This is a genomic window from Leuconostoc sp. S50 (assembly GCF_016624925.1).
Taxonomy (GTDB): domain Bacteria; phylum Bacillota; class Bacilli; order Lactobacillales; family Lactobacillaceae; genus Leuconostoc; species Leuconostoc pseudomesenteroides.
In genome coordinates this window covers 57,672-115,342 of the sequence record NZ_JACVUE010000006.1, presented here as the reverse complement: position 1 = coordinate 115,342, position 57,671 = coordinate 57,672, and the positions used below count along the sequence as shown (strand labels likewise).

Here is a 57,671-nt window from a genome sequence, read left to right as displayed (position 1 = left end):
ACTTTCGCTTGGTTAGCAAGTCCTGCGTCAACTTCTTGTTTGTTGGGAATGGATACAATTGCGCCTGAGCGACTGACGGTCAGCGAACTTGCGAAGCAACTGCGTGTAACAATCATATCTAAATCAGTCATTTTGGTAGAAATGTTAGCGGCAACCGTACCAATAAAGGTATCTCCAGCCGCCGTGGTGTCCACAGCTTTGACTTTGAAAATGGGTAATTGATTGTGTTGATTGTTGACGTTATAGAACACGCCATCGCCACCCAAGGTGATGATGGTGTTGTGTAATCCCCTTGATTTTAGCTGATCAACGAGTGCAGGTAATTTTTCAGGGGCGGTTGTTGGTTCAGTGCCTGCAAGTGCTGCTGCCTCGGTTTCATTTGGGATGATTAAGTCAGTATTTAGAATTATTGTATCATCTAAATGTGACGTAATTGGGGCTGGATTTAAAATAGTCAGTGCGGCATGTTGTCTCGCAATGGCAAATCCCTCAGCCACAACGTCTGTAGGAACTTCTAGTTGTGCGACAACAACATCAGCTTCAGCAATGGCTTCTTTGGCTTGCTGAATATCAGCAACGCTAAGTGCCATGTTGGCACCACCGTACACCATGATTGTGTTATGACCATCATTTTCCAGCATAATAGTTGCTGAACCGGTTGGTTGCTTTTTAGTAAAAATATACTTTGTACTGATACCTTCGTCATCCAATAGTTGCTTAAAGGCACGGCCACGTTCGTCATCACCGACTGCGCCGATGAAAGTAACATCAGCCCCTTGACGTGCAGCCGCTACAGCTTGATTTGCGCCTTTACCACCAAAGGTACTAGCTTGATTTTGCACTGCAATTGTTTCGCCTTGTTGCGGCATGCGTTCAATCATTTGAATGGTGTCAATATTGAGACTACCAATGATCACAACTTTATTTGTCATGATAGTTTACTCCTTAAGATAAAATTAGGTTAAACGTTTTACCTGAGTTAGGACTTTATTATAAATTAAAAGATTGTTTAAGTCAAGCACGTAAAAAAGCCCCTGAATGTTGCTTTAGCATTCAGGGGACATGATATAACTAAGGGTTTATTGATCTGTTGATAGTTGGGCAGTGGATTCTCGGATGACTAATTTAACGTCGAAAAATGCTGTTTGGTAAGGAAGATTGGGATGGGCGAGACGTTGCAAAATCATATTCAACGCTGATTGCCCAATTTCGGCGACTGGTTGGGCGATAGTGGTTAATGAAGGCACCACGAATTCAGCGTAGTCAGTATCATCATAGCCAACAATTGATATATCCTCAGGCACCTTAACATTTTGCCAAGTTAGACCGCGTAAGACACCGATTGCCATTTCATCATTTAATATAAAAGCAGCTGTTGCCTGGCTTTGTATTAATTGGTGAACAACTGCCAAACCACCGTGTTTAGAGAGCGCTGCTGAAATAACTGAAATAGGTGTCACGTTGGCAGCCGACAACGTATCAAGGAACCCAGCACGCCGTTGACGCATATTGTCGGTTAGGTCATTGGGTAATATGAGGGCAATATCACGGTGACCTAACGACAGTAAATGGCTTGCTGCTAAGCTACCACCGGTAAATTCATTGGTTTGTACCATGTCTTGAGCGTTGATATCGGCATTCTGGTCTAATACCAAATAAGGAATATGACGTTTTTTTAAAAAAGCATTCACAACATCGCGATTAGGAATCGGGCGACCGAAAATCAATGCTTGAACGCCACGTTCAACTAATGAATAAATTGAACTTTGCAAGTTGTCGGCAGTAGAGCCAATGAATACAAGATTCACATCTTCAGGCGCGTTGTCCTGCATACTTTGAATGATATCAGCAAAAAAGGGCATTCTAAATGAGGGAACAATAATACCAATCAAGCGGCTATGCCGCACTTTTAAATTACGAGCGGCACTGTTTGGTACGTATCCCAGCTCATCACGAGCTTGTAACACTTTTTTGATTGTTTCTGCTGAAAAGCGATCCCCCTTATTATTTAAGATTTGTGAAACAGCTGTAATTGAGACATTGGCCTTTTTTGCCACGTCCTTAATGGATATCTTATGCATCTTCTCATTCCTTGTTCTCATACTTAGTATCTATTGTACCAGTTAATTTTTTGAAAACGCTTCCAATTTTAAAATAAATATGCTACACTATTTTTGGTTAAACGTTTTACTTAAAAATTATTGTTTTCAGGAGAGGAACTGATTATGTTTTTAATCGTAAATTTACTTGGTATTTTTGTTTTCATTGCCATTGCAGCGCTGTTTTCTAATGATAGGAAGAATATTCCTTGGAGTTCAGTTGGTGTTGTGTTAGCCTTAGAAATTGCTTTGGCTTGGTTTTTCACGCAGTTCAAGGCAGGTCAAATTGCTGTTCAGGGTGCAGCTGATGGGTTTAACTGGTTAGTATCTGTTGCGTCAAAAGGTATTGCATTCGCATTACCTGAGTGGTTGACATCAAATAATGGTGGCCCAAACTTCGTAACCTCAGCTTTGCTACCCATTTTGCTCGTTGTGCCATTGTTTGATATTTTGACATATATTGGTTTGTTGCCATGGTTGATTAAATGGATTGGTAAGGGTTTGGCATTTGTCACTGGACAGCCAAAGTTTGAAGCATTTTTCTCAATTGAAATGATGTTTTTGGGTAATACAGAAGTTTTGGCTGTTTCAAAAAATCAGTTGGACAGCATGTCTGCACGGCGTAATTTTACATTAGCAATGATGTCAATGAGCTGTGTGACATCGGCAATCATTGGTTCTTATACACAAATGGTGCCTGGTAATTATGTGTTGACTGCTATTCCCTTAAACATTTTGGGCGCTATCATTGTGGCTTCCATTCTTAATCCTACTAAAGTAACGCCTGAAGAAGATGTAATTGTGAATGTCACTGAAAAAGGTGAAAAGAAAGAACCATTCTTTTCATTTTTAGGAGATTCAATCTTAGGTGCTGGTAAGTTGATTTTAATTATTACCGCTACTGTGATTGCCTTTGTTTCTCTGGCAGCTTTGATTAACCAATTGTTTAGTTTGACAGGATTGCATTGGTTAACGCTGGAAAATATTTTCGGTGTGATTATGTTCCCATTTGCATGGTTGTTAGGTTTCAGTGTTGATGATGCTTTCCGTTTGGCACAATACATGGGTACTAAGTTAGTGACTAACGAATTCGTTGTGATGGGTGAAGTATCAAAGTCGATTATGGCTGGTAAAGGCTTCTTCGCAAATGAGCATGCACGTGTTGTTTTGACTGTATTCTTGACAAGCTTTGCTAACTTTGGCACGATTGGTATGATTATCGGTTGTTTCAAGGGACTTGTTAATAAAGAAAAGAATGACTATATTAGTGCACGTGTACCATATATGTTGTTGGCTGGCGTATTAGTATCATTGCTTTCAGCTGCCACAGCAGGTTTGTTTGTTTGGTAAGAATTGTAGAGGAATAGATCATGATACCGATTATTTTAGATATGGATCCTGGCATTGATGATGCAGTGGCATTGTCAATTGCCTTAACTAATCCTAATTTTGACATTAAGTTATTGACTAGTGTGGCTGGCAATGTCAGTGTTGATAAGACAACTGCTAATTTACTCAAATTAACCACATTTTTTAATCGGCAAGAAGTACCTGTTGCCAAGGGTGCATCAAAGCCTCTCAAAAAGGCGTTTGTTGATGCTTCGTATATCCATGGTGCTTCGGGTATGCCAGGTTATGATTTTGAAACGCCAAAAAATCAGGCAATTGCACAAGATGCAGTGAGTGCGATGGCTGAAACGTTGCTGGCTGCGACAGAGCCGATCACTGTCGTGGCAACCGGATCTTACACAAATATTGCACAGCTCATCCAACGGTATCCAGAAGCTTTACCGCATATTAAACGCTTCGTGCTGATGGGAGGGTCATTATCTGGTGGTAACGTGTCTTCAGTGGCTGAATTTAATGTCTTTACTGACCCTGATGCAGCTGATATTGTCTTTAAAAGTGGTATCGACATTGTGATGATTGGTTTAGATGTTACGTTAAAAGCATTACTGTCTTTGAAAACGATTGACGCCGTTGCTAAACTTGGCGAGTGCGGTAAAATGTTACATCAGTTGATGACTGCTTATGGTGATACTGAAGCTGATGGTAAACCAATGCATGATGTAAATACAATCTGCTACTTATTGGCACCAGAATTTTACACGTTGACAGATTATTGGGTAGATGTCATTACACAAGGACCAGCAGCAGGCGCCACTGTGGCTGACACGCAAAATCGCTGGTCGCAAGGTAAAAAAAATGTCCATGTTGCAACAGACATTGATGCAGCAGCCTTTGAAAAATGGTTTGTTGCACAAATACCAAATATGAATAAACAACTCGAAGGAGAAGAATGACATGGCTTCTGTCAAAATGATTTTAGATTTAGATACAGGTGTTGATGACGCCTTAGCATTGGCATGGGCTGTATGTGATCCGCGTACAGACTTGATTGGTGTGATCGCTTCTTATGGTAATACATTAGTTGAAACAGCCGCACAAAATACATTGGATTTGTTACATTTATTAGGTGCAGACAATGTGCCAGTATTTTTGGGCGAATCTCATTCTTCAACAACACAAAGTTTTGATGTGATGCCAATTTCTAAAGCAATTCATGGTGATAATGGTGTTGGTAATATTGATATAACACATTCACCACGACAAGTTGAAACAATGAGTGGCATAGACTTTCTGATCAAAATGGCGCACCAATATAAGGATGAATTGGTTTATGTACCAACTGGTCCATTGACCAATTTGTCAAAAGCGTTGACAATCGATCCAGAAATTGCTCACCTGATTGGCAACACCACCTTAATGGGCGGTGCGTTGACAGTGCCAGGAAATGTGACGCCATTTACTGAAGCTAATATTCATCAGGATCCTGAAGCTGCAGATCATGTGTTTAGGGAGCAAGAACGGTTGACAATGGTTGGTTTAGATGTAACTTTACGGACATTGTTGACGAAAAACCACACTCAAAAATGGCGTGATCTAGGCACTAAAGCAGGTATAATATATGCTGATTTGATGGATTATTACATTGAAGCTTATGATCAACTTGGTATTGATCATCGTGGTGCTGCTTTACATGATCCACTAGCCGTTGCAGTGGCGATTGATCCTAGCTATGTCCTGACGATTCCATTGAATATGAGGGTGACATACGATCAAGAATCGGGTGATTACGGTCGTACAATCGGTGATCGAGAGCGTTTGCTTGAAGACACAACAACGCAAGTGGCAGTTGGTGTCAAGACGGAACGCTTTGTCAGAGACTTTATGGACTTTATGATTGCTGTTTTAAATGATTAAAATCTATTCAAGTACGGACGCGTCCGTACTTTTTTATTGCATTCGATTTGACTAGCGCGCCAGCTAAAAAAGTACCCAGAACAGGGAAATGTAGGTATTATGCTATAATTAAGAATGAATATTGATAACGTAATTTTTTAAAGGTGGTAGAGAGAAGATGTTGCATATCATAGGAGACACAGTTTTTGTTGGTATTATTGCTGGGCTACTGTCTGGCATGGTGAAAATTGGTTGGGAAGCCATTTTGCCACCTAGAAGTCAAGCTAGAGATGAGACTAATCCACCCCAACAGCTTTTACAACAACTTGGGTTTTCTAAATCGTTTACGCATGCTTATTGGACCTATGCCACAGATCAACGAATCTATTTTGTGGCGCTATTCATGCATTTTGGGTTTTCGATCACATTTGCTGCGCTGTTTACTTTTTTACAGGCATTTAATCATGTTGTAGCGATTGGTCAGGGAACAGTATATGGGGTTGTTGTGTGGTTCATTTTTCATATTGTGCTACTGCCACTACTAAAAACGATTCCGTCACCTGCCAAGCAACCATTTGCAGAGCACTTTTCGGAATTTTTGGGACACATCGTCTGGGGTTGGAGTATTTATCTGGTGATGGTGGCATTGATAGGTTAAGTTCATGTGACTGATAACGCTCAAGTGCCAATAGCTGGCATTTTACAAAAACGTGATGAATTTAAAACAGTCGCGTTTTTTATTTGTTGTTTGGAAACCATGGTACATTGTGCATTAGCACAGTGAGTGGTAATCTAGACTATGTTATTGCCTGATAAAATAGTTATAAAAGTGAGAGATAAAATGGATACTAGTGCCACAAAAAAGAACAGTGGATCATCATCGGCAACACGAGAGAATATATCATTAACGATTGCTACCGTCATATTGGGTGTGATTGTTGGATTTAGCGCGATAGGTTTAAGTCTATTACTGGAATTGATTGAAAAAATATTTCTAAATTATTTGGAAACAGCACAAGCACCAGTGCCTACCGCTAGTGCTTTTCGAAGACTTATCTCAGTGACGGTTGGTGGCCTTTTGGTGGCCGTTGTGTGGTATTTTTTGAGAAATAAAACACAACCAACTGTTGGCATTAAAAAAGCGTTGGATGGTCAAAAAATGCCAGTATTACAAACAATTGTCCATGTTTGCACGCAAATTGTTTATGTTGGTACTGGTGGATCAATTGGTCGAGAGTTAGCGCCTCGTGAAGCAGGTGCTATGCTTGCCCAAACTTGGATACGTTTCCAATCACATTTGGGACTGGCAGATTTAACTGATGCTGATCGTCGTTTATTGATAGCAGCGGCAGCTGGTGCTGGTTTTGCCGGTATTTATATTGCCCCTATCACAGGTATGCTATTTTGTGTTGAAATATTGTTAAAAAAATTATCATTACGCAACGTGTTAGTGAGTCTGACGATGTCAATGATAGCCATGTTAATGGGATCTTTAATAAAAGGATTTCACCCGTATTATTTAGTTGGGGATGCGCATTTTTCGATTATTAGTTTGATTTTAGTTATTATTATTGCACCATTCACGGGATTTGCTGGTGCGTTATTCCGTGTGATTTGTCAATGGGCTGAAAAAAATCAAGTCAAAAAATCGCCAATTTTGTGGCAGTTGCCTTTGGTAGCTTTCTTAACTGGTGTGGTCGCGTATTTCTTTCCGGAAATCATGGGCAACGGTCGAGCACTTGCACAGACGGCCATTTGGACCAAAAGCTCACAAGTCCTATGGCTTTTGATTGCTGTGGGAATCCTTAAAGCTGTTGTGACAGTCTTGACAATCCGTTTCGGTGCAGCTGGTGGTACATTAACACCAGCCATTGCCATCGGTGCAGCGATGGGCGCAATTATCGGTATCGGTTTATCACAGATATGGCCTAATCTTGTGATTTGGCAGTGCGCTGTTTTAGGTGCCGTAACTTTGTTATCAGCCTCCCAACAAGCACCTTTCATGGCAATGTTCATGATTCTTGAAATTTGTCACCTTAATTACTCAGTGTTCTGGCCAATGGCGATTGGAGTGACCATTGCAATGGTTATTTCTCGTCAAACATTAAAAAAATATAACACCATAGTTCAATTGAAAACAGTACCAGTTCCTAAATGAAAGGGGATTTGACTATGAACAGTAAAAAAATATCACGTCAAACAGTTATAATTGTGAGTATTATTTTTATCTTTAATGTTGTTGCGCAATTTCTAATTAATTGGGTACAAGGTTATCAGCCTAAAACCTATCAAATACCAACTAATGGTTTGACAATGTTACTTAACTATCTTGGTGACTATTGGGTTAATTATGCTGTCACTGGTGTTGTTTATCTATTACTGTGGTTTGTGTATGTTAGTTTGTGGTTGGGGGCATTCTTGTGGCTTTGGCAAAAAATAACATGGTCTCGTTTTCAATCGGGTTTGTTAAAGGGACGCGTTCATTTATATGCTGCATTGTTGTTGATTTTGACAATTCCTTTAAATCAATTTGGCTTTAAATTTCCGTTATCTTACTACTTAACTATTCCTAAAACGTTTCTTGATAGTTTGAATAGTCAGTTGGCTTTGACCGTTGGTATTGTTGTTTACATACTTTATTTTCTATTTGTCATGAAAATGAGATTTTTGATTTACCAGACTGTCGTTGGTCAAGATAGTTTTGGGTTGAGCTTTAAAAATAGTTGGCGTCGCAGTCAGTTTGACTTTAAGTTTTATCGCAATTTATTGTTGGTTGTGGTTATTCTTGTTTTCAGTTTGTATGGGGTTATTTACGGACAGCAGTTACTTGATACATACGCATCAGTCACAATCAGACATGTTTGTGCGAATGTATTGATTGTAGTGATGACTGGCATTTTTTATGTCATTACAGCAAAATTTGTCGACTTGCTGGCTGATTATGCTCATCCTAACAACTCACACCAGTCGGTTAATGTTCAGAATCAGCCATGGCATTGGCAAACAATATTGGTTTTGATTGCTGTTAGTGTTTTGAGTGTGTGGCTATCTGGTAAATGGATAGACCAACCGAATGGCCGTTACTTAGTGATTGCTCACAAAGGCATTAGCAACCCGAATCAAACACCAAATGTCGTTGAAAACTTGAAAAAAGTAAGTGCAACTAAACCAGATTACGTTGAAATGGACATTCAGCCAACAAAAGATGATGTTTATGTTTTGAGTCATAATACGAAAGTAACTACCACAAGTGGTAAGTCGTATAAAATCAATCAAACAAAATGGTCGACTTTAAAGTCACTGAAACTAAAAGAAGCAGGGCATACATTCAAGTTGTCGTCGTTTGAAAATTATCTCAAAACAGCCAATTTGTATCATCAGAAATTACTAGTTGAGTTGAAAATCAATGATACAATTACTAATGAGCAATTGCAAAAATTTGAGACGAAATATGGTCCATTAATTCAAAAGAATCATTCAGAAATTCAATCGTTAAATCAGAACGCCTTAAAAAGAGCGAGCCGCTATTTGAAAGTCAAAACTGGATTGTTATCACCAGTTAAGAATACGATTGATAGCACAAAAACGAATCAATTTTATGCGATTGAATATTCAGCTGTTGACCAAACGGTTGTGCGCGCGATTAATCAACACAAAAAAGATTTATATGCTTGGACGGTCAATGATTCGGCGGATGTTGCCAGTGCCTATGTGATTGGCGTGCGCGGTTTCATCACCGATCATCCAAAACAAGTTCGTCAGCAATTGAAACAGCTGGTTAAGCACACGACATACAGTGACGCATTGCGTGGTATATTACTATTCCAAAAGTCAGCTATTTAAAAAAACACGTATCACTCATAAAATAATGGGTGATACGTGTTTTAATTTGTTAATCTAAAACATCATGAATAGTGATAATACCGACAACTTCTTCATTATCGTCAAGGACAACTAAGTTGGAAATATTATGTGCCGCCATTTTTTTCCAAGCAGCGCTATTGCGGGCTTCTTGGTTAATGCTGATGAATCCTTCTGTCATGTAATCTTTGGCAGTAGAATTTTTGACTTGACTAATGTCCAAAAATTTTTTACGAATGTCGCCGTCGGTAACAATACCAATGACTTTTTCATCATCGTTTTTGACAAGCGTCATGCCAACGGCAAAATCACTGATACGGTAGATAACATCATTGATTGGTGTCGATGTATGCACATAAGGAATCTTCGTGTGCATGGCATTTTTAACATTTTGGAGTAATAACTTGCCAATGGAGCCACCTGGGTGATACAGGGCAAAGTTTTCGCGTTTGAATGCTTTCTCTTTTTCAATTGCAATTAACAAAGCATCACCCATAACCAATGTGGCCGTCGTTGAGCTAGTCGGCGCTAATTTAGTAGGGTCTGCTTCTTCAGCAATATCAACTTTTAAGAGTAAATCTGTACTATTAGCTAATGTAGAATCTTCTGACCCTGTGATAGCCACAGTTTTAAGATTATTGTGGTGAATCACTTGCAAAGCAATCAACGTTTGAATGACTTCTTGGGTTTCGCCACTATTAGAAATGAAAATTGCTAAATCATCACTAGCAACACGACCAAGATCACCATGATAGGCCGTACCAGCATCAATATAAAAGCTTGGAACGCCAACTGATGAAAAAGAGGCTGCAATTTTGTCAGCAATAATACCCGATTTGCCAATCGCAATAAAAATGAGACGTCCCTTGGTCTGTAATATAGCTGCCACTACACTATCAAAAGTCGTGTCCAAAGTATCTCGGACAGATTTTAACGCGTCAATTTCAGTGTTGAACGTGTGTTTTGCATCGTCAAAGTAAGTCGTCATGGGCATACACCGCCTTCATTTCAAGGTGTTCATGAAATAATCGATTCGCATTCTCCAGAATAGGACGAATTTTTGACAAGTATAATTGACTGTCTTGGTCCGAAATTGCCTCGGGTGGATTAGGGTGGACTTCAGCAAAAATGCCATCAATACCAATGGCTAGTGCCGCGCGCATCAGTGGAAAGGCGTAATCACGATTACCACCTGAATGATTGCCGTAACCACTTGGCACTTGAACAGAATGGGTCGCGTCAAAAATGACGGGATAGCCTGTTTCACGCATTTGAATGAGACTTGTCATATCAACAACAAGCTGGTGATAGCCAAACATAGTGCCACGTTCAGTTACCAGAATATGCTGGTCGTTTGTTGCTACTTTATCCACAGCTGTTTGAATATCTTCCGGTGCCATAAACTGTGCTTTTTTGATGTTGACAACACGCCCAGTTCTTCCAGCTGCTAATAGTAAGTCAGTTTGTCGGCTTAGATAAGCAGGAATTTGCAATACGTCTGCGACTTCAGCTACAGGTTCACATTGATAAGGTTCATGAACGTCAGTGACGATTGGCACATGATAATTCTCTTTAATCTTGGCTAAAACTTTCAGACCAGCTGCCATGCCGGCGCCTCGTTGGGAATCAATAGAACTACGATTTGCTTTATCAAAAGATGATTTGAAAACGTAATTTATCCCGAGTTCATCGGTAATTTGTTTTAGCGTCTCGGCGACTTCAGCACATGTTTCATAGGATTCAATGGCACATGGGCCGGCGAGGAGCGTGAGACGATCGTTTTTAAAGCCGTAATTTTGAAATACATCACTAATTTGTGGCATGATTTTCTATCTCCTAACTTAAATCAAATTTTTGTTGGGTGGTTCGCTATTAATTGATGAGTTTTGCATGGCCATGCTTTACTTAATTAATATTACGGATATTATAGCATGAGTTTGTGAAAAGCATGTCCGAAAACGATTGGTTTCTAATGACAATCTAACATTTTCGTTTCAAATGGTATGAGCATAATATTTGCAATAAAATATTATATTTGTTATTCTTAAAGCATTAACCAAGGGATTTGATTAACATTTCTTAGAAAGTTAATCTATTTTTTGGTATTAAATATTGAGAAAGAGGGATATTGAAATGGGATTAATTTGGACGCTAATTGTCGGTGCAATCATTGGCGCCATTGCAGGTGCGATTACTAGTCGCGGTGCTGCAATGGGTTGGATCAGTAATATCATTGCTGGCTTAATTGGTTCATGGTTAGGTGAAAGCTTGTTGGGTTCTTGGGGCCCAAGCTTGGCTGGCATGGCACTAATTCCATCAATCATTGGCGCCGTTATTCTAGTGCTAATTGTTTCATGGTTAGTTGGCAGAGCTAATAAATAAGGTCAATCTGCTCTGATTTTAAATCATGTTAAAAGGGACTTTTTAGATAAAGTCCCTTTTTTGTGCGTATTAACGATCTGACAAGCAAAATAATAAGTATTTCTGACAACAAAGCGTATCATATATTATAAAGATTGTTATGTTTTGGATGAGAGAGTGACAAATAGATTTAAAGTTAATTTGATATGAAAAAAAGGGGAGAAGATGAAATCACATACTAAATATATTGGTGCAGTTATTGCTACAATTTTGGTCGTTCTAATGGTCAGCGTTGGCGTGTATGCTTACAGTCAATCACACACGATACAAAAATCACAATCAGCACATCAATCTAGTAAATCAACATCAACAAGTCATCGTGCTAAATCATCAACTAGCACTGAGAATTCAAGTACAACATCATCGAGTAGTAGTAGTAGCGCAAGTTCTAGTAGTTCAAGCAGTGCCCAAAGCAGTAGTAACGTGGCAACTTGGGCAGCACTTGATTTAACGCACCAAATTGCGATTTTGATACAGGCTGCATTTGCTGGTCAGAATGGCAAGCCCAATGCCCAATTTGATTTCACACAAAACTACTGGGCAATGACGGGAAGTGTAAATGACGGCGAAATTCAGCGTTATGTACCGCAAACGGACAGTTTTGCTGGAATATCGGATATTTTGTCAGCAAAAATTAATATCAATGGCGACCAAATTCAAGTTGCCAGACCAATTTCGGAACCATTTACAACCTCTTTAAACACATCTGTTGCGACTTACTACGATGAACAACATCGTTCTGTTACGGACCAAATCGCCCAGCGAGTCGTGACGCCAGCCAGACTACAAGCCATTCGTGAAGGAAAATAAAGCGTCGAGAGAGCATATTTTTTGCATTGGTTAATAAACGGAAGTATAATATTCGTAATGTTAGTAATGCCAAAATTCCATTCCCAGGAGGATTCAGTATGGCAAAAGTAAAAAAGAGTACAGGATTTTGGAGTAAATTATCAATTTTGTTGGCTGTTGGTCAACTGTTATTCAGCCTTTATCATGAAATTAAGCAATCGCGCAAAAAGTCTTAAATACTAATTAAGGTGCCGTGCAAACACATGTTTATAAAAGGAGACTTACAATGTTGAAATCTATTTTGAAGTTTATGCTTGCTTCCACGCTTATTGTCAGTGGTTTGATTGTTGGTGGTACAATTTTTGCCGCCAAAGGAATTGATGAATTAGGCGATGATTTAGAAGACAAAATACATGGTTGATTTTGATAGTATAAGACCATAATAGTGATAGCCAATTAATCATTATGGCTATTGCTATTTTTTAATTGAAAAGAGGGATTTGTATGAATGCCGCGTTTTTATCACATCTTAATTTAGGAACAATTTCAAAAGTCACACCTGTTGGGGGCGGTGACATCAATCAAGCTTTTCGTTTAGAAAGCAGTACAGGACCAGTGTTTTTGTTACTGCAACCAAATCATAAAAAGGAATTCTTTATTCATGAAGTCAATGGTCTAGCGTGTCTAGCACGCTTTGTTAAAACGCCACAAGTCTTACGGATAGGAGAGTGGGGTGATAATGCTTATCTTGTTTTGTCTTATTTAGCGCATCAATCACAAGGGGATGCTTTCGCGTTAGGCACCGCCTTGGCAAGAATACATCAGCAAACTAGTCCTCAAGGCCAATTTGGATTTGAGGAATCATTCACAATGGGGACTTATACAGCTGACAATTCTTGGCAAAAAAGTTGGTCAACATTTTTTGTACAGCAACGTTTAATGCCCTTGCGAAAAATGATTCGAGATCAAGGTTTGTGGTCGGAGGAATTAGATCTATCATTTCAAGCGGCTATCAAGCAATTTGAACGCTTGATGGTGGATTATCAAGCGCAACCCTCACTATTACACGGCGATCTTTGGTCAGGAAATTATATGTTTGGGTTAAATGGTGAACCCATTCTAATTGATCCCGCAGTATTTTATGGTGATCGTGAATTTGATATTGGGATTACAACCGTTTTTGGTGGCTTTTCCGATGCGTTTTACCGTGGTTATCAAGCAACTTACCCATTGACTTCGGGGTACGAAAGACGCATATTGTTTTATCAACTGTACTATCTGATGTTCCATCTGTCACAGTTTGGTGCCGGATACTTGGCACAAGTACAGCAAAAATTAGTCAGCATCAATCAACAACATGACTAATGAGCGCCTAGCATTTAGTTTGACTTATCTAATGCTATAATGACGTTAATAAAAAATATGATTTAAGGAGAAATTATGGCTAATATATACCAGTTTCAAGCGATCAAAGAAAATGGGGAAACATACTCATTAGACAGTTTGAAAGGGCACCCCGTTATCATTGTTAATACGGCTACAAAATGTGGTTATGCACCGCAGTTTGAAGAATTAGAATCGCTTTATAAAACTTATCAAGACCAAGGCTTAGTCGTTCTGGGCTTTCCATCTAATCAATTCAAACAAGAATTGGACTCAAGTCATGACGCCGCTGAAGCGTGTCGCTTGACATACGGCGTGACGTTTCCCATGCACCACTTGATTTCTGTGAACGGCAAAAATACCGATCCATTGTTTAAGTACTTAAAGGAAAACACGAAAGGTACTTTTGGATCGGCAATTAAATGGAATTTCACTAAATTTTTGGTTAATCAAAAAGGTGAAGTGGTTGAACGTTTTGCGCCAAATACATCACCTAAAGAAATGATTACAGATATCGAAAAATTGCTTGGTGCTTAATTTTTATTTTGTGATCAATCAGCGTTGGGGTGAAAGCGTAACGTCAAGTAAGTATTTTGTCTTAGTTGCTTCACCAGCAATTCTTTTCTCAAGAACTTCAATGGCGACACTTGCCAACTGTTCAATTGGTTGCACAATGGTTGGCATGTTTGGAAAAATAGCTTGAATGAGTCGTGTGCCATCAAAACCTACTACGATAGGTTTTGATGGCATTTTTGATACTAGGGGTAGCATTTGCGTTGCTTCAACATCATTACTTGCAAATATGGCGTCAACGTCGCCATGTTGTTGCAGCATTTTGGTAAAATTGGCTGTTTTTTGTGCATAGCTCTTTTCAAAATCAATTTGCCATGTAATGGGTGTTAAGTGGTGTTTGACCATTGTGTCTAGATAACCTTGATGTCGTTGGTCACTTGGCATATTGTTGGAAAACGGATCTGTGGTATGAATAATTTTCTTTGCGCCTTGTTTAATCAAAAAATCCGTTGCTAACACACCACCTTGATAATTATTCACGGCAATCGTAGGAATTTCATCATTAAGAATGCGTTCAATTGAGACAATTGGTAATCCGTGGTATTTATTGTAGGTTTGAATGTTAAAGTTATGCGTCCCGACAATTAAACCATCAACTTGGCGGGAAAGTAATTGCTTTAAATAATGCTCTTCTTTTTTGGCATCCTGAGTTGCATCGCCGACAATGACTGTATAGCCCTTTTGATATAATTTCTTTTCAAGTGTTTCGACGAGTTCGCCAAAAAAAGGGTTGGCGATTGACGGGAAAAGCAGACCAACGATATTTGTTTTTTTCTTTTGCAATTGTTGCGCTGCTGCATTCGGTTGATAGTTTAGTTCAGCCATAGCGTCGTGTACTTTATCAATTGTGGCTTGGCTCAAATAGCCGCGTTTATTGATAACACGAGAGACTGTCGTTTTTGATACGCCGGCAATTTCAGCAACATCTTCTAATTTGTAATTCATCACATCACCTAAAAAAATAAAAATGCTTACCCTAATTTGATAAGCATTATAAAACTAACTATAAGTATACTACAAGTGATAATAAACTTTGATAATGTTGCTAGGAGAATGTTGTTTAGTGTGTTTCGAGTTGATAGGTTGTGAACTGACCTAACAAATTTTTGCCGTCAATTTTGATGATAGGGGCGTCATTAGTATAGAATCTCTCTGTGAATACTTTTTCACCATTTTGAACGAATATTTCAACGACGCTTTTATCAATATATAAGGAAAGTGTTATTTCTGTTGATTGTGCAATTGTTGCAAACCGATTATCTTGAGGATGATCCTGATGTGTTAGTCGGAATTGCTGGTTAGCATTATCAAAATTGAGCGTGATAATATCTTGCTTTTTGCTATTTTGGAAGTGTAAGTTAAAATTTTGGGCGGTGAGATTGAGTTGAACTTCAACAGTTGCTGAATGACCATCTAATAGCGTTTGTACTGATGACAAACTGCCACTGCTTAATAACTGTTTCCGTAAAGCGCGAACTTCGGTGACTGGACGCATCAATAAACGGTCATTGGCTAGGATAAGTTCGCGAGGTAAGGTGAGCATACCTGCCCAGCCATCTGCTTTTTCAGGAAATTCGCTTTCCCACATATCCGCCCAGCCAATAACGATTCGGCGACCGTCCGGTGCCAAAAGAGTTTGTGAGGCGTAAAAGTCATGACCATTATCTAATTCTTGAAATTCGCCTCGGTCAAATTGATTTTTGGCGTAATCGTAATGGCCTACAAAGTAACCTGTTTGATAGAGATTACGGAATTTTTGGGGCTGGGTTTCAATTTTCATAGGTGAGGTGAGTAGGATATGACGACCGTTGAGGGTGAAAAAATCAGGGCATTCCCACATGTCACCTTCGGTTGCGACAGATCGTGATTTGTCGAGTTCACCTAGATATTGCCAATCAAAAAGATTTTCGGATTGATAGATTAAGGCACGACCGAGTCCATCTTGTGATTGATTGCCTAAAATGACATAGTAATTGCCATCATATTCCCAAATTTTAGGATCCCGAAAGTGGTGCGTGCTATCAGACGGCGCTTCAGCAATAATTGGGTTGTGCTCATACTTTGTAAAATGAACACCGTCATCGCTATAAGCTAGATTTTGATTTTGCCAGAAATGTTCAGGATCATTGTCGCCGTAGTAATGATGACCCGTATAAATCAGCCAAAGGCGACCGTCTTTGACAATGGCGCTTCCCGAAAATACGCCGCCTGTATCTTCAGCATCGCCAGGGGTTAATGCAATTGGTAAGTCTTCCCAGTGCATTAAATCACGGCTTCGTGCGTGCCCCCAATGCATTGGTCCCCATTCAGGTTTGTAGGGATAGTTTTGATAGAAAATATGATAATAGCCTTGAAAGTATACAAAACCATTAGGGTCATTCATCCAGCCATAGGTTGGTGCTAAATGAAATTCAGGGCGGTAGCGATCATTGGTTACCGTTGAGAATTTTTTTTCGAGTGTGTGTGACATATTGTCTCCTTAAAGTATGTTTTGGATGTTGCGGCGTTACGAGTTAGCCAAAGGTGTTCCGTCGACGTGTTGTGTATCTTTTTTGAGAATGAAGAACGCGTAAACACCAGCAATCAAGACAATGACAGCAATGACATGGAATGTATTTTGATAACCTACGCGATCTCTAAGAATGCCCAATGGTGTTGATAAAATGACCTGTCCAATCTGGGCTGCAATCTGGAAACCAATCATATATAGAGAAGCAGATAGTTTGGTATTGAAGTGAAGGGTAAAGTATCTGAAAATTGATAACGTAAACATAGGTACTTCGAGAGAGTGCAGCATTTTAATGGCGGAAACGGCGTATGGATTGGCGTTAAATCCGCAAAGGCCAATTCGCAAGAACATAATAGCGACACCAATCATGAGTGTCCGTTTGACACCAACTTTTTGCATCACAATTGGTACGATACCTAACATTAGCGCTTCAAAGAATACTTGGATACTGTTGAGCGTGCCGTATGTTTGTTGGCCAACTGCTACACTTGAGAATAACTTTGTATAGAAATCAGGAAACATTTGTGAATCAAAAATATTATAAAAAGTCCAAGTGAACATGATGAAAATAATCACCTGCCATAATTCAGACATTTTTAAAAGACGTAACATATCTGATAGCTTTGGTACTGAATCTTCGCGGGCTAACGTTTCGACAGCATGATTCGCATCACGCTCTTCTTTTGGCACCCAGAATATAAGAACCAATAATAGTAGCACACCAAATAATGAACCAAACCAGAAATTTAAATGAGGGTTAATCACAAACAAAACACCGGCAAGTAGGGCCACAATAGCGTATCCGAATGATCCCCAAGCACGAGCTTGACCATATTCAAATGAGAATACACGACTAAATCGTTCTGTGACCGCTTCTAGTATGCCAACTGCCGATAAAAAACCTGTCGATAGCACGACAGCACCGACCCACATACCGATTGCAAAATGATTGACGAGGAGAGGGGCATAGACCCAAATAAAAAATGGACCAATTAGTGTAGATATAACAGCGTTAAAAATAAGTAAGTGTCGCTTGATGAATAGTTTGTCTTGAATTGTGCCATAAACAAACATCAAAATTAAACTGATCAATGAATTGGCGGAAAAAATAGTGCCAACTTGACTTCCAGATAGACCCAGACCATTTGTGTCGGAAGTCAACCATAGTTGGTAGAAACTCCACCAAATACCCCATGACGCAAAGAACAACAACATGCTAGTTGAACTTTGTAAATAAGACGCGTTTTTAAAGGTGCGCGTGCCTTTTTGATTATGATTCATTAGCAGATCCATTAACCTTTCTTAAAATGGCGTTCTAAAATGTAAACGTTTACATAAGTGATTATAATTGCAATTTTTTAGTATGTCAACCGATTGGCAGTTTTATTTTTGAATGTTTGTTTTTTTGATATATTACAAATAAAATAAAGAGCTTGCATATTCTTTCTTTCGGCTATATAATTTATCCATAGATAAAAAAAGGAAACGGGAAAGTTCATGAAATTTTGGAAAAGTACGGAGTGGCAACGTGTTCGAAAAATACGCGGTTTGCCATTATTACTAATTGGAATTGCACTCATTCCAAGCCTTTATGCGGTTATCTTCTTGTCATCATTGTGGGATGCGTATGGTAATGTCAACAAATTACCGGTGGCAATTGTCAACCAAGATCGCGCTGCAAAGATTAACGGTAAGACGCAACATTTAGGAAATAACCTCACCAAAAATTTGGTAGATGGTAAGCAACTAAAAATTATTAAAACCACTAAATCTCAAGCCGCATCAGGTTTGAAAAGTGGTAAATACTACATGACCATCACAATTCCTAGTGACTTCACTGAGAATTCTGGCACACTTTTGAGTAGTAATCCCGTGCAACCAGAAATAAAAATTGCTCACAACACAGGTCAAGGATTTATTGCTGAAAAAATGACAACATCAGCAGCCGAGAAATTGCAAACTAAAGTGTCACAATCGTTACAAAAAGTTTATAGTCAAACACTTGTAACCGCCACGACTGCTTCCAAGGACGGTTTTAATACTGGTTCTGAGGGTGCAAGTCAATTGAGCAGTGGTATCTCTCAATTACAAGATGGCACAAAGCAATTACAAACAGGCACGACCGCATTGCAAAGTGGTTCTGCCCAACTTGTAACTGGTTTGTCGCAGTATACAAGTGGTGTCTCATCAGCTAATTCTGGTTCTGCACAGTTAGTGGCAGGTGCGCAACAACTCGCCACACAACTTCAAAAAGTCAGTGATGAAATTAATGCAAAGCAACAAGCAAAGGCATCTGATTTGGCAAAGTTGGATGCTGGATTGACGGAGCTGACGAAAGGATTGGAAAAATTGGGGGAGATTGAAGCACCCAATATTGATTTGAATTCTGATGACATTAGTAGCAATGCACAAAATTTGACAACTAGCTTGGAGCAATTGGGGGGAAGTCTTACAAAGTCTGGGGCAAATTTAAAAAATATTTCTGATAGCTTATCAAAGTTAATTGCACAGAACCCACAACTAATAGCGGATCCAAGTGTGCAAACAGTAATGAAAAACCTGCAAGATTTAAATACTAATCTACAAGATAGTGGTACTTCAGCAACCGCAAGTGGTCAGGCAGCCCAAAAAATCAACAAAGATCTGCAACCTTTAGTTGCAGCATTGCCAGAGCTAAAAAACTTACAAGCCCAACTTCCTGAACTGAAAGCTCTGTCTAAAGGTACGCAAGCAACTAAGGGTGCGCAACAAGCCATCAAAACCCTTAATGCGAGTCTCACTGAAGTTAGCAACGGTATCGCTACGCAAGCTGTTCCGGGAGCACAACAGTTAGCACAAGGTGCGAGTCAATTGAATGCCGGATTGGGTCAACTAAATGCTAATAGTGGCACCCTTAATCAAGGCGCTTCGCAGCTCAATTCTGGCACCACACAGTTACTAGAAGGTGAAAATCAAGCAATCGTTGCTCTTGGGCAAGCTAACACAGGTGCGCAAACGTTGTCACAAAAATTAGCTGATGGTGCTGTTAAATTATCAAGCATTCATAATCAAAAATCTAATGTGACTGCTTTGTCAAAACCAGTTAAAAAAGATAATTCTGATTTATCTAAGGTTGCTAACAATGGTACTGGTATGGCACCATATATGATGTCGGTCGGTCTGTTTGTTGGTATGGTTGCATTTAGTGCGATATTTGATTTCATGACTGTTGGCAAGAAACCGAAAAATGGTTTCCTCTGGTGGGCTGACAAGCAAACAGTTAATGCACCGGTCTGGATTGCACAAGCACTGTTGATGACGGCATTGCTCTTTATCGTTGACGGTATGCAAACTCAAAAACCAGTCATGACATTCGTAGTAGCTTTGGTAGCATCATTTGCCTTTAATCAATTCGTAATTCTGTTCAATGTTGCATTTGGTAAACTAGGATCTGGTATAATGCTAATTTTGATGGTTTTGCAATTGAGTGCCAGTGCCGGAACTTATCCAATTGAGCTCTCAAATGGCTTCTTTAATGCAATTCACCCTTGGATGCCGATGACGTATTCGGTTCACGCACTACGTGAAACAATTTCAATTGGTGGCAGTGTGGCGTTGGATCTAACCGTATTGTTGAGTTTGGGTATTGTTTCCATGATTCTGACATGGGGTGTTTACCAAATGAAACTAAAGCATAATCAATTGTCATTTCCACAATCATCAGCTGCGGAATAAATGACTTATAAACCTCACTCGTGGGGCTTTGTACATAAAAAGTTGGGAGAAATATCATTATGAAAATGTCTAGTGCTGTTGAGCAAAGTTTAGTTGTATTAGTCATGTTGGGACTACAAAAAGATGGACTGCCAGTTAAAAGTCACATTTTGAGTAAGCATCTTGAAGTTTCAGATTCCTATTTAAAAAAGACCATGCGAAAATTGGTTGTTGCCAATATTGTGGAAGCAATTGCCAGCAAGGAGGGGGGCTTTCGTTTGGCACGTGCCACAAAGTCAATCACGTTATTGGACGTTTACGAAGCGATTGAGGGAAAGGACAGTTTTGTCCATTCTACACAGCTAGCTGATAGAGTATTCCCAGCCAAAAAAGCGGTTGAAACAGGTACACAAGAAGTCCTATCAATCATATTTGATGCCGAGCAAGATTTCAAAAAGCGATTGAAGCAGTATTCAATTCTCGACTTGCTGAAGTTGCGCGAAGATGGTAGCGATGGCATTGATTGGCGTAATTATGAACCACAAAGTCAAACGGCCTTTGTGTGATGGGTTTAAAATGTAAGAGATTAGGGACCAGCTGGTCCTTTTTTGTTTCGACAGGTTATTATTGACGACAAATTATAATCATGATAATATGAAGCAAAATGAAAGCGGTTACATAAAAACTGTCAGTTTACAAAGAAACAAGAGGTATTGATCGTATGACATATAGTCATGAAAGTATTCAAACAACAAATGGATTACCGTTTCGCATTTTTAGTTTTAATGAGCAAAATGACGGCCGCTTTATCCCGAAACATTGGCACCAAAGTGTTGAAATGATATATTGCTTATCTGGTCAATTGAAAGTTTGGCTGATTACTGAAGAATATATTTTACAAAAAAATGATTTCATGGTGATTAACACAAATACCGTTCATGCTACGCAGGGACTCAAAAATAGTCAAGTCATGATTATTCAGTTACCAATACAATTTTTACGTGATGTGACCTTTGGTAAATATCCAAATGAATTTGTTTTTCAAATTAATAGGACAGTTATGAAAAGTGATTATGATGATGCTGTGTTGACTTATTTTAAGCAAATGGCGATATGCAGCCGATATTTCAAAGAAGGTCACAAAACGCACGAGTTATTAATGAATCTACACGTTATGTCTGATATATATGGTTTATTGTCAATTTTATGTGAACATTATGCCGATAAAACCATTGCTGCTAGAAGAAAATTGACTTTTGATCGGACCAGATTGATTAAAGTGATTGATTACTTACATGACAATTTTGTTAATGAGATTACTTTGGCTTCTACCGCAAACGATTTCAATTTTTCCACTAGTTATTTTTCAAAATTTTTTCAACAAGGAATGGGGACGTCATTTACAAGTTATCTCCGTTCTATTCGTTTAGATGCTGCCTTTGAAAAGATGATGACATCTGATTTAGATCTCACAACAATTGCTATTGATTGTGGGTTTGAGAGTTATCGTAATTTTTACAATGCTTTTATTGAAGTTTACCGTGTTGCACCTAGTGAATATCGGAAAATGTCAACAATAATGTGATGGCCAAAATGACAAATATTTACATATTTTAAGCGATAAAACAGCAGGTTAGCCATCGAGAAAGCGCTTACAATTAAATTGTAAAATAAATAGTCAATTCGAAAGAGAGGCGCATGATGAAATTTAACAAGGAAAAAGTAACGGGTCTATTTAACAATATGTCTCCGACTTTAGACAAAATTGGGAAAAACAAGTATCTGCAAACAATTATGGGCGCTATGATGGCACTATTACCACCCATAATTTTGGGATCATTGGCGACACTGCTATCGATATATACCAAAGATTTAAATTACAAACCGTTATCAAATATTTTAAATGGTATTGGCACTATTACGATTGGTGCTATGGCACTGTATTTATCATTTTTGATGGCTAAATATCTAGTTCAAAATTTTATGTCTGATCAAGATGATGGTACCGCAGCAGGTATTATATCTCTAATGTCATTTTTGATCATGACACCATTAGGTTCTTATACATCTAATCATGTGGCCGTTACTGCTATTCCGGTAACGTGGCTTTCATCACAAGGTGTTTTTTCAGCAATGGTGATTGGATTAATCGTTGGCCGTTTATATATTTATATTGTGAAACACGGCTGGACAATTAAAATGCCAGCGGGTGTACCGCCAATGGTTTCACAATCGTTTGCAGCATTAATTCCGGGTATTTTTATAGGTATTATATTTGGTTTAGCCTCTTTCCTATTTGCCATATCATCATTTGGAAGCTTTCATCAAATGATTTTTTCCATTATTCAAGAGCCGTTAAGAGGAATTGGTGGCAACATCTGGGCAATGATTTTGGTTAGCTTACTGATGCAAATTATGTGGTTCTTTGGAATTCATGGTACTAATGTATTATTGCCGTTAGTAACCCCAATTTGGTTATCTATGGACGTTGAAAATCTTAATGCAGTTGCGAAAGGCGTCACACCGCCTAATATTATCGGATTAGGATTTTTCAACATTATTACATGGGGCGGTTTGGCACTTGGATTAGTGATATTAATGCTTTTTGCTAAGAGTAAAAGATATAAAGAACTGGGTAAAATTGCTGTTGTACCGGCATTGTTTGGTATCACTGAACCGGTTATTTTTGGAACACCCTTAGTATTGAATTTTAATTTAGCTATTCCATTTATTTTTAACAATGCAATTGCACTTGGCATATCATATGTATTAATTAAATTAGGGATTGTTGCTCGATTTATCGGTTCGCAAGCGATTTTTGGGCTGCCATTAGGCTTCCATGCGGGAATTGAAGGACACGCTTCCATCATTATTCTGCAACTATTCCTTCAATTGGTTCTATCTACAATACTCTGGTATCCATGGTTTAAACACTTAGATAATCAAACTTATAAAGCAGAAATGGAGGGGGTAAATCATGTCGCCAACTAACCTAAAAAAATTATTAAATAGTCTCACATTGCCCGAAAAAGTCGGTCAACTGGTGCAATTATCTGGTGAATTTTTTGACACAACACAGAATATTGTCACTGGACCAGTTCAAAAGCTGGGCTTGAATCCAGAAATGGTACCACTAGTTGGATCCGTTTTAAATGTGGTGGGTGCTGAAAAAACAAGAAAAATACAGCAAGCATATCTTGAAAATAGTTCCCATAAAATTCCCTTGCTTTTTATGGCAGATATTGTTTATGGGTTGAAAACAGTTTATCCTATTCCACTTGGGATGGGCGCAACTTGGGATCCAAATCTAATTAGAACAGCATATCAAAATACGGCGTCAGAGGCTTATGCCAGTGGTGCTCACGTATCATTTGCGCCAATGGTAGACATTGTGCGGGATGCTAGGTGGGGAAGAAGCTTGGAGTCGACTGGCGAGGATCCTGTGTTGAACGCTAGCATGGCTGCAGCAATGGTAGAGGGATTTCAACATAATCTAGGCAAAGATTCAGGAATAGCGGCTTGTGTCAAACACTTTGCTGCCTATGGTGCTGCTGAATCTGGTAGAGAATATAATAGTGTCGATATGTCAGAAATGAAATTGTTTCAAGACTATCTACCGCCATATAAAGCAGCAGTAGATGCTGGCACCGAAATGGTGATGACGTCTTTTAACACCATAAATGGTGTTCCCGTCACAGCTAGTTCATATCTATTGCATAACGTCCTCCGTGAAAAATGGGGATTTGAGGGTATCATTATCAGTGATTATGCGGCAGTCAATGAACTCATAGCGCATGGGTATTCTTCTAATCAATCTGAGGCTGCCAAAGACGCATTTGTGGCTGGTGTTGATATTGATATGCAGTCTTCAGCCTATGCTAATAATTTAGATAGCATTATCACAGATGGTCAAGTAGATGAATCTAAACTCAATGCTGCTGTTCTAAAAGTATTGCAGTTAAAAAATAAATTAGGCTTGTTTGAAGATCCTTATCGAGGTGCTGATAAGCAAGTTGAATCAAATGCCATTTTATCTTCAGAAAAAAGAGAGTTAGCTAGAGAAGTCTCGAATAAAGCAATGGTATTATTAAAAAATGAAAAAAACATCCTGCCTCTAGACACAAGTAAAAAAATTGCTTTAATTGGACCATATTCAGATGAACAAGAATTACTAGGTTTGTGGGCAGTTCATGCCGACCGGAATGAAACAGTAACAATTGCTGATGCATTTCGTGAAGTGGTACCCTCTGATCGTCTGTTAGTTAGAAAGGGCACCAATATTACTGATGATGTCGAAATGTTACGTGGTTTGGGATTAAGCGATGACGTCATTAGCAAGAACATTTTAACCAAAAAACAAGCTAAAATGGAATTTGATAGCGCTATCGAAATTGCCAATAAATCAGATGTGGTTATTTTTGCAGCAGGTGAGCATACATTTGAGAGTGGTGAGGGTGGCAGTAAAACAAATATAACATTACCAGAAAACCAAAAAAAATTGATCAAGGCCATCAGAAAATTAGGTAAAAAAATTATCCTAGTGACAATTAATGGCAGACCGTTGGTTTTAACCGATATTATTGATGACGTCGATGCGGTTATTGTTGCATGGTTTCCAGGAACAGAAGGTGGTCATGCAATAGCTGATACAATCTTGGGCAAAACAAACCCTTCTGGCAGACTTTCGATGACTTTCCCTTATAGTGTGGGTCAGCTACCGATCTATTATAGCCGCCTCACGACGGGGCGTCCTGAGACAAAATCGACACATAGTAGCCGATTTACTTCCCGGTATATTGATTCCACCAATAATCCTTTGTTTCCCTTTGGATTTGGTTTATCTTATAGTCAATTTAATTATACTGACATGAAGCTGAGTGGTGATGTATTGCATGAAGGTGAAAAACTGACTGTATCAGTTGTGGTATCAAATCAAAGTGATCGAGATGGCATTGAAACAGTTCAGATGTATATACAGGATTTATTCGCCAAAGTAGTGCAACCGGAAAAACGTTTGAAAAGTTTCAAAAAAGTATTAGTTCCTGCAAGAAGTGAGGTAACAGTTTCTTTCGACATTGATGTAGAAATGTTAAAGTATTTTGATAATCAACTTCATTATAATTTTGATCCAGGAGACTTCAAAGTTTATGTTGGCCACGATAGCCTTCATTTAGCCGAAGCTAGGTTTGTTCTTCGAGCGTGAAATATTAGAAAAAAGGTTTGAATTGCTTAACCATTCAAATCTTTTTTTTGATACAAATGTAATTATTCATAATTGAGGGTGTGATTGAAATACCTTAGACAAAGATATAGCAAAAATTTAAAATTTGACAATATTTTTTAATTTAAATAACTGTTATAACGGTTCATATCAATGAAAAATTAAATTATACGTCATTAGGACGCCTTTTCTAATTGAAATTATTCTTTTTTTAATATAACATATACTTTATATTTAATTTTCATTTAAGAAAGGGAGAGTAATGGGAGTTGTAAGAAAGAAAACGACTTCGCTGTTTTTAGTGAGCACAATTTTAAGTTCGTTGGTTATTAATCCACAATCCATCACTGTTTTTGGTGATGTGACGAAAGGATTGACTGATACAGTTTCAAAGGCCAAACTTAAAAAGACACTAGACAGCGCAGCATCGGAAGCAAAAAAGAATCAGAAAACGACTTTTGAGAAAAAAGTCAAAGCACAATTAAAAGCAAAAGGATTAACAGTTCCTAGTTCCTCATCAGAATTGCAGAACAAAACTGTCACAGTAATCGTTGAACTGGATAAAAAAGCGGCAAGTCAGTCAACGGCATCACCAACAGGATCGACAAAGTCAATCAATCTGATTGATAAGGCCACGCAATCGACAATTGAGGCTCAGAAACCAGTTCGTGATCAAGTAGCAAAATTGACAGGCAATAAGCCCAAAAAGACCTTTGGCTATTTGCTTAATGGTTTTTCAATCAATGCTAAGGTGAGTGACATTAGTGCCATTCAAGCGATTAAAGGGGTTAAAGCAGTCACACCTGCTAATGTGTATGCCCCACAAGATCAATCAGCAAATGAAATTGCTAACGTACCACAAGTTTGGTCAAAGTATAAGTTAAAAGGTGAGGGCACACTGATTGCCATAATCGATTCAGGCATTGACCCAACGCACAAAGATTTGACGTTGGATAATAATAGTTCTGAAAAATTAACACAGTCTGAATCGAGTGCAGCAATCCAAAAGCTTGGATATGGTAAATGGTATTCCGACAAAGTGCCATTCGCTTATAATTATGCTGATGGGACTAGTGATACAGTCTACGATACTGGGGCCTCAGAAATGCACGGCATGCACGTAGCGGGTATTACGGCGGCAAATGGTAAGGCAACCGCTGAAACTGGTTCTGATACCACTAAATATGTGGTCGGTGTTGCGCCAAACGCACAGTTGCTAGACATGAAGGTTTTCTCGAACAATGGTGGTGGTGCGTATAGTGATGACATTGTGTCGGCAATCGAGGATTCAGTTAAATTAGGGGCTAATGTTATCAACATGTCCTTAGGTTCAGTTGGTGGCAACCAGGATCAAGACGATCCAGAACAAGAAGCAGTTAATCAAGCAGCAAAAGAAGGCGTTGTACCAGTTATTTCAGCTGGAAACAATGGTTTGTCAACATCTGCTGATGCTACGAATAATCAATCAACTAGTTTGACAAATGATAATGGTACAGTCGGGTCGCCGGGTGTTGCGGCTGATGCAATTACGGTAGCGTCATCTGAAAATACAACAATGGTCTCACCATGGTTAGATTTGACGACAGCTGCTGGGGCGCAAACACTCAAAGATCCGCTTGTCACACAGCTTTCGGATAAAGCTGATCTAACTAAACTGAATGGCAAAGCTCTTTATTTGGCTAAAAACGGTAGTGACGGTTTACCTGGTGTTGGTAACGCTAAAGACTTTGATAGTGATGTCAAAGGCAAAGTTGCTGTTGTCATGCGAGGCAGTATTGCCTTCACTGAAAAGCAGGAAAATGCTTTAAATGCTGGGGCAGCTGGTTTAATTATTATTAATAATAAACCTGATGAAACGGCGCTTAATTTTTCAATGAACACGTCAATTACGACAATGGCTATTTTATATGATGGTGGGCAATCACTGTTAGCCTACGTTAAGGACCACAGCAATCAAACTTATAATTTTGCAGTCAAAAATTTGACAACGCCAAATGCTAGCACTGGCAAAATGTCTACTTTCAGTTCTTATGGGCCAACGCCTGATTTGACATTAAAACCTGATGTTACTGCACCAGGAGGTAAAATCTGGTCAACTGCAAATAATAATAGTTACCAAGAAATGAGTGGCACGTCAATGGCGTCGCCATTTACAGCCGGTGTATCGGCGTTGGTAACACAATCACTTGCAGGAAGTGTTGCAGCAAGTAATATTAATCAATATGTGAAAACTGATTTGATGAACACGGCTGTGCCGCTCTATGATAAGGACCATCCTGACGCGATTGTCTCGCCACGTCGTCAAGGTGCGGGATTAGTGCAAGTTGACAAAGCAGTCGATAACAAAGTATTTGCGACGACCACGTCCGGTGATGCGTCGATTTCGTTGAAAGAAATCACTAGTAACACACAGACTATGACGGTTCAATTAACTAACAATGATAAAGATAAGGCCACCTATTCTTTCAACAACTACGGTGGTGTTTGGACAAATAGTGCTACTAGCCAGCAAAATGCTTATGATGACAAATTAAGTGGTGCTGCCATTAATTTGGCGTCGGCTACTAATCACAAAGGTGAAAGTGTTTTAGATGGCAATCAAAAAATTACTGTTGCAGCGAACGATACAGTGACTGTTAAAGTAAAACTTACGTTGCCACAACAGGTAACAAACTCCTATGTGGAAGGCTATGTTGGCTTCCAAGCCGAAAATAATGGTGTGACGACAAGTGCTCAAAACTTAGTTGTGCCATATCTTGGTTATTACGGACAATGGAATAGTCAAAAAATATTTGATGATCCCATTTGGACGGGAAATTCTTACTATGGTACTTCTTATTTCATGGATGGTGAACAAAATATTTTAGGTTTGAACGCCAAAGGTGATAATATTACCCCAAGTAATATCGCATTTTCACCGAATTTTGATGACAGTCAAGATACAGCGACGCCTATTGTGAGTTTGTGGCGTAATGCAAAAAATCTGACTGCGCAAATTTATAAAAATGATCCGGATGATGATAAAAATGCAAACCAAAAACCAATTAGAACTCTCTATATCGATCCTGAGGTAACTAAGACTTACTATGACGCATCTACCGGAAGCTATACCAGCTATACTGGAAATAGCTTGAGGTGGGATGGCACGGTTTGGAATGCTAAAACAGGTCAGTACGATACAGCAACAGATGGTCAGTACTATTATAAAATTTCCGCTGAATCTGAATCGGGAAGTACTGACAAACAGTCACAGACCTTGCCAATCAAGTTGGACACAGTTGCACCAACGATTGATTTTGATAAATCAAGTTTGTCGGTTGGCAGCGATGGCGCATATCATCTGAAAGCGACTGTAAAGGATGAACTGAGTGGTATCGCTTCATTTGGCAAAGTTGTTGTCGCAATAAACGGTGTTAGTGCAACTTATGACCAACCATTATCAGACAGTCATACATTGAAGCAAGCAATTGATGTGACTTTGAATGCTGATCAAGTTTCGGCGCTTCAGGCTGGCAAAAATAATATCCAAATTGGCGCTTATGACAACGCCGGAAACTTTGGAAATGCTGAAGAACTTGTACAAGCACCGGATAAAACAACTTATGGTCTCGTTCTTTATGATCTCAATGATAACGAAGTCATTACAACTAATTCAGCCATCTATCACCGTCGTTATAACACGATAACCTTAATGGGATCATATCCTTCAAACTTTTACGTCAATGGTAAGCTGGTTGAGGCTGACCCACAGACTCAAGTGTTTGATATGACAGATAGCAAGAATGGTATCCCGTTGCCAGAAGATGGTAAATTTGTATTCAGTACGGATGAAGCAGGGAAAAATGTGATTCGAGTTGTTCAAACAAGAATTTCGGTAACTGAACCAGTCGTCCACTTAGATCATGCGAATGAAAACTTGTCAACCGACCAAACAACCTTTAATATGAGTGGTACTCTAGACGATATAGATTCGCTAGACACTTTGGTAGTAGGTAACTTGTCTACCAATCAGATTACTAACATTACTAAGGATGTTAAGAGTACTGGCGACAATAAGGGCTCATTTTCTGCCGATGTGCCACTACAGTTTGGTGACAATACACTCGTTGCACAAGCAGCGGATAAAGATGGCAATGTTGATGACGTCGTTAAATTTACGGTGAATAGTTCAGCTGATGCACAATTCATTAGTGACCCAAGTTCTGTCATATCGTTTGATAATGACTTGAATTATGGTTTGAACGTTGTGTCATCAACAACGAGTTCGTACGATAAAGATACACAGACGTTGACAATTAGTGGTCATTTGAAACACGCAGTTGACGATAACGGCTTGATGATAGGTGAAACTGCGGGTCCTAAGCGTACAGTAGTCAACTATGATCCGAAAACATTGACTTTTGAGACCAAGATAAAAGCAGCGCCAAATACAAAGGTATCTGTACCTGTTCAGGTGAAATATCAAGGACAAAACATTGTCGATAATAGTCTGCAATTCTATATTGATACAACATTACCTGATTTGAGTTTGTTTAATGAAAGCTCGTTACAACGCCTTTCAGATGGCTCATATCAAATCAAAACTAATCAGTCGCCATATCAGTTAAGTGGTAGTGCGAATGATAATTATGATGGTTACGCAATTAACATCAATGGCGATATGATTGAAAATCAAAAGTTTTCATTTATTTTTAGTAAAGGTAACAACGGGCAGATGAGTCAGTTTAATGTACCGTTAGATTTGACGACTGGTGACAATATCGCTGATATTACGGTTAGTGATGCTGTTGGTAATCAAACCAGTAAAAAGGTCAATGTTCGCTATTATAAAGGAACATTAGACCAGCCGATTATTAGTGCAAGCACAACAGCGCCAACAAACAAGTCGGTATCATTGACAGCTGAAGCGGCAAAGTTACCAACAGATGCCCCAAGCGATGATAGTATTCATACAGAATATAGTCTCGATCAGGGTAAATCTTGGATAGAATACAACGATCATGTTGTCATTGGTGCAAATACTAAGGTTGAATTTAAAGCTGTGGACGATTATGGGAATGAATCAGCAGTTGTTACAACATCTGTAACCAACATCGTACCTCAAATTGAATCCCAAGCTACTATTTCAACACAATATGATGCTGCGCATAAGACAGCTATTGTGTCATTAGGAATGACGGATCAATTGCCTAATCCCGATGTTGCGGGCACGTCACTCCAATATAGCTTAGACGAAGGCAAAACTTGGCAAGCCTATGAGAAGTCATTGACTATTGCTAAAAAACAAGTTGTTCAAGCAAGAACAATTGATAAGGCTGGTAATGTTGGTCGTGTTATGACGGTGACGTTGTTTGCTGATAAAGGCGCAAAGCCTTCCGGAGATCAAAAATCGTCGAGCAATGGTAATAGTTCTGGTTCTGGTTCAAACGGCAGCAGCGAGAGTCAAAGTGGCAACGTATCTGGTAATCGTAAGACTGGTTCTGATTTGACACCGTTCAATTCGTCAAGTTCAGCATCCGCAACCGCACTAACGGCTAAAAAAGCCAATAATGTTGGTAAGGCTGCTTTACCAGACACAGCTGGATTGATTACTTTGTCTGTGGTGGTTGCAGGTATGGTTGTTTCGTTAATTTTTATGACAATAGTGACCATTAAACGTAAACATGATTAAGATCTGCAAAGTTTAATAATTGACTGAAATCATCAAAAATATAAAAAGCATCTAAACGGATGTCGCTGGCAAACAGTTACTCCGGTTAGGTGCTTTTTTGGGAGTTCAAAATTGTCTCAACACTGTTTTAAAAGAAAAGAAAGCGTTTACATTTTTAATTACTGATGTTATAATTAAGTCATTCGAATGAGTTAACTTACTGGGGGATATGGTGATGACAATTTTTAATGTCGACGAATAGCTAAAGTATTTTTCGAAAGGAGATTGACTGTGAAAGATAAGTCAGAAATGATGGATCGTGGGCGAAAAAATCTAAGCATCAAAAGCATGGCTTTCAATCGCTTTTTAATTTTTCGATATGTGACAGCAGGTTTCTTTTTCACCAATATGTACTGGATGTTCTTATTGTTTGGTAGAACAGGATTTTACTGGTTACTGCCTGCAGCGTTGCTATTGATAAATATTGCGGTTGCTGTGGAACAGACGGGTAAATATTGGCGACCTAATCATAAATTGACCCTAACCATTGCGGGATATTGGGTTCAATTGGCAAGTAATATGGCACTAGTGATAGTGATGTTATTTGGATTTAACCATACATTTTGGCCATTTATCAATGATCAAAGCCAATCAGTTATTTTAATTATTTTACTGGTTGGTATGGGCTTATGTCTGTTATTGGAATGGCGGGCACGTTTAATTTCACAAGACCAAGATAAGTATTTTAAGCTACTTCAAGACTTTAAAGTAAGTTTGCAATGAGTTTAATAGAAAAGAGAGTGAATCATGGATAACAGTGATAACAAAATGTTCCAGTTTCTAAGTAAGCATTTGATGGGACCGATGGGTAAGTTAGCACAGTTGAGAATTGTTCGTGGTGTTATGGCGGCAGGTATGGCGTCCATTCCGTTTACAATTGTTGGCTCAATGTTTTTGATTGTAAGTATTATCCCCCAAAGCTTTCCTGCTTTAGCAGGCATTTGGTCGGCGTCATTTGACAAATTAACAAGCTTGTACATGATTGCTAACACAGCAACGATGGGAATTTTAGCCCTTTACTTCTGTATTGTTTTTGGTTATGAATACACAAGAATTCAAGCACAAGAAGAAAAAGTTAACGTTAATCCACTAAACGGTGTATTACTATCGCTGATGGCATTTATAATGTGTGTCCCTGAAATTATTTTCAAGGATGGTGCAATGACATTAATTAATGTTGTTAGCAAAAACAGCAAAATTATTGATGGTTGGGAAATGGGTGGTGGTGTCACCCGTTTGGGTACGACTGGTATCTTCACAGCTATTATCATGTCAATCATTGCTGTGAAAATTTATACGTTCTGTGTGAAGAAAAATTGGACGATTAAAATGCCAGATACTGTGCCAACAGGTGTTGTTAATTCATTCATGGCATTAATTCCAACTGCACTAATTGCATTCACAGTCATTATTATTAACGGTATACTGGTTGCCTTGAATACTGATATTTTCAAAGTCATTGCCGTACCATTTAGTTTCGTGACGAATCTAACGAACACATGGATTGGTTTGTTAGTCATTTACTTCTTGATGCACGCACTTTGGATTGTTGGTATTCATGGTGCGACAATTGTCACGTCATTTTTGACACCAATTGTCTTGTCAAATATGGCAGCCAACCAAGCTGGGGCCAATATTCCTTTTGCCGGTGAATTTAATAACTCGTTTGTTACTATTGGCGGATCTGGTGCGACACTAGGTATGGTAATATTCATTGCTTTCTTTGCCAAATCAGCACAACTAGGTGCGCTTGGAAAAGCTGCCATTGTGCCGTCATTCTTCAATATTAACGAACCAATTTTGTTTGGTATGCCGGTTGTGTATAACCCTTATACAGCTATTCCGTTTTTCTTAGCACCAATGGCGTCAATGTCAGTCGCATACTTTGCTATCAAATTCCATCTGGTTAATCCACCGATTGCGCAGGTTGCTTGGCCAACGCCGGGTGGTTTGTCAGGATTTATTGGATCAGGTGGTGATTGGCGGGCAGCCGTCTTAGCACTAGTTTGTGTCATAGTGGCCTTTGTCATTTGGTATCCATTTATCAAGTTTTATGATGGCAAGTTAGTACGTGATGAACAAACAAACGCAGTGAATGCTTAATAGGAGGATAATTGTGAGTACATTTCCAAAAGATTTTTTGTGGGGCGGTGCCGTGGCGGCGCATCAATTTGAAGGTGGTTGGCAGGCAGACTGTAAGGGCATTAGCATAGCTGATGTCATGACGGCTGGCGATAATCAGACCAAACGACGGATTACAGATGGCGTTTTGCCTGATGAAAACTACCCTAATCATGAGGCAATTGATTTCTATCATCACTATAAAGAGGATGTTGCTTTATTTGCCGAACTTGGCTTAAAGGCATTCCGTACCAGTATTGCTTGGACACGAATTTTCCCTAATGGTGACGAAGATGAACCCAATGAAGCGGGACTTCAATTTTACGATGACTTATTTGATGAATTATTAAGTAAGGGCATTGAACCTGTTATTACTCTGTCTCACTTTGAAATGCCTTATCATCTTGTGACTGAATATGGCGGCTGGCGTAATCGCAAGATGATTGATTTCTTCACAAAATTTGCCGGCGTGGTTTTCCAACGCTATCGTGACAAGGTCAAATATTGGATGACTTTTAATGAGATCAATAATCAATCAGCAATGATGAATGAATGGTCACTGTTTACAAATTCTGGTATTGTGGTTAAACCAGATGAAGATGTTGAGCGTGTGATGTATCAAGCTAGTCACTATGAAGTGGTTGCGAGTGCCTTGGCCGTTCAAATTGGCCATGATATTAATCCTAACTTCCAAATTGGTGCCATGTTGGCACTTGGACCAGCCTATCCGGCTAGTCCAGATCCAAAAGACATCATGAAGGCAGAACGCGCTATGCAAGTCAATACTTGGTACGCTGACGTTCAAATAAAAGGGCGCTATCCTGCTTGGCTACGTCAATATTTCAAACAACGACAGTTTGATTTAGATATCACATTATCTGATTTAGATGTCTTGCAGGCTGGTACAGTGGATTACCTCGGCTTTTCATATTATGCTTCCCACGTTGTGCAAGCAGTCGCTGATGAGCGTGCTGACTTTACAACACGAGATGACAAAACAGAAATTCCAAATCCAACATTGGCTGCTTCAGATTGGGGTTGGATGATTGATCCTGTTGGTTTACGATATATGCTAAATTGGCTGACTGATCGTTATGAATTGCCACTCTTTATCGTTGAGAACGGATTGGGTGCATTTGATAAGGTTGAAGATGGTCAAATTCACGACAACTATCGTATTGACTACCTACGCCAACACATTGAGCAGATGGCGTTGGCTATCAATGTTGATGGTGTTAATCTGATTGGCTACACGCCATGGGGCTTCATCGATTTGGTATCAGCAGGGACCGGACAAATGGATAAGCGATATGGCATGATTTATGTTGATAAAAATGATGCCGGCGAGGGTAGTTTAAAACGATTGAAAAAAGATTCCTTCGCATGGTTTAATCAGGTGATTACAACAAATGGTGATAATTTGAATTAAGTTGAGCAAAGACTTGTTGTGGCGACCTCTCCGAACAATAAGTCTTTTGTTTTACGCTAAATTCAGGCATAATGGATGATAGTGCGTCAGAAAATACGAAATCTGGAAGGAAAATTTTATGGCAAAGGGAGAGCGTTCTGTTGCAACAGACACATTAGTCAAAAAAATAATGGATGACATCCAACAGTTACCGACCGGTTCCGGCACAATGCAATTGCCTCCAGAGCCTGAATTAATGGCAACCTATCAAGTCACAAGGTATACACTAAGACAAGCGCTGAAAAAGCTAAGCCAAATGGGTTATACTTTCCAAGCGCATGGTATTGGTACATTTGTGAGACCACGAATGAACAATCATGCCATTTCGTTACAAAATCCTGTCGGTATGACTGATGAAATGGCGCGTCAAGGGCGTCATTTAACAACTAAGCATGCCACGATACAGGCCACGACAGTTGCAGAAGCCGCTTTTCTACCCATCGGCACTCAATTAGATTCGAACATCCCGCTGTGGAGTGTGCGACGATTTAGATATGCTGACGATAAGCCATTTATTTTTGAGCAGTCTTATTATTTGCGAAACATTGTTCATCAAATTCCAGAAACAGCGCTTTACGGCTCATTATTTAATTTTGTAGAAGAAAATGATGCTTTAAAAGTCGGCTTTCAAGATACTATTATTGAAGCTGGATCAATGAGTCAAGAAATGGCAGCTTTTTTTGATAGGCCTGAGCAAAGCCCCACATTGAGTGTGCGAGATGATTCTTATTTGAGTTCTGGACAACTTTTTGCCTTTTCAAAGTTAGGGTATGATGCTCGAGACACTAAATTATTTTTATTTAAAAAGATTTAATGAATACAAAAAATGCTATGCGCAAACCATGATTTGCGCATAGCATTTTTTGCTGGAATAATCAATAAAAATTTTGTGTTGATTCACGTTCAACTAACTGTCCATCAAACACAAGACGTTGCTTTTCTGAAGGGTTATTTTCACGAACATTTTTCAACAGATTATACATTAGCTTACCTGTTTCATAGAAGTCATATTCAAAGCTAGTGAGATGAGGGGTGACAGTTGTACTTAAATCAGATTTTCCAAATCCAATATATTTGGCTGATTGATGAGTGGCAATACCAGCTTGTAATGCACCAATTGTCATTCGATCAGTGGCACCAATCACCAAATCAAACGTATTCTCAGACATGACACTTAATGCATCATTTCTAGCCTCGTCAATGTTAAATTTGGTATGAATAGTGGTGACGTCGTAGTCTGCTAAAGCATGATAAACCCCAGTAAAACGCTCATGGCCAATGGACCAATCTTGTTGTTCAGGTATTGTCAGCAATAATACTTTTTTGGGGGTTAAAGACATGGCATACTGCCCAACTATGTCACCGGCTTGACGGTCATTCATTAAGACGCGATGAAAATCACCTTCATCTTGACCCTGAATGACGACTGGTACATCAAAAGCTTTCAGTGCGTCACGAATGTCATCAGTGATATTAGCGGTTAAAATGATTAGACCACTGACATGCTGGTTACGCAACTTTTCTATCGCCGCTAACTCGCGCGCGACCGATTGATAAGTGTTGACAATTAAAAAAGTGTCCTCATCATTGGCAGCATCCAAACCACGCAACATTTCCACCTGTGCTGTTGAATCTAAACGGGGGACAATGACCCCGACAGTGTGGTTAATTTTTAATTTCAAATTTTGCGCCAAAGCATTAGGCTGGTAATTATAATCTGAAACAATTGTGTCGATTTTGCGACGTGTTTTTTCACTGACAGAGCCACCATTTAAGTAACGTGAAACGGTGCTTTTTGCGACGTTAGCCATTCTGGCAATGTCTGCAATTGTAATCTTTTTTTCCATAAGGTTATCGTACCATAAATACGCAAGACAATATTTCAGTTCTAAAAATTAATTTAAAAAAAAAGATTGCATTAATCATTGAAAGCGGTTACAATGTAATTGTTAAGGAAATGGAAACGGTTCCAAATATCTCATCAGTATTTGAAAAAAGGAGTAGAATATGGATTATAGGAAAGTGGCTGAGCGTGTTGCGCAAGCAGTCAAGAAGGACAATATCGTAGCCGCAGCACATTGTGCGACGAGACTACGTTTGGTAGTGAAGGATGTTAAAAATATTGACCAAGCTGCTTTGGATAATGATCCAGATTTAAAAGGAACATTTAATGCCAATGGTCAATATCAAATCATTGTTGGTCCAGGAGATGTTAATGGTGTTTATGATGAATTTGTTAAATTAACTGGTGTTAAGCAGGCTTCAACTGACGATCTCAAAAAAATAGCTGTGGCTTCTGGTAAAAAGAATCCTTTAATGGATTTGGTTAAGGTCTTATCTGATATTTTCGTGCCATTGATTCCAGCGTTGGTGGCTGGTGGTTTATTGATGGCCTTGAACAACATTTTAACGCAGCCCAATATGTTTGGCCCAAAATCATTGGTAGGCATGTATCCCAGCATTACGGGAGTGTCTGAGATGGTCAACTTGATGGCTTCAGCGCCATTTGCATTTTTACCAATTTTGATTGGTATCACAGCGACACGCCGATTTGGTGGTAATGAAATTCTTGGTGCCGCTGCCGGCATGATGTTGGTGATGCCAAGTCTGGTTAATGGTTATAATGTTGCTGAAGCAGTTGCGACAGGAAAAATGCCAACTTGGGATTTGTTTGGTTTATCCGTCGCACAGGCAGGTTATCAAGGACAAGTGTTGCCAGTGATTGGTGTTGCTTTCATTCTGGCTACATTGGAAAAGTTTTTCCATAAGCACTTGAAAGGCGCAATTGATTTTACATTCACGCCAATGTTAGCCTTAATTATTACAGGATTTATCACTTTTATTGTGCTTGGTCCAGTTTTACGGACAGTATCTAACGGTATTACAGACGGGTTGACGTGGTTAGTGACAACATTTGGCTTTATTGGCTATGGTGTCTTTGGTTCATTCTACTCAGCTATCGTGATTACAGGACTTCATCAGAGTTTCCCAGCAATTGAGACGCAGTTGTTGGCCAACGTTGCAAAAACGGGTGGCGACTTTATTTTCCCAATTGCTACTGTGGCAAACGTCGCGCAAGGCGCTGCTACATTTGCCATTTACTTCTTGAGTAAAGGAAATGAAAAAGTTCGTGCGTTGTCTTCATCAGCAGGTGCTTCGGCAATGCTTGGTATTACTGAACCTGCGATGTTTGGTGTCAATTTGAAGTATAAGTTCCCATTCTTTATTGCGTTAGGATCGTCAGGAATTGCGGCTTTGGTTATGGGATTATTCCACGTGATGTCATCATCACTTGGTCCTGCCGGCTTGATTGGTTTTATTGCTATTCCAGCTAATAAATGGGTTGGTTTCTTCTTAGCAGTAGCAGTTGCTTTCATTGTCTCGTTTGTTGTGACATTAACGTATGGTAAGTCACACATGCCAAATCAAAATAATGATGCATCACAAGCAACCACAGATGTTTCAGCTGATGCTTCAACTGTTGATGGTTTTGAAATTAGTGCCCCAGTTTCTGGTCAATTAGTTGATTTGGCGACTGTCAATGATCCTGTTTTTGCCGGTGGTATGATGGGTAAAGGTGCTGCGATTGAACCAGCTGATGGGACAATAGTCGCACCGGCAGATGGTACAATTACTGTTGCTTATGCCACCAAACACGCCTATGGCTTAACCACAGCAGATGGGGTTGAAATTTTAATTCATATTGGTATCGATACCGTTAATTTAGATGGTAAAGGCTTTGAGAGCTTTGTCAAACAAGGACAAACTGTCTCGAAAGGTGATAAACTAGGAACGTTTGATGCAGCTATTATTAAAGACGCTGGCTATCCCGTAACGACAATGGTCTTAGTGACAAACACAAATAATTTTGAGCAGGTAATCGTTGATGCACCATATGGAAATCAAGTGATTACGACAGATGATATTTTGACAATCGTACCTAAGGCACAATAACAAAAGGAAGGTTTCAATGTTAGTAAAGAACGATACAATTTCCCGAGAGGAATTTCATTTATATCCAACACAGGGATTACTAAATGATCCCAATGGCTTGGTTTATTTCAAAGGAAAATATCATGTTTTCTTTCAATGGAATCCAAAGGCTTGTAATCACAAGTATAAAGAGTGGGGACACTTTGTTTCTAAAGATTTAATCACTTGGGAACGTGTTGAGACAGCCTTGAAGCCGTCATTGGCTGAAGATGCTGCTGGCATCTATTCTGGTACAGCATTTGTTAAAGATAATCGGTTGTATGTTTTTTATACCGGTAATGTACGTGACGAAGCTGGGCATAGTGTCGCCTCACATCAAATGTGGGCGGTGAGTGATGACGGGCTTAATTTCACTAGGTTAGGTCAATTGTTTCCTCATCCTGAAGGATTTACAAAAGATGTACGTGATCCAATGGTTTGGCAAGGTCAAAATGGACACTTTTTCATGATATTAGGTGCACGTCCTGATAATAATATTGGTGACATTATTGTTTACGAATCAACTAATTTTGAAAACTGGCAATTTAGAGGCTCATTGATTACCGGTGAATTAACTGAGGTGCGTGGTTACATGCTTGAGTGTCCTGATTTAATTGAAGTTGATGGCAAACAAGTGCTCATGTTCTCGCCACAGGGTCTTGCGCCGGATAAAATTAATCACCGGTACGAAAATATTCATAACACTGGTTATGTGGTGGGACATTTTGATGAAAAAACGGCTCATTTCACACCTGAAACATCATTTGAAGAAGTCGATCGTGGATTTGAGTTTTATGCGCCCCAAACATTAAACGCCCCAGATGGCCGCCGTATTATGTGGGGATGGGCAGGAATGATGACCCCAGAGCGTGAAAGCAAGGTGCCGACTATCGCAGAGGACAACTGGGTTCATGTCTTGTCATTACCAAGAGTTTTGCACGTTACTGATGACAACAAATTAACCCAAGCACCAATCGCTGAATTAGTGCAGCCGATATCTGTAAAGCCAGAAGACGTTAGTGGTGTGGGCGCATACGCGTTGCACACACAAGCTGACTGGCTGATAAATTTCGGCGATGATTTAACCTTATCACGTCAAGAAAATCGATTAACCATGACGCGTAAGCAATGGGAAAGTGACCAATATGAAAGTCGTGAAGTGACCGGTAATTTGGATGAAGTGCTGTTGGTAGTTGATAAAGATATTATTGAGGTTTACACGGATAACGATCAACTAACGTTAACGGCGCGATATTTTTGAAGGTTAGCATTATTGATAAAAGGACATCAGCTCGAATGAGAACTGATGTCCTTTTTAACTATACAATGTGTACAAGAATATCTTGACATTTTATGAAACCGATTACATAATTGTAGTTGAGTTGATATTATATGTCATAAAATATCATTATTGGTGATATTTTAATGAGAGAACAGGAGAAACATTATGTTATTTTTGGTGAGTGCATACGAGGAAGGCTTTCGAGTTGGCGAATTAATGCGTTATTTTTTGTTTGCTGTTGTTTTAGTGACAATGGTGATGCTGGGAATCAGGGCATGGCGTAATCGTCACAATAAGTAATGGCTATCAGGGAGAAAACACATGACACATACTATGCAACAGATAACAATGATGGACATACCCAATAATATTGACAAAAAATTAACATTTATTGATTTTAATATAGATGGTGAATTATTTCCGCAACAGCCACAATCAAATAGCTTATTTTCAAAAGTGTTAGCTTCTAATCCATTTCCAATCGGAGTACTTGAATTGAAAAATGATGAGATTAAGATTGGCGATGAAACCAAGCATGTTTTTGCAACTTTTTCAACCGATCAGATTACATTTTTAGAAATAGGTATTTACCGTTCTGCATTTCGGAATGCGCCTTTGGCACTGTTATCTTCTCGTTATACGCTTTATGTTCACTTAGTAGCCAATGAAAAACCATTTTTTATGTTAAATGATGATATTCAAGCGTTGGGCAAATTTATGTCAACCCTAAATTTTAAAAAATTTCATCTCGTTGATGAAATGAGTTTAATGACACATTTGGCACAATTAGGTGAATTAGACAATCAGTTATTTGAAGAGTTGGCCAAACGGACGAAATTTTTCATGCCGTTACAAATCATTGGTAGCAATGCGCGCGTGTAAGTTTTGGTCAAAGCAGGCTACTGATGTCGGCTTTTTATGTTTCTTCTCGACCCTGTTGGGAGAAGAAATGCTTTGTTATGACATTTTGATAATTCTTTATTTGTAGTGTGAGGGGATGATAATGTTTTGAATAGTCTGGTGGTAATCATTGTTTTCTGACGATAGATGTTTGATGAGTATTTCCGCAGCAGAAGCCCCCATCAAATAGGGTGATTGCTGAATGAATTTGAAATTCGGTGCAAGATAACGGGGCATCGCAGTATCGATGAAGCCAGTTATATTTTGCGTCTGATGCGCTTGCGTTAAAAAAGAAGGGTGTGTCAATAACTGAATCAATAAGCGTTCCTTCAAAACCACTAGTAAATTTTTGGGATTGTTTAGATCAACTGTTTCTGATAGCTTATTCACATCAAAATGCTCGGACTGCGTTTCAATGACATTAACTTGATCAAACACGGTTTTAATACCTGCAACACGTGCTACCCGTGTCGACAGTTTTTTCACCGGTTCGGTAATCACAGTCACACTAGAAAAAGAATCAGGAGAAAGTTGGGACATAGCATACTTTGCAATTTCAAAGTTATTGGTTGTTACCGAGCTCATTTCTAAATCAGCAAACTCACGATCAATTAGGACAATTGGCATATTATTGTTCAAAAATTTACGAATTACTGCACTATCTGTTGTCAGTGGTTGTAAAATAATCCCAGCAAAATTTTGATTATAGACGGACTCTAAATGTGCTTTTTCTGTTTTTAGATTGGAATCAGAATCCAGCAAGACACCGATATATCCAAAAGCACTTAAAATTGAAACAATCCCTTTAAAATATTCAGACGAAAAATACTCATCGATGTTAGAGGCAACAACAGCGACTAAGTTTGATCGTTTTTTTGCGAGTTGAACTGCAGCCGAATTTCTAATATAGTCAGTTTCAGTAATTATTTTTTTGATTTTTTGAGCCGTAGTTTCAGACATTTGGTTCAGTTGACCATTGAGGTATCGACTAACAGTTGCGATCGACACATTAGCCAGTTTGGCAATGTCGCTAATGGTCAGTTTTTGTTGATTTGTCATAAAAATAATCTCCGTTTAAAAAAAGCAATACACAAAACAATGTATTGCTTTTTTAAGTTTACCATAACGTTGTGATAAGTTTGAAAAGTATTATTCAAACTTAACGGAGCAGATAACCACCGTCGACTGGCAGTGTGACACCGGTTACATAGTCGGATGCATGGCTGGCCAAAAAGACAACTGTTCCCATTAATTCTTTAGGATTGGCCCAGTGACCTGCAGGAATGTGATTCAAAATTTCTTCATTTCGTGTTTTATCTTCTTGCAAAGCCTTGGTCATTGGTGTGTCAATATATCCGGGTGCAATGGCATTGACTTGAATATTATCCGGAGCCAAAGCATCTGCGTATGCTTTTGTTAAGCCAATCACACCGTGTTTGCTGGCTGTGTATGGGAAAATGAATTTACCAGCACGATATGATTGCATTGAACCGATATTGATTATTTTACCACCACCAGCTTTTGCCATTATCAACGCAGCAGCTTTTGAAATATGATACATTGCGTTGAGGTTCAAATTGATGACAGCGTCCCAATCATCGTCAGGAAATGCTTGCCACTCGTGTCGTATTTGAAGACCAGCGTTGTTAACTAAAATATCTAACTTACTACCGTGATCATTAACAAAATTTGTCACAGCATCCCCAACATTTTTGCTTGTAATATCCAGTTTTAGGAAGTGGACAGTCTGACCATTCGATTCAACCACTTTTTTTGTTTCAGACCAACCATTTTCACTGTGAGAAATGACTAAAATATTAGCGCCTACCGCACTCAGTGCCTCCGTATAATAACGACCTAATCCTGATGCACCACCAGTAACTAAGGCAGTTTTACCAGCAAGACTAAAAGTATCGAGTCCAAAATCTTTTGTGTGCATAACCATTCTCCTTTTTATTAAGTAGCAGTGAGTTATAGTTACGTAAACGCTTACGTAAACCTTATACACAAATCATACTATGATGTTCGTTATTATTCAAGTAATTGATTTGGTCGAGTGTATCATTTGGTAGTGATCAAAAAAACTAACCCTGTAAGGGTTAGCTTTTGCTTGGCTTGATATGATGATTAAAACTTGTTAGCAAATGTCACAAACTTCTGGGCAGCGCCTGCCAAGAACGCTTTTGTGTCGTCATTTGTAATTTGACCAGTTTCATCAGCTAAATTGCCTGTGTTACCAATGTAAAGTTCTGGTTGTTGTAGAGTTGGCATATCTAAAAATACCAATGATTGACGTAAGACATGATGTGCTAAAACACCAGCTGTCCCACCAATTGATTGTGAGGCGACTAATGCAGGCTTTCCTGCCCAAGAATTTTGCCCCCAAGGTCGTGATGCAATATCCAATGCGTTTTTCAATGCAGCTGGAATGCTACGATTATGTTCTGGTGTGACAAAGATGAATGCGTCTTGTGCTGCCACTTGTTCTCTAAATGCTGTGTAAACTTCTGGTGAGTTTTCATCATAGTCCTGATTATAAATGGGTAGATTACTGATATTTAAATAAGTAACGTCTGCGTCCTCAGGAAGTCCAGCAACAAGTGCATCTGCGACACCTTTTGAATAAGAATTTTTGCGAATTGAACCAATTACGATACCAAATTTTGTCATGGGTGTTTACCTCTTTCTAGTTACTAAAAGTAAGTATAAAACTTGTAATATGATTTTGCAAGCATTTTCTGGTTATTTTCACGACAAAAGCAGTACAGGGACAGTAGTTGACTTTTTAATACAAACTAAATGACCACAAGTAACATATCAAACTATGACAATGTTATTGGTCTACCAATCATAAATACTGTTATAATATTGACAAATCGTAAATTAGTAAAGTATCCATAATTAAGAGGGGAATCACAAATGGATTTAGAAAAAAAGACTAAATGGTCGTCTGCGGGCGCACTAATTGCTTTGGGTATCGTTTATGGCGACATTGGTACGTCGCCATTGTATACGATGAATTCCATCTTGAATAGTGCAAGGAGTACTCAGCATTTAAATGAGTTTGTTATTGGTTCGGTTTCTTTGGTGTTTTGGACACTGATGTTGATTACGACCATTAAATATGTTTTGATTGCATTGCGTGCTGATAATCATGGGGAGGGTGGCATTTTTGCGCTTTATAGTCGTGTTCAAAGTGTCAATAAAAAATGGCTGTTGATTCCAGCTTTAATTGGTGGATCAGCTTTGTTAGCAGACGGGACGCTGACGCCTGCCGTTACCGTAACAACAGCAATTGAAGGTTTAAAAGGGCAAGGCTTTGGCATTTTATCCTTTCCAAATGATCAATTTATTGTCATGGTTACCGTAACAGTTATTTTGGTGATTATTTTTACATTTCAGCGGGCAGGTACCAAGAAGATAGGTAATTTATTTGGGCCGGTTATGTTAGTGTGGTTCCTTTTTATTGGTTTCTTTGGCTTGATTAATATTTTTAGTGATTTATCGATCCTGAAAGCACTGTCGCCCGTTTATGCTATACAGGTACTTGTGAGTCCAGAAAATAAAACTGGTATTTTTATATTAGGAAGTGTTTTCTTGGCTACCACTGGTGCTGAGGCACTTTATTCAGATATGGGTCACGTTGGTAAGCACAATATCTATATTAGCTGGCCGTTTGTTTATACAATGTTGATTTTAAATTATATGGGACAAGGGGCGTGGATTATGACCCATAGCAGCCAAGCAAACCTTCTGAAGCAAGCCTCAAATCCGTTTTTTGAGATTTTGCCTCATTCTTGGCGGCTTGTCGGGGTTATATTAGCAACTTTAGCGGCAGTAATTGCATCGCAAGCGTTGATTTCTGGTGCCTATACTCTAGTTAGTGAGGCAATTAATCTCAAAGTAATCCCAAGACTAAGGACATTTTATCCTAGTGACGCTCGTGGTCAAATGTATATTGCCACTGTAAATTGGATTTTGTGTGTGATAGGCTTGATTATTGTATGGGTATTTCAAACTTCGCACAATATGGAGGCAGCTTATGGTCTGTCAATTACAATTACCATGTTGATGACAACAGTGCTACTATTTGAATTTGTGAGGAAGTATCAGTCAATCCTTGTGGCAAGCTTGTTTGCGATTGTGTTTGGCTTCATTGAAGTTGTCTTTTTGATTGCTAGTCTTGGTAAGTTTTTACACGGTGGATATGCCACCTTGATTATCATGTTGGCTATTTTGATAATGATGACCGTTTGGTTTTATGGTAATAAACGTCGTGAACAAATTGCCAAAAAAGATGATTATTTGTCTTTGCGAGATTATCGTAAACAGTTAGTCAACTTATCTGAAGATGAAAATGAGCCGCTATTTGCGACAAATCTTGTTTATATTGCTAACGTCCATCAAAATTACATGTTGAAGCGATCCGTTATTTACTCATTGATAGGATCCAAGCCCAAGCGTGCTGCTGTTTACTGGTTTGTCACCGTTCGTGAAGCAACGGATCCTTATGAAAAAAGTTACGAAGTTGATATGATGGGGACAACAAATATGGTGCATGTCACATTCAGGCTTGGTTTTAAAGTTGAGCCGCAAATTCATCTGTATATCAAACAAATTGCTAACGACTTAATTAAAAAAGAAGTTCTAAAACCTCAGTTTCCAAGATATGCGATTGATAAGCACGGTAGTGTGAGTGATTTTAAGTATGTTATTGCTAATCAATATTCAGCTGATTTATTGCGTTTACCAAACATTCATCCTTGGGATCGTTTCTTGATTGGTGGTCGCTTATGGTTGCAAGGCCACACTGTTAAACCAAGTAGCTTTTATGGGCTTGAGTTAAGTGATGTTATTGAAGAAACTGTACCATTATTTTTGGATAATAATAAAAAAGTCAAATTAATTCAAAGTGATTTGAAGAATGTCGTCAAAAAAGACAATGAGTGAATCAATTTAGTTCGTTGTAAACTGGATGTTAGTTCTACAATCTTCAAAAAAAAGAGTGACACGTTCAATGTGCCACTCTTTTTTAATAGAGATTACGATAAAAAACTGCTTTATCGGTCCACTTATTATTTTCTAACATGAAGCCTTTTCGAACTGTTTCAAATGAAAAGCCCAATTTTTTTAGTAAGTTTTGAGAAGGATAATTTTCCAATGCAACATGACATGAGCTTCAATACGATGAAATCCTGCTGTGTCAGCAAGATAGGGCATGAGTGCAGATAACGCTTCAAAGGCAAAGCCTTGACGCCATAGTTGATTATGGATAAAGTAGCCTAATTCTCCCCACGCCATATTGGTTCTAGCTAGCGTTGCAACATCAATCATACCGATGTGATTGTGATTTTTATCAAAGATAGCCAAAATCAAAATATCGTCAGTTTCACGTAACCGATTATGCTTACCAACTAAGTCGGCAAACCAATCTGCTGTACAAATGCTCATGTCTAACTTGCCTTCATCATAAGGGCTTTGGGCAGGAAAGCGATTAGAAAAACCATTAAACCAACTTTCGTAGTCATCTATTTGCAATGGTTTAAGAATCAGTCGTTCTGTTACAATGGGTGTCATGCTTTGGATAATTTCTCCTGTGGTATGGGGTTATTTGTGATAAATGATAACTAACGGATGACATGAAAGGCAACAATTTGGTATATCATATATTACAATAGGTATAGTGAAAAACAATAACTATAATTTAACAATAATGTCGGCGAAATACAAGCTCGGCGTTTTGCAATAAGATGAAAAAAGTGGGAGTGCCATGGGTTTTAAAATATTTGTAGTCGAGGATAATCATGAAATTGTTAATTTATTAAAAAAATCATTATCAAGTTGGGGATTTTTAATTGAAGCGTGCCATGATTTCAATCATGTCAAAACAGAAGTGGACCAATTTTTGCCGCATTTAATTTTAATGGATATTAATTTACCGTATCATAATGGCTTTTTTTGGACACAAGCAATCCGAAAGGATAGTGTGGTTCCAATTATATTTTTATCCAGTCGTGATGACAACACAGACCAAATTTTGGCGATGAATTTTGGTGGTGATGACTATGTCACCAAGCCATTTAATATTGAATTGTTGATTGTCAAAATTAATGCGCTTTTGCGTCGTGAATATACGTTTGTGTCTGATCGAAGCGTTCTAAAATTTCAAGATTTTAGTTTAGATATTATTGATGATCAACTCAGAACGGGAACACGCTCAGTAACTTTGACTAGAAATGAAACCAAGTTGTTACACTTATTGTTTAGTCATCAATATCAAGTGGTGTCTCGCGAAGATATTATGTCAAATTTATGGGACAATGATATTTTTATTGATCGCAATACGTTGTCAGTGACTTTGGCACGTTTACGTCAAAAAACTGCAACAATCGGATTTGCAAAATTTTTGGTCACGGTTAAAGGGAAAGGGTTGTCGTTAAATGATTAAAAAATGTTTGCAATCAATTTGGTTATTTTTGCTGGATTATTGGTATTTTTACCTGCTTTTTGTTTTCATTTTTGGGGCTTTATTTTGGAGTGTTGTGATGCGCTCTCTAGATATTGATGCTGCAATTGATGCACTTTATGTGGGCTTGTATTTTTTATTTGGTATGACATTGTTATTGTTTTGGCGATGGTTCCAAACACGAAAAACTTTAAAAAATATTTTGTCAGATGATTGCTTGTCGGTCGATAATTTAAGCTTACCAGCGACTTCTTCCGTGGCTCATTTGTACCAAGATTTGCTCAAACAACAGGCACTTCAGCAGAAAAAAGCGTTAGCTACTCAGGCTAACACCATACAAGACATTCAAGATTATTATGCCATGTGGGCACATCAAATTAAAGTGCCATTGTCTGTGTTGGATTTGATGAATCAAACCGATACGATTGAAAAATATGAAACGAGTAACCAATTGCTCATTGTGAATCAATATTTGAATATGATGCTACAATTTATTCGTCTCAAGAATTTACATCAAGACTTGACATTCAAACCTATCCATTTGCAGGCAATTGTGCGTGATGTGATTAAAGCGTATAAATTGTTTTTCATCCGCCAAAATCTATCGGTTTCAATGGTGGGCGATGATTTTACAGTTGTGAGTGATCCTAAATGGGTGCAATTTGTTTTAGAACAAATTATTTTTAATGCGATTAAGTATACACCACAAGGTCGCATTCAAGTGATGTTTGTTAATCAGCATCAAGTAGTGATTGAAGATACTGGTATTGGCATTGCAGCCAGTGATTTGCCGAGATTATTTGACAAAGGTTATACGGGACTAAATGGTCGGCTTGAAAATAACAGTAGTGGTTTGGGGCTGTTCATGGTGAAGCAAATTTTAAGTGAGCTTGGACATGATATCAAAATTGCGTCGGTGGTGGGAAGCGGCACCACGGTAACAATTGATTTTAAGCAGACAAAAACACAACCTTACGAAACTGTAAGCTTTAGTGATGAGGTGTAAGGCAACTCACCTCTTTTTTCATTTAAAATGAATATAGACATAACAAAGGGGGAATTCATTTTATGACATTACTAAAAGTTGAGCATCTCAAAAAAGAGTATCGAGGTAAATTTAAAAACAATACGGTTACGGCATTGGCTGACGTCAATTTTGAAGTTGAAGCTGGTGAATTTATTGCAATCATGGGCGAGTCTGGTTCCGGAAAATCGACGCTATTAAATTGTATTGCAACATTAGACAAGCCAACAACAGGGACAATCATGCTTAATAACGAGGATTTGACTACCTTATCTGATAAAGCATTGGCAAGCTATCGACGTGATCACTTGGGCTTCGTTTTTCAAGATTTTAACTTACTAGATACAATGTCAGTCAGAGACAATATTTATTTACCACTCGTTTTGGCAAACAGAACAAAAAATAAAGCAGAAAAATTGCACCGATTATCGGAACAATTAGGTATTCAAGATTTGCTTAATAAATATCCATTTGAATTATCAGGCGGACAAATGCAGCGAGTGGCGATTGGCCGCGCTTTGATTACCAATCCTGATATTTTACTAGGTGACGAACCAACTGGGGCACTGGATTCAAAAAATGCGGCTGAAATTTTGTCGCTATTTAGGAAGTACAATGAAAGTAATCAGACAATTCTGATGGTGACGCATTCAGCGTTAGCGGCAAGCTGTGCTAAGCGCGTTTTATTTATCAAGGATGGGATGGTTTTTCATCAAATTTATCGTGGTAATCGTAATGATCAAGAAATGTTAATCACGATCAATGATGCCACAACGAATTTGTTTGGGGGAGCAATGTGACATGTTATATTGGAAATTAGCTTGGCAATCAATTGTCAAAAATAAGTTAGAATATTTACCATTTATGTTGGCTGGTACTGCTGCGGTGGCTTTGAACTTGGTCATTCAATTATTGATTTATTCAAAAGGTGTCCAAACACTAAGAGCGAGTAGCTCAGTCATAGAGTTGCTTATGTTTGGACAAATCGTTATTGGTCTGTTGTCTGTCATTTTTTTGCTATATACATACAGCTTTTTAAATAAACGCAAACAATCGGAATTTGGGCTATTCAGCATTTTAGGGATGCAAAAAAGAGATCTCATCAAAATTAGTTGGCGACAACAATTGATCAACTACATGATTGTCACAGTGATTGGGGTTGTGACTGGTGTGCTGTTTAGTAAACTATTATTATTGCTGTTTATTAAATTAGTTGGGGGCAATAACTTTCAACTCAACATTGCTTTAGGTGCAATCATTTTCGTCACGATATTCTTTGGCTTAGGATTTATGCTGCTGCTATTAAGTGATATTTTGGTGATTTGGCGGTTGAAAACAATATCGCTCCTTCAAGCGTCACAAAAGGGTGATCGTGAACCTAAAAGCCATTGGCTGTTATTTGGTTTGGGGATCGTACTGATGGGTTGGGGGTACTATATTTCACTAACTGTCGACTCCCCTTTAAAGGCAATGAGAATTTTTTTCTTAGCTGTAATCATGGTTGTAATAGCGACATATTTGCTATTTATTGTGGCATCTACTATTGTGCTAAAAACAATGAAAAAGCACACCAATTACTACTATCAAACAGATCATTTCATTACTGTTTCTAATATGTTGTTTCGGATGAGACAAAATGCCACCGGCTTGGCAAGTATTTCGTTGCTCACTACAATGGCATTAGTTGTGATTGTCACGACGGTATCAATGTTTGTAGGACAGCAAGATTATGTCAATAAACAATTTCCACGTGATGTTATGATGACTAACGTGGCTAATCAAAGCATATCGGAAAATAAGGTGAAACAAGCTGCTGCTGATAATAATGTGGTGCTCAGTAAAATGTATCACATGGAAATCAGTAATCCAATCACGGGTTATTTAACCAACAGTGGTCATGCCATGCCGTTAAGTGGTACAACAGTTACAAGAGCTGATAATTTGTCAGACTTTCTATTTATGACAATCCAACAATTTAATCAGTTGACAAATCAACATGGTGGGACATTAGCGGCAAACGAAGTCTATGCTTATGATCGGCAAGGTACATTTAAGAATAATACGATCAAATTCTTGAATCAAAGCTATCATGTCAAAAAACATTTATCTAAAATCGATGGCGTGCCAAGTATGCAAGCTAGCATGACTCACTCAATGATTATTGTGATACCGTCTAAGACTGTGACAGACAAAATTGGTTCAGCATTCAATGATTTGGGTGAGAATAAACAATCTATTTCGTATACTAACCAACTTTTGTTTGATATCAAAGGCTCAGACAAGCAAAAAGACAAGTTCTTAAAAACATTTAAGGGTGAACAAAATATTATTGTTGACAGTAAATCAGAAACTATGTCAGTGCTAAAAAGTTTCTATGGGGGATTCTTCTTTATTGGTTTGATTTTTTCAATCAGCTTTATTATGGCAACAGGACTCATTATTTACTATAAGCAGATTTCCGAGGGACGTTCAGATAAGAAGCAGTTTGACATTTTGCAAAAAGTAGGTATGTCTCATAGTGAGGTGAAACGTACGGTCAAATCACAAGTTGTATGGGTATTTGGATTGCCGGTTGTGGTTGCCATTACACATTTATGTTTTGCAATGCCAATGATCAATAAAATTTTACAAATATTCGGGGTAACGATAGGACCAGTGGTGTATACAACAATGAGTCTTACAATTGCTGGGGTCGTGCTAATATATTTTGGTATCTACCTGAAGACATCAAAAACATACTTTAAACAAGTAGCACGAAAAAATTAAATCGTAATGAAACGCGCAATTTAAATTATTTTTCATTTTTAGTCATGATGAGGTTAACGCTGAATCGTGGCTTTTTATGTCTGCCAAAACATGCTAAAATCTAAGGCAAGCAAGCGGAGGATAAAAACGATGGTAGCACAAAAAGTGGTCTTGATTACGGGAGCTAGCAGTGGTATTGGGTATCAAACAGCTAAAAAATTAGCGACTCAACAGTTCAAAGTCTATGGTGCGGCTCGACGTGTAGACAGGCTGGCATCATTAGTTCAGTTAGGTGTCTCACCAATTTATATGGATATTACCGATGATGAGACGATTACTAAAGCAGTGGCGCACATTATTGAGGCGTCTGGACGAATTGATGTTTTAATCAACAATGCTGGGTACGGATCCTATGGTGCCATTGAAAACGTGCCTATTTCGGAGGCTAAAAAACAATTTGACACTAATTTATTTGGATTAGCCAAATTGACACAACTAGTCTTACCTTACATGAGAGCGCAACAATCTGGTCGCATTATCAATGTATCCTCGATGGCTGGTAGAATGACAACTTATATGGGTGCTTGGTATCATGCCACAAAATATGCACTAGAAGGATTTAGTGATGCGCTGAGAATGGAAGTAAAGCCTTTTGGTATTGATGTCGTGCTCATTGAACCCGGTGGTATTAAAACGAATTGGGGGATAATCGCGGCTGATAATCTTAAAAAAACGTCTCAAGGAACAGCTTACCAAGAACATGCTTTAGCGGCATCAGAACGTATGAGACAACTTTATTCATCAGATAAGTTAACTGCTCCAGAAGTGATAGCAGATACAATTGTGAAGTCTGTCATCAATAAACGAACAAAAACAAGATATTTAGTTGGTTACGGTGCCAAGGCATTAGTTGCATTACACACTATTTTGCCAACACGCGCGTTTGACAAGATCATTCAAAAGCTTGTTTGATAGTGTCATCAATATATTTTACAGATTAGTTGGCTGGTTTGGTGACATCCAAGTATTCTTCAAATCGAAAATTTTGTCCTAAACTAGCGGATGTTGTTGTGTATGATCGGAATTGATAAAGTAGAGGATTCCATTTTGTGACGTCGATGTGATTATTGTCATGTAGAATTGAAGTATCAACGAAAATGCTTTTAATTTTGCAAATAACAATGGCAAAATCATCCTGAGGTGCAATATTTTTAATGATTACTTCAATTCGAATTGGGCATTCACGTATAGCAGCTGTTTTGACAGTTGCGCTGGGGATTTTGGAAAAACCACCAAGCTGGAATTTGTCAGAACAGTATTGATAACCCATCATTTTTTTATTACGATCAATATGTGATTTTCCAGTTGTTCTTGCGATACGCTCGATATTGGACCAAATTTTACTATCGGCAATGTTGATAGTTGCTTCTTTCGTTGTGAGCATGTTTTGATAAGCTTGCCCCTCTAAACTTACACCAAGTACAACATGATTATTTAGTGTCCAAGAGGAACTGATAGGCGAAATATTGTCTGTGCCGTCAATACTTTGTGTTGCTAAAAGTGTGACTGGGAAACCATAGTAGAGGCTGTCTTTGTGAATTTGTTTGAACATTTTGATGTCATCCTTTTCGATATGATACAGTTATTTTATATGAAAGATTGTTCGATGCGCATCGATATGTTTTTGAAAGGAATTTTATGACAGAACAAGGTTTACCAAATATGATTGATATAACTAAATTACTTGCTGATCAATCTAGTTTAACGATTCTAACATTTCTCATGGATGGCCGATTTCACACAGTTCATGAAATCGCCAAAGTTGCCACGATAAAGGATCAAACAGCTTCCTATCATTTAAAAAGATTTTATAATGAGGGGTGGTTGGATTATTATAAACGCGGTAAGTTCGTTTATTACCAGTTGAGTAGTCTAGATATTGCGCATTTAATTGAACAATTAATGGTGATTAGCCCTAAAAAACCAACACAGTCATATCATCAAAGGGTAGCTCTTAATAAAATTGCTTATTGCAGAAGTTGTTATAATCATATGGCAGGCAAGGTGGGGGTTGATTGTTATGACTACTTAATCAATTCCGGTTTTCTGGTAGGATATCAAAACGAATTGCAATTAACGAGTGAAGGGCAAGAATTGTTTAAATCATTAGGCATTGATATTTCAAAAGAAAAAAAAGACGCTAATTTTATTAAACCATGTTTGGATTGGACAGAACGCCGTTTTCACTTATCTGGTCGACTGGGAAGGCTGCTTTTGGACAAATGTTTAGCAGAAGGATTAGTGAAGAGAAATAGCGAAGATCGTCATCTAACTGTTACAAGTAAAGGTGAAATGATGTGGGATGAATTAAACAAAAATAGACGCGTTTCTTGTGATTTTGTTGAATAAAAAACAACCTGCTAACAATTCCGAAAGTTAAAGTAACTTTTGGGGACTGAAATTATTGGCAGGTTGTTTTTTAATTGATTCGATACCTTCTACTATGAAAAAGGATCAGACTGACTATCTCTAATTCGAACATATTCAATGTCGTGAGCGACATTGTCAGCGAAATCACGTGTTGTGACATGCTCTAGAAAAGCAAAGCTCATATCAATACCAGCTGAAACGCCAGATGAGGTGTAAAATTTATCATCCATTGTCCAACGCGCATGTCGCTGCCATAAAATTTTAGAATTTAAACTGGTTACCCAATTAAACGCTAATTTATTTGACGTTGCGCGTTTGTGATCAAGCGTGGTTGTCATTGCCAACAATGCTGAGCCTGTGCAAATGGACAAGCAGTAGGTTGACTTATCTATTAAAATTTTAAGTTTTTCAATAAAATTTTTGTCATTGACTAAGAGTCTCGTGCCAGGTCCACCAGGAATTAAAAGAACACCGCTCGTGTCAATTTCTTCATCAGATAATAGGTCGACAATAGGCAAACGATAACTGGTAATCGCCCGCTTATTCGACAAAGTAAAATATTGAACGTTAAATTGTTCCGCATGTAGAAAAACCTCCGCCGGACCAAAAACATCTAGGGGTTCGAATTCGTCAAATAATAAAATATTGATATCCATCATGAGTCTCCTGCTAATATTTCGCTTAAGTTAGAAAAACAAAAAAGATGAGAATTGCCGTTAAAATGAGACGGAAAATATGATGTTGAAAGTGAAAACTTTTATTTTTGAGACCATTTGTGATAGCAGTGAGTTGAAATACGACTAACACAATGACAGCTGTGCTTTTGAACCAATCAATTGTTTGAAAACAGGCAATCAATAAGATAATGGCACAAATGATGTTGAGCAAATTAGGGATGCGTGCTGAAGAGTTGATTTCTTTCATTGACGCAAAAGCCATCAAAAATGCGTACAGGCAAATAATCACTTTTACTAAAATTGTTAAGAACAAGGTTTGTCTCACTTTCTATATGCTATTATAATTGTAATCTAAATTATAACGCACTTAATCTTACTTTTATACAAAGAGTTCTTTTTTTGCACTAACGACATATTGGTGTTGACTATTTATATAGATGGAAAAATGAAATTAAGATATTAGATGAGTTGGATAAAAATAGGATCACTCATTGCCACTTGCAATAGTAGATGATTTGATTGATAATGATATTCAAATATTGTTATGAGTGCTAGTTTAAGCGCTTTGTTTAAAAAAGTTAGTTAAAGAGGTTTGCATTGCAATGAGTGAAGAAAAAACGACAGTTTATTTTGTACGACACGCGCGGCCAGATTATAGTTGTGAAGATGATAGAAATATGCCACTGACAGCTGAAGGCAAAGCAGACGCTGTTATTGTGGCAGAAGTATTGAAGAATGTTTCTTTTGACATGTGTATTTCTAGTCCTTATGTGCGTACGCAAGCAACAATAAAGCCAACATGTGACCAAAAAAAGTTGACATTAAGAACAGATGAAAGATTAAAAGAAAGGGTAAGGGGAAAACTAGGAAATCAAGGGGATGAACTGCAGCGACGGCGTTGGTTGGATTTTGACTTTCATGAACCACAGGGTGAATCAATGAACAGTCTACAAAAACGCAACATAAGTGCATTGACTAACATATTATCGCGGTACACAGGACAGACGATATTATTTTCAACTCACGGGGCAGCATTAAGTGCGATTCTAAATTTTTACGATGATACTTTTGGTTATCAAAATTTTAAGCGATTGGAGATGTTCACGCCGTATATTTTAAAAGTGACGTTTGGGATGAATCAAAATTTAATTGATCAAAGCGAAATTTTAATAATCGATAAATCGGAAGGCTTAGCTTAGAGCGGCGGGATGAACTCTCAAAAAGAGACCATAAGGCAGGTCTTTTTTTTTGTGCAAAAATATTTACAAAACGCCTTCTTGTAAGCCTATTATGTTGTCAACTAAACTATTTTTCTACAATTTTATCAAAAATAGAATATTATGTTACAAAAAATGATAGATGATTAAAATCATAAATGATAACATTGTTGAATAGTCTTGAAGGGGCTATAAAAAATTTTTTCTCAGGGGGAGATATTATGAACTTCAAAAAAATATTGATTGCATTAGCAATCGCTTGGGCTGTAACAGGTAGTCTGGTTTTGCCAGTGTTTGCATCTGATGATTTATACGGATTTCAGATGAAATTAGGTACGTATCAAGAGGAGGCTTCAACTGGATATCACTATCGTCAAACAGCGTCGAACGCAAATCCTTGGAAAGTAGGTGTCTATACTTCAGCGGAAGGAAATGGATCGTATTATAGAGCCTATTTGATGGGGCAAAAAAATCGTGCAGCAGCCTCACCATTTGCAACTGTGTATACTGGACCTGGCTATCCGTATGTTTATACAACTGCAAAGTCAAATGCCAATCAAACGAATGTCAGATTGGTGATGTTCAATCCGGAATGGACAAATAAAATCGCGCCTTATATCACCGGTGCTTGGGATGAAGAGACTTGGTAATTAAGTCATGCTAAGTTATAGTCTAAATCGTATTATACAAACGAAACAATTTTTAACTGTAATGTTCATTATGTGTATTATCACTATTTTAGATGCCATTCAGCATGTCATAATGTTGAATGGGTTTTCATTAGCCAAATCTATGTGGTTAAACACCTTTATGGCAAGTAGTCTAGGTGGTATGTATGGGCATCTGTTAACTACTTTTCTGCTTGGTTTATATCCTATTTGGTTGTTACTTGGGGGCGGGTTCGCGCTGTTGAAAGATTTTAAAACGGGACAATCATATAACGTTGTCAGTCGAGTAGGGGTTTCAAAGTATTTACACCATCAATTTATTGCAGCGGGACTAGCAGGTACCCTACTTTTTTCAGTGCCTTTATTATTGAATTTAATTGTAATTTGGATCATACAATTATTTCCTCTGAAAACATTTGATGGACAAATGAGTTTATTAATTGACAAGCCACGTATTCCTAATTTAGAAAAATATCACTTTGTGTGGTGGCAATTAGAAAACCCAGCATTAACATTTATGGTGTATCTGTTCGTGTTTTTGATATCAGTTTTTGTAACGACTATGTTTATGGCAGCCATTAGTTTAGTATTTGGCAATTTTTATCAAATTTTAACTCTAGTGAGTTTAGGCACTATATTATTGGGAAGCCAAGTATTCGACATTGGGAAGATGTTGCAATCTTTTGCCCAATTAATGACGTGGCAGAGTTGGTTATTGAGTTGGTCAGATCTCATCATAGTATTATTGATAGTTAATAGTTTGATTTTACTTTGGCGTTGTCATGGTGAGTTAGCATGATTGGCGAAAGAAAGTTTTGGTTTTCTACTTTTTCTCTGATCATTTTCATCACTTTTTTTTATCTTTTTAGTATGAGTTGGGAAGCGCTAAGTTATGATGATTGGTTGAGCTTGGAAGTTCTTAATGGGGGTAATTATTTTCAAAATTGGTCTTGGCAAGTGATATTGAGTATTGTCTTTTTACTTTACTGGGTTGTCAATTATGAAGTTCCGGTACAGCAGATGATACGCTTAGAAACATGTCAACAAGTTAGTCATATGCTGATGACAAGAATATTTGCCATTTCAGGTGTATTTGGTTTTATATATTGGTCAATACCTTTTTTCAGAATAATGATGTATGAGCCAACGTCGAAGCAGTTTGTCTTATTTTCGTTTTTTTGGAGTTGCCAAGTACTCAT

Annotated in this window: 51 protein-coding genes (2 of these 51 cut by a window edge); 36 read left to right on the top strand and 15 right to left on the bottom strand. The window is 38.3% G+C overall.

The window, feature by feature from the left end:
• Positions 1-932 carry the 5' portion of a ribokinase gene (gene rbsK, locus IAE53_RS06750; RefSeq protein WP_010281905.1) on the bottom strand. 16 nt of this gene lie to the left of the window's left edge, so 932 of the gene's 948 nt are visible here — the first part of the coding sequence; its start codon is at positions 930-932; its stop codon lies beyond the left edge, outside the window.
• 147 nt (positions 933-1,079) lie between these two features.
• A complete protein-coding gene (gene rbsR, locus IAE53_RS06745; protein WP_010281901.1) occupies positions 1,080-2,081 on the bottom strand; it encodes a ribose utilization transcriptional repressor RbsR in 1,002 nt (333 codons plus the stop codon).
• Between the two features lie 144 nt (positions 2,082-2,225).
• Between rbsR and IAE53_RS06740 the strand changes: the two genes are divergently transcribed.
• The 6 genes from IAE53_RS06740 (at position 2,226) to IAE53_RS06715 (ending at position 9,185) form a co-directional block, all read left to right on the top strand.
• Positions 2,226-3,449 carry a NupC/NupG family nucleoside CNT transporter gene (locus tag IAE53_RS06740; RefSeq protein ID WP_010281897.1) on the top strand — a complete coding sequence of 408 codons (1,224 nt, stop codon included), beginning with the start codon at positions 2,226-2,228 and terminating at the stop codon, positions 3,447-3,449.
• A 20-nt stretch (positions 3,450-3,469) separates the two neighbouring features.
• A complete protein-coding gene (rihC, locus tag IAE53_RS06735) occupies positions 3,470-4,402 on the top strand; it encodes a ribonucleoside hydrolase RihC (RefSeq protein ID WP_148422873.1) in 933 nt (310 codons plus the stop codon).
• 1 nt (position 4,403) lies between these two features.
• Positions 4,404-5,363, top strand: a complete 960-nt coding sequence (locus IAE53_RS06730; RefSeq protein WP_148422872.1) for a nucleoside hydrolase — start codon at positions 4,404-4,406, stop codon at positions 5,361-5,363.
• Positions 5,364-5,520: 157 nt separating this feature from the next.
• A complete protein-coding gene (locus tag IAE53_RS06725; protein WP_010281885.1) occupies positions 5,521-6,000 on the top strand; it encodes a DUF1440 domain-containing protein in 480 nt (159 codons plus the stop codon).
• Positions 6,001-6,183: 183 nt separating this feature from the next.
• The gene (locus IAE53_RS06720; protein ID WP_031941092.1) at positions 6,184-7,500 is read left to right on the top strand and encodes a chloride channel protein; all 1,317 of its coding nucleotides are present in this window, start codon (positions 6,184-6,186) and stop codon (positions 7,498-7,500) included.
• A gap of 14 nt (positions 7,501-7,514) precedes the next feature.
• Positions 7,515-9,185 carry a glycerophosphodiester phosphodiesterase family protein gene (locus IAE53_RS06715; protein ID WP_010281877.1) on the top strand — a complete coding sequence of 557 codons (1,671 nt, stop codon included), beginning with the start codon at positions 7,515-7,517 and terminating at the stop codon, positions 9,183-9,185.
• Between the two features lie 49 nt (positions 9,186-9,234).
• On the opposite strand, the gene IAE53_RS06710 is transcribed toward IAE53_RS06715, so the two are convergent.
• Both IAE53_RS06710 and kdsA read right to left on the bottom strand, forming a co-directional pair.
• Positions 9,235-10,191 carry an SIS domain-containing protein gene (locus IAE53_RS06710; protein WP_010281873.1) on the bottom strand — a complete coding sequence of 319 codons (957 nt, stop codon included), beginning with the start codon at positions 10,189-10,191 and terminating at the stop codon, positions 9,235-9,237.
• Positions 10,175-11,026: a 3-deoxy-8-phosphooctulonate synthase gene (gene kdsA, locus IAE53_RS06705; protein ID WP_148422869.1), complete on the bottom strand. Its 852-nt coding sequence runs from the start codon at positions 11,024-11,026 to the stop codon at positions 10,175-10,177. The genes IAE53_RS06710 and kdsA overlap by 17 nt, the downstream gene beginning before the upstream one ends.
• Before the next feature lie 310 nt (positions 11,027-11,336).
• Between kdsA and IAE53_RS06700 the strand changes: the two genes are divergently transcribed.
• The 5 genes from IAE53_RS06700 (at position 11,337) to IAE53_RS06685 (ending at position 14,333) form a co-directional block, all read left to right on the top strand.
• Entirely contained in the window at positions 11,337-11,585 is a 249-nt protein-coding gene (locus IAE53_RS06700; protein WP_031941091.1) for a GlsB/YeaQ/YmgE family stress response membrane protein, read from the top strand.
• A 204-nt stretch (positions 11,586-11,789) separates the two neighbouring features.
• The gene (locus tag IAE53_RS06695; RefSeq protein ID WP_200136118.1) at positions 11,790-12,434 is read left to right on the top strand and encodes an RNA polymerase; all 645 of its coding nucleotides are present in this window, start codon (positions 11,790-11,792) and stop codon (positions 12,432-12,434) included.
• Positions 12,435-12,699: 265 nt separating this feature from the next.
• On the top strand, positions 12,700-12,834 hold the full coding sequence (locus IAE53_RS11545; protein WP_010281853.1) for a hypothetical protein: 135 nt from the start codon (positions 12,700-12,702) through the stop codon (positions 12,832-12,834).
• An 83-nt stretch (positions 12,835-12,917) separates the two neighbouring features.
• Entirely contained in the window at positions 12,918-13,778 is an 861-nt protein-coding gene (locus IAE53_RS06690) for a fructosamine kinase family protein (RefSeq protein ID WP_148422867.1), read from the top strand.
• Between the two features lie 75 nt (positions 13,779-13,853).
• A complete protein-coding gene (locus IAE53_RS06685; protein WP_010281845.1) occupies positions 13,854-14,333 on the top strand; it encodes a glutathione peroxidase in 480 nt (159 codons plus the stop codon).
• 18 nt (positions 14,334-14,351) lie between these two features.
• Here the strand turns inward: IAE53_RS06685 and IAE53_RS06680 are convergent, their stop codons facing one another.
• The 3 genes from IAE53_RS06680 to IAE53_RS06670 form a co-directional block, all read right to left on the bottom strand.
• Complete coding sequence (locus IAE53_RS06680) at positions 14,352-15,314, bottom strand: LacI family DNA-binding transcriptional regulator (protein WP_148422866.1); 963 nt, start codon at positions 15,312-15,314, stop codon at positions 14,352-14,354.
• Between the two features lie 115 nt (positions 15,315-15,429).
• A complete protein-coding gene (locus IAE53_RS06675; RefSeq protein WP_148422865.1) occupies positions 15,430-16,839 on the bottom strand; it encodes a glycoside hydrolase family 32 protein in 1,410 nt (469 codons plus the stop codon).
• Positions 16,840-16,875: 36 nt separating this feature from the next.
• A complete protein-coding gene (locus tag IAE53_RS06670; protein ID WP_010281837.1) occupies positions 16,876-18,159 on the bottom strand; it encodes an MFS transporter in 1,284 nt (427 codons plus the stop codon).
• A gap of 216 nt (positions 18,160-18,375) precedes the next feature.
• Here IAE53_RS06670 and IAE53_RS06665 point away from each other — a divergent pair, with 216 nt between their 5' ends.
• The 10 genes from IAE53_RS06665 to IAE53_RS06620 all read left to right on the top strand — a co-directional run bounded on the left by IAE53_RS06665 (position 18,376) and on the right by IAE53_RS06620 (position 35,905).
• The gene (locus tag IAE53_RS06665; RefSeq protein ID WP_148422864.1) at positions 18,376-20,592 is read left to right on the top strand and encodes a YhgE/Pip domain-containing protein; all 2,217 of its coding nucleotides are present in this window, start codon (positions 18,376-18,378) and stop codon (positions 20,590-20,592) included.
• 59 nt (positions 20,593-20,651) lie between these two features.
• Positions 20,652-21,137 (top strand): Rrf2 family transcriptional regulator, encoded by a 486-nt coding sequence (locus IAE53_RS06660; RefSeq protein ID WP_010281828.1) that lies wholly within the window; start codon positions 20,652-20,654, stop codon positions 21,135-21,137.
• Between the two features lie 155 nt (positions 21,138-21,292).
• Complete coding sequence (locus tag IAE53_RS06655; protein WP_148422863.1) at positions 21,293-22,156, top strand: AraC family transcriptional regulator; 864 nt, start codon at positions 21,293-21,295, stop codon at positions 22,154-22,156.
• 113 nt (positions 22,157-22,269) lie between these two features.
• Entirely contained in the window at positions 22,270-23,562 is a 1,293-nt protein-coding gene (locus IAE53_RS06650; protein WP_311734431.1) for a PTS transporter subunit EIIC, read from the top strand.
• The gene (gene bglX, locus IAE53_RS06645; protein ID WP_148422862.1) at positions 23,549-25,774 is read left to right on the top strand and encodes a beta-glucosidase BglX; all 2,226 of its coding nucleotides are present in this window, start codon (positions 23,549-23,551) and stop codon (positions 25,772-25,774) included. Before IAE53_RS06650 ends, bglX begins: the two co-directional genes overlap by 14 nt.
• Before the next feature lie 280 nt (positions 25,775-26,054).
• Positions 26,055-31,463: a S8 family serine peptidase gene (locus IAE53_RS06640; RefSeq protein WP_200136117.1), complete on the top strand. Its 5,409-nt coding sequence runs from the start codon at positions 26,055-26,057 to the stop codon at positions 31,461-31,463.
• A 270-nt stretch (positions 31,464-31,733) separates the two neighbouring features.
• Positions 31,734-32,225: a hypothetical protein gene (locus IAE53_RS06635; RefSeq protein WP_010281806.1), complete on the top strand. Its 492-nt coding sequence runs from the start codon at positions 31,734-31,736 to the stop codon at positions 32,223-32,225.
• A gap of 24 nt (positions 32,226-32,249) precedes the next feature.
• Complete coding sequence (gene celB, locus IAE53_RS06630) at positions 32,250-33,605, top strand: PTS cellobiose transporter subunit IIC (RefSeq protein WP_010281805.1); 1,356 nt, start codon at positions 32,250-32,252, stop codon at positions 33,603-33,605.
• Between the two features lie 13 nt (positions 33,606-33,618).
• Positions 33,619-35,052 carry a 6-phospho-beta-glucosidase gene (locus IAE53_RS06625; RefSeq protein WP_010281804.1) on the top strand — a complete coding sequence of 478 codons (1,434 nt, stop codon included), beginning with the start codon at positions 33,619-33,621 and terminating at the stop codon, positions 35,050-35,052.
• Positions 35,053-35,170: 118 nt separating this feature from the next.
• Positions 35,171-35,905, top strand: a complete 735-nt coding sequence (locus tag IAE53_RS06620) for a GntR family transcriptional regulator (RefSeq protein WP_010281803.1) — start codon at positions 35,171-35,173, stop codon at positions 35,903-35,905.
• Between the two features lie 61 nt (positions 35,906-35,966).
• Here the strand turns inward: IAE53_RS06620 and IAE53_RS06615 are convergent, their stop codons facing one another.
• A complete protein-coding gene (locus IAE53_RS06615; protein WP_148422859.1) occupies positions 35,967-36,938 on the bottom strand; it encodes a LacI family DNA-binding transcriptional regulator in 972 nt (323 codons plus the stop codon).
• 160 nt (positions 36,939-37,098) lie between these two features.
• On the opposite strand from IAE53_RS06615, the gene IAE53_RS06610 reads away from it, so the two are divergent.
• The 4 genes from IAE53_RS06610 to IAE53_RS06600 all read left to right on the top strand — a co-directional run bounded on the left by IAE53_RS06610 (position 37,099) and on the right by IAE53_RS06600 (position 41,227).
• The gene (locus tag IAE53_RS06610) at positions 37,099-39,045 is read left to right on the top strand and encodes a sucrose-specific PTS transporter subunit IIBC (protein ID WP_010280401.1); all 1,947 of its coding nucleotides are present in this window, start codon (positions 37,099-37,101) and stop codon (positions 39,043-39,045) included.
• Between the two features lie 16 nt (positions 39,046-39,061).
• On the top strand, positions 39,062-40,324 hold the full coding sequence (locus IAE53_RS06605; RefSeq protein WP_148422858.1) for a glycoside hydrolase family 32 protein: 1,263 nt from the start codon (positions 39,062-39,064) through the stop codon (positions 40,322-40,324).
• A 186-nt stretch (positions 40,325-40,510) separates the two neighbouring features.
• A complete protein-coding gene (locus IAE53_RS11540; protein WP_010280396.1) occupies positions 40,511-40,645 on the top strand; it encodes a hypothetical protein in 135 nt (44 codons plus the stop codon).
• Positions 40,646-40,666: 21 nt separating this feature from the next.
• Entirely contained in the window at positions 40,667-41,227 is a 561-nt protein-coding gene (locus IAE53_RS06600) for a hypothetical protein (protein ID WP_200136116.1), read from the top strand.
• A gap of 96 nt (positions 41,228-41,323) precedes the next feature.
• Here IAE53_RS06600 and IAE53_RS06595 read toward each other — a convergent pair whose 3' ends face one another.
• The 3 genes from IAE53_RS06595 to IAE53_RS06585 all read right to left on the bottom strand — a co-directional run bounded on the left by IAE53_RS06595 (position 41,324) and on the right by IAE53_RS06585 (position 43,915).
• Positions 41,324-42,304, bottom strand: a complete 981-nt coding sequence (locus tag IAE53_RS06595) for a LacI family DNA-binding transcriptional regulator (protein WP_010280394.1) — start codon at positions 42,302-42,304, stop codon at positions 41,324-41,326.
• Between the two features lie 100 nt (positions 42,305-42,404).
• Positions 42,405-43,184, bottom strand: a complete 780-nt coding sequence (locus tag IAE53_RS06590; protein WP_010280392.1) for an SDR family oxidoreductase — start codon at positions 43,182-43,184, stop codon at positions 42,405-42,407.
• A 188-nt stretch (positions 43,185-43,372) separates the two neighbouring features.
• Positions 43,373-43,915 (bottom strand): NADPH-dependent FMN reductase, encoded by a 543-nt coding sequence (locus IAE53_RS06585; RefSeq protein ID WP_200136115.1) that lies wholly within the window; start codon positions 43,913-43,915, stop codon positions 43,373-43,375.
• Positions 43,916-44,164: 249 nt separating this feature from the next.
• Here IAE53_RS06585 and IAE53_RS06580 point away from each other — a divergent pair, with 249 nt between their 5' ends.
• Positions 44,165-46,195, top strand: coding sequence for a KUP/HAK/KT family potassium transporter (locus IAE53_RS06580; RefSeq protein WP_200136114.1), 2,031 nt, complete (start codon positions 44,165-44,167; stop codon positions 46,193-46,195).
• A gap of 180 nt (positions 46,196-46,375) precedes the next feature.
• On the opposite strand, the gene IAE53_RS06575 is transcribed toward IAE53_RS06580, so the two are convergent.
• Entirely contained in the window at positions 46,376-46,822 is a 447-nt protein-coding gene (locus tag IAE53_RS06575) for a GNAT family N-acetyltransferase (protein WP_368668229.1), read from the bottom strand.
• A 193-nt stretch (positions 46,823-47,015) separates the two neighbouring features.
• Here IAE53_RS06575 and IAE53_RS06570 point away from each other — a divergent pair, with 193 nt between their 5' ends.
• The 5 genes from IAE53_RS06570 to IAE53_RS06550 all read left to right on the top strand — a co-directional run bounded on the left by IAE53_RS06570 (position 47,016) and on the right by IAE53_RS06550 (position 52,452).
• A complete protein-coding gene (locus IAE53_RS06570; protein ID WP_188353284.1) occupies positions 47,016-47,693 on the top strand; it encodes a response regulator transcription factor in 678 nt (225 codons plus the stop codon).
• A gap of 97 nt (positions 47,694-47,790) precedes the next feature.
• Complete coding sequence (locus IAE53_RS06565; protein ID WP_233610688.1) at positions 47,791-48,717, top strand: sensor histidine kinase; 927 nt, start codon at positions 47,791-47,793, stop codon at positions 48,715-48,717.
• 62 nt (positions 48,718-48,779) lie between these two features.
• On the top strand, positions 48,780-49,535 hold the full coding sequence (locus IAE53_RS06560; RefSeq protein WP_010280380.1) for an ABC transporter ATP-binding protein: 756 nt from the start codon (positions 48,780-48,782) through the stop codon (positions 49,533-49,535).
• 1 nt (position 49,536) lies between these two features.
• Entirely contained in the window at positions 49,537-51,501 is a 1,965-nt protein-coding gene (locus IAE53_RS06555; RefSeq protein WP_200136113.1) for an FtsX-like permease family protein, read from the top strand.
• A gap of 129 nt (positions 51,502-51,630) precedes the next feature.
• Positions 51,631-52,452, top strand: a complete 822-nt coding sequence (locus IAE53_RS06550; protein ID WP_147651442.1) for an oxidoreductase — start codon at positions 51,631-51,633, stop codon at positions 52,450-52,452.
• A gap of 25 nt (positions 52,453-52,477) precedes the next feature.
• Here the strand turns inward: IAE53_RS06550 and IAE53_RS06545 are convergent, their stop codons facing one another.
• The gene (locus tag IAE53_RS06545) at positions 52,478-53,092 is read right to left on the bottom strand and encodes a flavin reductase family protein (RefSeq protein ID WP_188353287.1); all 615 of its coding nucleotides are present in this window, start codon (positions 53,090-53,092) and stop codon (positions 52,478-52,480) included.
• 86 nt (positions 53,093-53,178) lie between these two features.
• Between IAE53_RS06545 and IAE53_RS06540 the strand changes: the two genes are divergently transcribed.
• A complete protein-coding gene (locus IAE53_RS06540) occupies positions 53,179-53,889 on the top strand; it encodes a helix-turn-helix transcriptional regulator (protein WP_010280371.1) in 711 nt (236 codons plus the stop codon).
• 92 nt (positions 53,890-53,981) lie between these two features.
• Here the strand turns inward: IAE53_RS06540 and IAE53_RS06535 are convergent, their stop codons facing one another.
• Together IAE53_RS06535 and IAE53_RS06530 are read right to left on the bottom strand one after the other, a co-directional pair.
• Positions 53,982-54,569 carry a DJ-1/PfpI family protein gene (locus IAE53_RS06535; protein WP_198913006.1) on the bottom strand — a complete coding sequence of 196 codons (588 nt, stop codon included), beginning with the start codon at positions 54,567-54,569 and terminating at the stop codon, positions 53,982-53,984.
• Positions 54,570-54,591: 22 nt separating this feature from the next.
• Complete coding sequence (locus tag IAE53_RS06530; protein ID WP_010280368.1) at positions 54,592-54,849, bottom strand: hypothetical protein; 258 nt, start codon at positions 54,847-54,849, stop codon at positions 54,592-54,594.
• A 340-nt stretch (positions 54,850-55,189) separates the two neighbouring features.
• Here IAE53_RS06530 and IAE53_RS06525 point away from each other — a divergent pair, with 340 nt between their 5' ends.
• From IAE53_RS06525 to IAE53_RS06510, 4 genes are all read left to right on the top strand, one after another.
• On the top strand, positions 55,190-55,786 hold the full coding sequence (locus IAE53_RS06525) for a histidine phosphatase family protein (protein ID WP_010280363.1): 597 nt from the start codon (positions 55,190-55,192) through the stop codon (positions 55,784-55,786).
• Between the two features lie 239 nt (positions 55,787-56,025).
• Positions 56,026-56,454: a DUF2712 domain-containing protein gene (locus tag IAE53_RS06520; RefSeq protein ID WP_228927836.1), complete on the top strand. Its 429-nt coding sequence runs from the start codon at positions 56,026-56,028 to the stop codon at positions 56,452-56,454.
• 160 nt (positions 56,455-56,614) lie between these two features.
• Positions 56,615-57,271, top strand: coding sequence for a hypothetical protein (locus tag IAE53_RS06515; RefSeq protein ID WP_168441517.1), 657 nt, complete (start codon positions 56,615-56,617; stop codon positions 57,269-57,271).
• Positions 57,268-57,671, top strand: the 5' portion of a protein-coding gene (locus IAE53_RS06510) for a hypothetical protein (RefSeq protein ID WP_188353288.1). It continues 298 nt past the right edge of the window; the window shows 404 of its 702 coding nt (coding positions 1-404); its start codon is at positions 57,268-57,270; its stop codon lies beyond the right edge, outside the window. The genes IAE53_RS06515 and IAE53_RS06510 overlap by 4 nt, the downstream gene beginning before the upstream one ends.

Bases quoted from the DNA above. Each gene is read 5' to 3' on its own strand.
- IAE53_RS06525 (WP_010280363.1), top strand. From the start codon at position 55,190: ATGAGTGAAGAAAAAACGACAGTTTATTTTGTACGACACGCGCGGCCA.
- IAE53_RS06680 (WP_148422866.1), bottom strand. From the start codon at position 15,314: ATGAATTACAAATTAGAAGATGTTGCTGAAATTGCCGGCGTATCAAAA.
- IAE53_RS06620 (WP_010281803.1), top strand. From the start codon at position 35,171: ATGGCAAAGGGAGAGCGTTCTGTTGCAACAGACACATTAGTCAAAAAA.
- IAE53_RS06530 (WP_010280368.1), bottom strand. From the start codon at position 54,849: ATGGCTTTTGCGTCAATGAAAGAAATCAACTCTTCAGCACGCATCCCT.
- IAE53_RS06655 (WP_148422863.1), top strand. From the start codon at position 21,293: ATGACATATAGTCATGAAAGTATTCAAACAACAAATGGATTACCGTTT.
- IAE53_RS06615 (WP_148422859.1), bottom strand. From the start codon at position 36,938: ATGGAAAAAAAGATTACAATTGCAGACATTGCCAGAATGGCTAACGTC.
- IAE53_RS06555 (WP_200136113.1), top strand. From the start codon at position 49,537: ATGTTATATTGGAAATTAGCTTGGCAATCAATTGTCAAAAATAAGTTA.
- rihC (WP_148422873.1), top strand. From the start codon at position 3,470: ATGATACCGATTATTTTAGATATGGATCCTGGCATTGATGATGCAGTG.
- IAE53_RS06585 (WP_200136115.1), bottom strand. From the start codon at position 43,915: ATGACAAAATTTGGTATCGTAATTGGTTCAATTCGCAAAAATTCTTAT.
- IAE53_RS06715 (WP_010281877.1), top strand. From the start codon at position 7,515: ATGAACAGTAAAAAAATATCACGTCAAACAGTTATAATTGTGAGTATT.
- IAE53_RS06640 (WP_200136117.1), top strand. From the start codon at position 26,055: ATGGGAGTTGTAAGAAAGAAAACGACTTCGCTGTTTTTAGTGAGCACA.
- IAE53_RS06540 (WP_010280371.1), top strand. From the start codon at position 53,179: ATGACAGAACAAGGTTTACCAAATATGATTGATATAACTAAATTACTT.
- IAE53_RS06605 (WP_148422858.1), top strand. From the start codon at position 39,062: ATGTTAGTAAAGAACGATACAATTTCCCGAGAGGAATTTCATTTATAT.
- IAE53_RS06670 (WP_010281837.1), bottom strand. From the start codon at position 18,159: ATGAATCATAATCAAAAAGGCACGCGCACCTTTAAAAACGCGTCTTAT.
- IAE53_RS06580 (WP_200136114.1), top strand. From the start codon at position 44,165: ATGGATTTAGAAAAAAAGACTAAATGGTCGTCTGCGGGCGCACTAATT.
- IAE53_RS06650 (WP_311734431.1), top strand. From the start codon at position 22,270: ATGATGAAATTTAACAAGGAAAAAGTAACGGGTCTATTTAACAATATG.
- IAE53_RS06660 (WP_010281828.1), top strand. From the start codon at position 20,652: ATGAAAATGTCTAGTGCTGTTGAGCAAAGTTTAGTTGTATTAGTCATG.
- IAE53_RS06595 (WP_010280394.1), bottom strand. From the start codon at position 42,304: ATGACAAATCAACAAAAACTGACCATTAGCGACATTGCCAAACTGGCT.
- IAE53_RS06695 (WP_200136118.1), top strand. From the start codon at position 11,790: ATGAAATCACATACTAAATATATTGGTGCAGTTATTGCTACAATTTTG.
- IAE53_RS06720 (WP_031941092.1), top strand. From the start codon at position 6,184: ATGGATACTAGTGCCACAAAAAAGAACAGTGGATCATCATCGGCAACA.
- IAE53_RS06560 (WP_010280380.1), top strand. From the start codon at position 48,780: ATGACATTACTAAAAGTTGAGCATCTCAAAAAAGAGTATCGAGGTAAA.
- IAE53_RS06565 (WP_233610688.1), top strand. From the start codon at position 47,791: ATGCGCTCTCTAGATATTGATGCTGCAATTGATGCACTTTATGTGGGC.
- IAE53_RS06545 (WP_188353287.1), bottom strand. From the start codon at position 53,092: ATGTTCAAACAAATTCACAAAGACAGCCTCTACTATGGTTTCCCAGTC.
- celB (WP_010281805.1), top strand. From the start codon at position 32,250: ATGGATAACAGTGATAACAAAATGTTCCAGTTTCTAAGTAAGCATTTG.
- IAE53_RS06600 (WP_200136116.1), top strand. From the start codon at position 40,667: ATGACACATACTATGCAACAGATAACAATGATGGACATACCCAATAAT.
- IAE53_RS06685 (WP_010281845.1), top strand. From the start codon at position 13,854: ATGGCTAATATATACCAGTTTCAAGCGATCAAAGAAAATGGGGAAACA.
- IAE53_RS06725 (WP_010281885.1), top strand. From the start codon at position 5,521: ATGTTGCATATCATAGGAGACACAGTTTTTGTTGGTATTATTGCTGGG.
- IAE53_RS11545 (WP_010281853.1), top strand. From the start codon at position 12,700: ATGTTGAAATCTATTTTGAAGTTTATGCTTGCTTCCACGCTTATTGTC.
- IAE53_RS06535 (WP_198913006.1), bottom strand. From the start codon at position 54,569: ATGATGGATATCAATATTTTATTATTTGACGAATTCGAACCCCTAGAT.
- IAE53_RS06665 (WP_148422864.1), top strand. From the start codon at position 18,376: ATGAAATTTTGGAAAAGTACGGAGTGGCAACGTGTTCGAAAAATACGC.
- IAE53_RS06610 (WP_010280401.1), top strand. From the start codon at position 37,099: ATGGATTATAGGAAAGTGGCTGAGCGTGTTGCGCAAGCAGTCAAGAAG.
- IAE53_RS06515 (WP_168441517.1), top strand. From the start codon at position 56,615: ATGGCAAGTAGTCTAGGTGGTATGTATGGGCATCTGTTAACTACTTTT.
- IAE53_RS06700 (WP_031941091.1), top strand. From the start codon at position 11,337: ATGGGATTAATTTGGACGCTAATTGTCGGTGCAATCATTGGCGCCATT.
- IAE53_RS06575 (WP_368668229.1), bottom strand. From the start codon at position 46,822: ATGACACCCATTGTAACAGAACGACTGATTCTTAAACCATTGCAAATA.
- IAE53_RS06690 (WP_148422867.1), top strand. From the start codon at position 12,918: ATGAATGCCGCGTTTTTATCACATCTTAATTTAGGAACAATTTCAAAA.
- kdsA (WP_148422869.1), bottom strand. From the start codon at position 11,026: ATGCCACAAATTAGTGATGTATTTCAAAATTACGGCTTTAAAAACGAT.
- IAE53_RS06590 (WP_010280392.1), bottom strand. From the start codon at position 43,184: ATGCACACAAAAGATTTTGGACTCGATACTTTTAGTCTTGCTGGTAAA.
- bglX (WP_148422862.1), top strand. From the start codon at position 23,549: ATGTCGCCAACTAACCTAAAAAAATTATTAAATAGTCTCACATTGCCC.
- IAE53_RS06740 (WP_010281897.1), top strand. From the start codon at position 2,226: ATGTTTTTAATCGTAAATTTACTTGGTATTTTTGTTTTCATTGCCATT.
- rbsR (WP_010281901.1), bottom strand. From the start codon at position 2,081: ATGCATAAGATATCCATTAAGGACGTGGCAAAAAAGGCCAATGTCTCA.
- IAE53_RS06730 (WP_148422872.1), top strand. From the start codon at position 4,404: ATGGCTTCTGTCAAAATGATTTTAGATTTAGATACAGGTGTTGATGAC.
- IAE53_RS06570 (WP_188353284.1), top strand. From the start codon at position 47,016: ATGGGTTTTAAAATATTTGTAGTCGAGGATAATCATGAAATTGTTAAT.
- IAE53_RS11540 (WP_010280396.1), top strand. From the start codon at position 40,511: ATGTTATTTTTGGTGAGTGCATACGAGGAAGGCTTTCGAGTTGGCGAA.
- IAE53_RS06550 (WP_147651442.1), top strand. From the start codon at position 51,631: ATGGTAGCACAAAAAGTGGTCTTGATTACGGGAGCTAGCAGTGGTATT.
- IAE53_RS06710 (WP_010281873.1), bottom strand. From the start codon at position 10,191: ATGACGACTTACTTTGACGATGCAAAACACACGTTCAACACTGAAATT.
- IAE53_RS06520 (WP_228927836.1), top strand. From the start codon at position 56,026: ATGAACTTCAAAAAAATATTGATTGCATTAGCAATCGCTTGGGCTGTA.
- IAE53_RS06675 (WP_148422865.1), bottom strand. From the start codon at position 16,839: ATGTCACACACACTCGAAAAAAAATTCTCAACGGTAACCAATGATCGC.